Raw genomic sequence first — 54,360 nt, forward strand, 5'->3', positions numbered from 1 at the left:
TTCTGCCGCCGCACCGGCTGGAACGGGGGCGCCGCTGTTCACATCGACACCGGCATGAACCGGCTCGGGCTGACGCTGTCGGAAGCGCAGGCCATCATCCCCCGCATCAACGCCGGCGATCACGGCATCACGCTGGTGATGAGCCATCTGGTCTCGGCCGAGCAGCTCAACAGCCCGATCAATGCCAGACAGCTCGCGACCTTCCGCAGCATCGCCAGCGAGTTCACAGGCGTGCCGGCGGCACTCGCCAACTCCTCCGGCATCTTCCTCGGCGCGCCCTTCCAGTTCGACCTGGTGCGGCCGGGAGCTGCGCTCTACGGCGTCAACCCGACGCCGGAGGCCGACAATCCCATGCAGCAGGTGGTCGACCTCAAGGCGCGCATCGTGCAGATCCGCACCATCGATCGCGGCGAGACCGTCGGCTATGGCGGCACCTGGACCGCGCGGCGGCCGACGAAACTGGCGATCATCGCAGTCGGCTATGCCGACGGCTATTTCCGCGCCGCCAGCTCCAATGACGGCACCCGCGGCGCCGATGTCATCGTGGCCGGCAAGCGCTGCCCTGTCGCGGGCCGCATCTCCATGGACCTGATCGCGATCGACATCACCGATCTGCCGCCGAACGCGGTGCGGCGCGGCCACATGGTGACGCTGCTCGGCGAAGGCATCACCGTCGACGAGCTCGCGCACCATTTCGGCACGATCGGCTATGAGGTGCTGACCAGCCTCGGCCGCCGCTTTGCCCGCGTCTACAAGGGTGGCAATGTCGAGGAGCCGCTGACGAAGCCGGAGCCCGCCTCGAACGCCGGGCAGCCGCCTTCCCCACAGTCAATCGAACAGCCGTCGGCGTTGCCGCCGCTGCCGAGTTAAACCACCCGCACCTACTTCTTCTTCCGGCTGTCCAGCGCCGTCTTGCAGGTGGCGGTGAGCTGGTCGCGCTTGGCGTTGAGGCAGGCGACGATGCCGCCGCCCGGCGCGATGCCGGCGCAGAATTTGTCGTAGTCCGCCTTGCACGCGCCGCGCGTTTCGGCTGACTGTGCCGTGGCCCCGGAGAACGCGACGATGAAGGCGGTAGCGGCAAAGCTCAACTTGGACATTGTATCTCCGGGGACGAAAGGCAGAGCCGGTAGCTCTAGATGAAGATCGCGACATTCAACATCAACAACATCAACCGCCGCCTGCCCAATCTGTTGGCATGGCTGCGAATGGCGAGGCCCGATGTCGTCGCGCTCCAGGAGTTGAAGGCAAGTGATGGCGAATTTCCGGCAGCCGCCATCGAAAGGGCCGGCTATGGCGCGGTGTGGCGTGGACAAAAGACCTGGAACGGCGTCGCCATCCTCGCCCGCAATGCCGAGCCCGTGCTGACGCGCGACCGTTTGCCGGGAAAGCCTGCCGATCTCGAAGCGCGCTACATCGAGGCCGCGGTGCGTGGCGTCATCGTCACCAGCATTTATCTGCCCAACGGCAATCCGCAGCCGGGACCGAAATTCGACTACAAGCTCGACTGGTTCGCGCGGCTGCGGCGCCACGCCAACACCTTCATCAAGCAGGACCTGCCGGTGGTGCTCGCCGGCGACTACAATGTTGCGCCCACCGAGATCGACATCTATCCGACGCGCTCATGGGACAAGGATGCGCTGATCCAGCCGAAGAGCCGCGCAGCCTTTGCCGCGCTGGTCGAGCAAGGCTGGTGCGACGCGATCCGCGAGCTGCATCCGGACGAGCGCATCTACACGTTCTGGGACTACAAGCGGAACCGCTGGCCGCGCGATGCGGGCCTGCGGCTCGACCATCTCCTGCTCAGCCCTGCCCTCGCCCCGCGCCTCGCCAAAGCCGGCGTCGACAAGAAGATCCGCGGCGAGGACGGCGCCAGCGATCACGCGCCGGCGTGGGTGGTATTGCGGTGACCCAAACGCAGTCAGCAGCGGGCCGCCCGATAAAACCTGAAAACAACCCCATGCGCAGTAGCTGGCCCCAGTCCGCTCAATGACTTACGGGTAAACCGAAATCAAAGTTGATCCGTCGGGCAAAACACTGGCATGATGTCACCATCGAAGGCGTCCACGTGGCGCCGAGGGCTCTTCAGATCGCCCCTTCATCGGGAATGTTGAGGACGGTGCCGCAAGCCTTGCAATGCACCGCGTCGGCATCGTGCCTCTGGAGCCCGCACGTCGGGCATGGAAACCGCACCTTGTGGGGACTGAGGAGCGCGCGGGCGAGATTGAAGAACAGCGTCACGCCGAAAATCATGATCACGACGGTGATCAGACGACCGAACGTACCCGCCAGCGTGATGTCGCCGAAGCCGGTCGTCGTCAGCGCCGTGACGGTGAAGTACAGGGCATCGGCATAGTTCCGGATCTCGTCGTTGCGAAACTTCTGGGTCTCGTAAACGATCCCGGTCATGACGAAGATGAAAACGGCGAGGTTCGTGACGGCGAAGATGACCTCTTCGTTGCGACGAAAGAACGGGGAATCGATGCGCAGCCTCACAAGCATCTGGTAGTCGCGAAGCAGCCCCAGCGTTCGCAGGATCCGGAGAAAACCGCCCGCCTCGCCGGCAAGCGGCGCCAGGAAGGATACGATCGCAACCATGTCTGCCCACGTCGCGAGCTGGGTGAATTTTTGAAACGGATGCCGATCGACCAGGAGCCGGGCGGAGAAGTCGGCCAGCAGAATAACGCCGAACAGGACGTCGAGCGTCTCGACGATGTCACTGGGCGGCAGGAACGAGGTCGCAATAATGAACAGCACCGTCACGATATCGAAGATGAGCAGCGCATAACGGAAGCGCACGCCGTCCGGCGTTGCGCCCTCGTAAAGGAGTCGGACGTTGCTTTTGAGAGACGTGAGGGTCACTGCACCATGATCGCGGTTTGCACGGATGTTGGCAACTCGGAGCGTGTGCCGCAACCGACGACGTCTGTATACCTAGAGTGGGCCTCGCGATTAGGAACCCGGACCGCGACGCGGTGTTCAGCTCTCTTTGGGGGCTGAATGCTCAAACCCGACGATTGTCGCAAGCTTGCGGAGCAATATCGAGCGCGCGCGAATGATGCCACATCGGCGAAGCGCCTCGCCAATGTGCTTCTGAGCGTTTCCAACGCCTATCTCGCTCTGGCGAGCCAACTGGAGCTCCTTGCGTCCGTCGAACATCAGGAGCACGCGAGGAGAGCCGGTCGGAACGTTCAAGGCTGAGCCGTCAGACGAAAGATGCAAACCGAGCCGGCGGCGGCGCCATGAAGCCTCATCATTGCGGTGCCCCGCGATCGAGTTCGCCCCGCTGATCACTCGGAGGGAAGCCTCTTGACCTCCGCGGCCTGGTAAGCATACTGGTCTGACCACGATCAGACCAAGAGACGGGGATGGAGTTCAAGCGAGCCGCCGACGGCGAAAAGGGGTTCGAGAAGGTGTTTGCCTTCCTGCGCGAGCGCCTGCTTACCGGCTCGCTCAGGCCGGGCGACCGCCTGATTTCGGAGCGCGAGCTCGCCACCCTGCTCGGCGTCAGCCGGCCAATCGTCCGGGAGGCGCTGCGCGCCCTCACCGTCCTCGGGATCGTCGAGATCCGCGACCGCATCGGCACCGTCGTGACGCGGCCAGATGTCTCGGTGCTGAACGACTTCTTCACCTTCGCCCTCGCCCAGCAGGCCGACATGCTCGAGGACGTCATGCAGGCGCGTGTCGCGATCGAATGCCAGGCGATCCGGCTCGCCTGCGAGCGCGCCAACATCGCCGATTTCGAACGGCTGCAGCGCGCGCTGACGAAGATCGGCGAGACCATCGACGAAGCCGATGCCGGCGGCATGGCGGATTTCGACTTCCACCGCGCGATCGTCGTCGCCTCACATTCGGAGACGCTGAGCGTGCTGCACGCCTCCATGGCGGGCCTGTTGACACATTCGCATCGCAGCCGCCGCGAGCTGGTGCAGGCCTTCCCGTCGATGAAGACCTACCTTGTCGACGATCACCGCCGCATCTTCGAAGCCCTCATTGCGCGCGATCCCGAGCGCGCGGATGCGACGCTGCGCAAGCATTTCGCCATCGGCGACGAATACCGCAGACGCGCCGTCGTCGGCGACATCGACAAGACCAGTGCCTCGGGCTGATCGCGCACAGCCCTTCAATCAAGACGCCAATTAAACAAGAAACGGACTGACGACATGGGACGGAACGACAAGGGCAAGGTCGGCTTCATCGGCATCGGCACGATGGGGCGGGAGATGGTGCGCAACCTGCAGGCGGCGGGCCACGCGGTCCGCGTCTTCGATCTGAACGAAGCCGCGCTGGCCGACAGCGTCAAGGAAGGCGCGACGCGTGCCAAAAGCCCTGCCGATGCCGCGCAAGGCACCGATATCGTCATCACCATGCTGCCCGACACGCCGCACGTCGAGGCGACGATCTACGGCGAGCAGGGCCTGCTGAATTCCCCGCCGCCGGGCAAGCTGATCGTCGACATGAGCACGATCTCGCCGGTCGCCGTCCGCCGCATCCATTCGGACCTGCAGAAGACAGGCGTCGGCTTCATCGACGCGCCGGTCTCCGGCGGGCCGGTGGGCGCCAGGAACGCCGCGCTCTCGATCATGGCCGGCGGCGATGCGGACACGTTCGCCAAGGCCGAGCCGTTCTTCCGCGCGATGGGCACGACCATCACCCATGTCGGCGCATCCGGCGCCGGCCAGACCGTCAAGCTCTGCAATCAGCTGATCTGCGGCATCAACATCCAGGCGATCTGCGAGGCGCTCGCGCTCGGCCGCGCTTCGGGCCTCGATCTCAACCTGCTCCGCCGGGTGCTGCTCGGCGGCTCCGCCGCTTCCTGGATGCTGGACAAGCTCGGCCCCGCGATGATCGCCGGCGACGTTTCCGCGGGCTTCCGGATCGATCTGCAGCTCAAAGACCTTCGCCTGGTGCAGGAGCACGCACAGGCCCTGAACGTGCCCCTGCCTGGCACCGCGCTCGTCACCAGCCAATATGTCGACGCGCGCGCCCATGGCGAAGGCAGCAACGGCAACCAAGCGCTGTTCCGCGTCTATGACCGCATGACCAACCAGACCACCGGCTGACCCTGGAACGATGAGCCTCCAACTCGACTTTCCCGCAGTGCTGGAGCGTTGGCCGAGCTTTCTGGCCGGCGCCGTCCTCACGCTTGAGTTGGCATTCTTCGCGACCGTGCTAGGCGCTTTGCTCGGCACGCTCGCGGCGGTCGGACGCGGCACACACAATTCGCTGATTGCAGGTGCCTGCAAAGTCTATGTCGAGACCATCCGCAACACCCCGCTGCTGGTGCAGATCTTCCTGGTCTATTTCGGCCTCGCCAGCCTCGGCCTGAAATACTCCGCCTTCACGGTGGCGGTGGCGGCGCTGACCATCAATGTCGGCGCCTACACCGCTGAGATCATGCGGGCCGGCTTCGAGGCGATCCCGCGCGGGCAGATCGAGGCCGCCGAGGGGCTGGCGCTGTCGCGCTTCCAGATCTACTGGCACATCATCCTGCTGCCGGCGGTCGAGAAGGTCTATCCTGCGCTCACCAGCCAGTTCGTGCTCCTGATGCTGGCCTCCTCGGTCTGCTCGCAGATCTCGGCCGAGGAGCTCACCGCGGTCGCCAACTACATCCAGTCGGACACCTATCGCGCGTTCGAGACCTACATCATCGTCGCCGTGCTCTACGTCATCCTGTCGCTGGTGATGCGTGCCGGCTTCTGGGGCCTCGGCCTCCTCCTGTTTCCGCGCCGGCGCCGGCTCGGCACGCCGTTGTGAGATGACCATGGGCGGACATCTCAACATCAATCACCTGATGTTCCTCGGCCAGGGCGCGCTGTGGACCATCGGTCTGTCGCTGATCGCGCTGATCGGCGGCGGCATCGTCGGCTTCGTGATCGCACTGGCGCGCATCTCGCCGCTGAAATCGGTGCGGCTCGCCAGTGCGATCTATGTCCAGTTGATCCAGGGCACGCCGCTGCTCGTCATCCTGTTCCTCGGCTATTTCGGTCTTGCCGCGATCGGCCTGAAGGTCTCGCCGCTGGTCGCGGCCGGTGCCTCGCTGACGCTCTACGTCGCGGCCTATCTCGGCGAGATCTGGCGCGGCTGCATCCAGTCTGTGCCGAAGCCGCAATGGGAAGCCGCCGAAGGCCTGGCGCTGAGCCGCACCCAGCGCATGGTCAAGGTGATCCTGCCGCAGGCGATCCGCATCGCGACGCCGCCGACCGTCGGCTTCATGGTGCAGATCATCAAGAACACCTCGCTCGCGTCCGTGGTCGGCTTCGTCGAGCTGATGCGCTCGGGCCAGATCGTCAACAACTCGCTGTTCGAACCGTTCGCCATTTACGCCATCATCGCCGTCACCTACTTCGCCATGTGCTATCCCCTGTCGCTGTTCAGCCAGAGGCTGGAACGGCAGATGGGTCGTGGCAGGTCCAACCTCGCGCCAACCTGACATGCAGCAAAACGCCCCCTCCTCCGAACCGATCGTGTCGCTCCACAACGTGCAGAAGAGCTTTGGCGCGCTCCGCGTGCTCGACGGCGTCTCCTTTGCCGTTGCACGTGGCGAGGTGCTCGCCCTGATCGGCCGCTCCGGCTCCGGCAAGAGCACGGCGCTGCGCTGCATCGACCGCTTCGAGAAGGTCGACGGCGGCCAGATCGTGGTCTGCGGGCATCGCGTCGACCGTCCCGACGTGAACTTGCGTGCGCTACGCCAGGACGTCGGCATCGTGTTCCAGAGCTACAATCTGTTTCCGCACCTCACCATCGAGCAGAACATCACGCTCGCGCCCTGCGCGGTGAAGGGCATGGCGACGTCGCAGGCCAAGGATCTCGCACGAAAAGTTCTGGCGCAGGTCGGGCTGGATGAAAAGCTGCACGCCTATCCCGAGCAGCTCTCGGGCGGCCAGCAGCAGCGCGCCGCAATCGCCCGCTCGCTCGCCATGCAGCCGAAGGTGATGCTGTTCGACGAGGTCACCTCCGCGCTCGATCCCGAACTCACCGGCGAAGTGCTGAAGGTGATCGAACAGCTCGCGGCTGACGGCATGACCATGGTGATGGTTACCCACGAAATGGGCTTCGCCAAGGGCATCGCCGACCGGATCGTGTTCATGCATCGCGGCAAGGTCCACGAGACCGGACCTGCCTCGATCCTGACGTCGCCGACCACGCCCGAACTCACGCAATTCGTGGGGACGGGGAACCTAAAATCATAACAGGGAGAGGAGAACCAAGGGATGACCAACAGAATGGTGCTGGGGACTGCCGCCGCGTTGTGCGGCCTCATCATGATGGCGGCAACGCCCGCGTCGGCCGATCTGCTCGACGACATCATGAAGGCGAAGAAGATCCGCATATCGACCGACCTCGCCATCCCGCCCTCGGGCATGATGGATTCCACCATGAAGCCGACGGGCTCCGATGTCGAAGTGGCGCAGATGCTCGCCAAGGATTGGGGCCTCGAGCTGGAATTCATCCAGACCACCGGTGCGACCCGCATCCCGAACGTCCTGACCGGCAAGGCCGACATCATCATCTCGACCCTGTCGGTGACGGCCGAGCGTGCCAAGGTGATCGACTTCACCAAGCGCTATGCGACGCTGCAATCCGACGTCGGCTGCCTGAAATCGTCGACCGTGAAGGACTGGCCGGACCTGAAGGACAAGTCGATCGGCGTCTCGCGCGGCACCACGCAGGACACAACCTTGTCCAACATGAAGGACAAGGACCTCAAGATCGCGCGCTATGACGACGATGCCACCATGGTGACGGCGGCGGTGTCGGGCCAGGTCGACTGCGTCGGCTCGTCCGCGACAATCATCAACCAGATCGGCGTGAAGAATCCCTCGCGCGTGTTCGAGTCCCGGATTCCGCTGGCGACCTTCGACCTCGCGATCGGCCTGAAGAAGGGTGAGCAGCCGCTGATGGACAAGCTCAACGCCTGGATCACCGACAACGTCAAGAACGGCAAGCTCAACGCCATCTACAAGAAATTCCACGGCGTCGATCTGCCGGCGGACATGCGCAGCTGAACTACGGGGAAAGATATCGTGACAGCCGCGCGCGGCTGTCACGATCAATGCAAAGATCAAGAAGGACAAAGAATGCGTCTCGTCATCGGATCCGACCACGCCGGCTGGCCGCTCAAACAGACCGTCATCGACCACATCCGCAAGCTCGGCCACGAGGTCATCGACGTCGGCTCCTATGACGACAAGCCGGTGGATTTCCCCGACATCGCCCGCGCCGTGGCGGCGAAGGTGACGTCGGGCGAAGCCGCGCGCGGCATCATGGTGTGCGGCACCGGCGTTGGCGCCTCGATCGCCGCCAACAAGATGAAGGGCATCCGCGCCGCGGTCTGCCACGACGTCCACTCCGCGCATCAGAGCGTCGAGCATGACGACGTCAACGTCATGTGCATCGGCGCGCAGATCGTCGGCGCCTGGCTCGCTGTCGATCTCGTGTCGTCGTACCTGTCCGCCGAATTCTCCACCGACGAGGATTTCCGCCGCCGCGTCGAGAAGCTGCGCGTCATGGACGAGAAAGGCTGAGGGCTCTCCGCCATGATCCTGGTGTTCGGATCGCTCAACATCGATCTGGTCGCGCAGGTTCCGGTGATTCCAGGTCCCGGCCGAACGGTGCTGGCGCCGTCCTACCGGACGCATTTCGGCGGCAAGGGTGCCAATCAGGCCGTTGCCGCCGCGCGGATCGCCGGGCCTCGACGCGTGAGCATGGCTGGCCGCGTCGGCCGGGACGGATTTGGCGACAGCGCGATCGAGAACCTCAGAGCCAACGGCGTCGACGCCGATCACGTCATCAGAGCCGACGAGCCGACCGGCTGCGCTTTCATCACCGTCGATCAGGCCGGCGAGAACGCAATCACGGTGGCGAGCGGCGCCAACATGACGGCGCGTGCCGGCGATCTTGCGAGGGAGCTGTTCAATTTGGACACCGTGCTAGTGCTTCAGATGGAGGTGCCCTTTGCGCACGCGCTGGAAGCTGCCCGAAGAACCGCCGCGGCCTCCGGCACCGTCATCTGGAACCTTGCACCCGTTCCGGAGCAGATGACGCGTGAGATGGTCACGGAGCTTCTCGCCGTCACCGACTATCTCCTCGTCAACGAGCACGAGGCGCGCGACGCCGCCACCGCCATCGGTCTGGCGTCCGCCGACTACGAAGCCGCAAGCGCCGGACTCGCGAAGTCCGGCAACCTCACCTGCATTGTCACCGCCGGCGCACAAGGCGCGCTCGCCGTGACGGCGGAAGGCACCCGCCTGCGGGCGCCCGCCCAGCGCATCACGCCGGTGGACACGACCGGTGCCGGCGACACCTTCGTCGGCGCCTTTGCGGCGATGATCAGCGAAGGCGTGTCGCTGCAACGCGCGCTCGAAGTGAGTTGCGAAGCGGCGGCTTTGAAATGCCTCAAGGCCGGCGCCCAGACCGGCATGCCCATGCGCAGAGCGATGGGCTCCCTCGCGTAGGACCGATCGCCCGCATCGCTGCCCCGCGGCTAAACTCTCCCGATTCCTGGAGGCTGTTTTGGCCTTTCTCTTCGTCCTCAGCGTCGGCCTCGTCGCCGGCACCATCTCCGGCATCGTGGGCACCGGCTCGTCGATCATGCTGATGCCGGTGCTGGTCTATGCCTATGGGCCGAAGGAGGCCGTGCCGATCATGGCGGTGGCCTCCGTCATGGCGAATTTTTCGCGGATCCTGGCCTGGTGGCGCGAGGTCGATTGGCGGGCCTGCGCGGCCTATTCGGTCACGGGCATCCCGGCGGCGGCGCTCGGCGCGCGGACGCTGCTGGCACTGCCCTCGCATGCCGTCGATCTCACCATCGGCCTCTTCCTGATCGCGATGGTGCCGGTGCGGCACTTTCTGGCGCGGCACGAGCTCAAGGCCAATCTCTGGCATCTCGCCATCGGCGGCGCGCTGATCGGCTATTTCACTGGCATCGTGGTCTCGACCGGGCCGCTCAGCGTGCCGTTGTTCCTGTTCTATGGCCTGTCCAAGGGCGCGTTCCTCGCCACCGAAGCGGCCTCCTCGCTGGGGCTCTATTTCGCGAAGTCGGTGACTTTCGAGCGTTTCGGCGCCCTGACCGGGCAGGTCTTCATCAAGGGTCTGATCGCGGGCGCCTCACTGATGTCGGGCGCCTTCATCGCCAAACGCTTCGTGCTGCATCTGAGGCCGGAAACCTTCCGCCTGCTGATGGACGCGATCATGATCGCAGCGGGGCTCTCGATGCTCTGGACCGCAACGCAGCCGTGACCCAGCCGCAACTCAGACGGCGAATTCGGAGGTGATCGATGGGCTGTCAGAGACGACGCGGCTCGCCACGGCCGGCTGCCCGTCGAGCCATTGCAGCACGGCCTCGAGTGGCTGCGGCCGCTGATAGAGAAACCCCTGCCCGAGCCGCACGCCCATCTCGCGCATGGCCTCCGCCTGCTCGGCGCGCTCGATGCCTTCGGCGACCAATGTCAGTCCCAGCGTGGCGGCGAGCGAGGCGATGACGCCGACAATGGCCTTGTCCTCGGCGCTGTCGGGAATCTCGCTGATGAACGCCTTGTCGATCTTCACCTTGTCGAGCGGAAACCGGCGCAGATGGGCGAGCGAAGAGTAGCCCGTGCCGAAATCGTCGAGCGCGATCGTGGCTCCCAGGCGCCGCAGGCGATGCAGCGTTTCGGAGGCGCTGGCGATGTTGTTGATCAGCGACCCTTCCGTGATCTCGAGCTCGAGCATCGATGCCGCGACACCGAAGCGCGCACAGGTCGCGCGCAGCTCGGCGGCGAGCGAGTGGTCGGCAAGCTCGGACGGCGGCAGATTGATCGCGATCCGCAGCTGCGGCCTGCCCGCAGCGGCCAATTGCTGCAAGGCCCGGCAGGCATCGGTCAGCACGTAGCGGGTCAGCCGCGCATTGTTCCCGCTGCGCTCGATCAGCGGCAGGAATTCGCCGGGGCCGATCACGCCGTGCTCGGGATGGCGCCAGCGGATCAGCGCTTCCAGACCGACGACCTCATGGCTGTCGAGATCGACCTGGCTCTGGTACCAGACCTCGAACTGGCCCTCGGCGAAGCCGGTGGGAATTGCGAGCTCGAGATCCCTGCGGCGGCGATAGTCGCGCTGAAGCGCTTCGTCCAGCACGGCGACCGTGCCGGGCGCCTTGCTCTTGGCGTGATAGAGCGCGATGTCGGCGAGCGTCGGCAGATGCGACAGCTCCGGATCGTCGGCGTGGCGCACGGCAAGGCCGATGCTGGCGCGCGGCACCACCTGCTTGTCGTGGAGGCGGATCGGCTCGGAAATGGCATCGAGCACGCGTTGAGCGAATGCGTGCGCGGCCTGTTCGTCGCTCACCTCGGGGCGAATGACGACGAACTCGTCGCCGCCGAGCCGGGCGACCCAATCCTCGGCTTCGACCGCGCGACGAAGGCGCTGCGAAATCTGGACCAGGAACGCATCGCCGGCCTCGTGACCGAAGGTGTCGTTGATGCCCTTGAAGTCGTCGAGATCGATGAAGCAGAACGCGACCAGCGTATCCGGCGCGCCTCCATTCTGGCTCGTCACGGCGAGGCGCTCGGTCAGGGAGCGCCGGTTCGGCAGCCCGGTGAGCGGATCGTGCGTCGCCATGTGCCCGAGCCGGTCCAGCGCGCCCGACGTCGTGTGCTGCATGGCGTTGAAAGCGCGCGCGAGCTGCCCGAATTCGTTCGAGGACGTGACATCGGCCGGATAGGCCCGGCCGTCCTGCTTGCTGCGCTGGATCGCCGACATCATGGCCGCGAGCGGCCGGCCGATGAAGATGTTGGCGGAGATGCGCATGGCGATCAGGGTCGCGAACGTTGCCAGCAGCCCGACGACGAGCAGCAGCATCAGGCGGCTGCCCGCATCCGCGTACAGGGTCACACGCGAATAGGCGATGGCGATGCGGCCGGCCTGAACGGCCATGTTGCCGTTGCTGTAGTGGATCGGGTGCGAGACTTCGGCGACCGACTGGCCTTGGGGGCGTGCGACCACGCGGGCGATCGCAGCGCCGGTATCGTCATAGACGGCCGCCGCCGCAATGGTCTCGTCGTGCATGATCTCGTTGAGCACGCCCGTGACCTGGTCGTAGCGCATCTTCCAGAGCGGCTCGGCGATCAGCTCGGCCCGGCTCTCGGCGACGCGGGCCATGCGGGCGTCGAGTTGCCTGAGCTGCGACCAGAAGCTCGATGCCTCGACGCCGGCGGAGGCGAGCAATTGCACCAGCAGCAGAACGGGCACGGTGGCCCAGATCATCGCGTGGACGACCGAGCGCAAGCGCGGCGGCGCTGCCTGCTCGTTGCGATCCGGCTCGGTCATCGCCTCATCCTTGCGCATCAGTCGGCAACGCCTTCGGCGACCGGCAGCGACGAGATGAGCGCATCGAGGGAAAAGTCATATTGACCGCAGCGCCCGGCCTTCGCCCGGAACCGCGCGAAGTCGATCCGGTCGAACGCACGGGTCTTGATGAGGTCGCCGACCGAAGCGAGATTGTCGCGCGTGATCGCTGACGTCTTGACCTCGACGCGGGGCGAGACGGCTGCAAAATCGCAGCCATCGGCATAATCGCGCAGGAGAATGACGGACCAGCCGCCGAGCAGGAAATGCCCGCCATCGGTCAGGAGCATGCGGCCCGCCTTGATCTCGCGCAGCGCATCCTCCGACCAGTTGAGGCCGACCACCTGGATGTTCTCGCCGGGCACGAGGCCGGCGGCGATCGTCGCGCGCAGCGCGCCGAGCGCCATCGGATCGTTTCCGGCCCAGATCCCGGCGGGCCGGATCTGCTTGCGCGCGGCCCAGCTCAGGTAATTTGCCGTGACCCGCTCGGCCTCGGACTTCGTCCAGTTGGCGAACAGCATGCGGTCCACCACGACGTCGGACGCAGCATCCACCGCGAGCGTGAGGCCGGCGTTGCGGGCGATCGAGGCGGGCGTGGTCTCGTCGCCACCGATGCCGAGAATGTGGATCTTGCCGTCCGCGCTCTGCCATTTCTCGGCACGCGCCGCCGTGATCAGCGCATTGGCCATCCGCGCGCCCGCGGTCTGAAGATCGGTCGTGATGTCGCCGAGCCAGGTCTTGAGCTTTTGCCTGGGCGGTCCAAGGCGCACCGCGTCCTCGCCGATCAGCGTGTTCGAAAGCAGCAGCGTCTTGACGCCCGCGGCTTCGGCCGCCTCCAGGATGGGAACGGCGGCGGATTCCTCGTTCGACAGGATGAGGAAGTCGGGCTTGTCGGGACGGGCCACCACGCCGAAGCCGAGCTCCTGCATGGTGCGGTGGTTCCGCTCGCTGGTCAGCACCTCGACATGGGCATCGAGCTTGCGGCCGGCGGCCTGCATGGTCTGCGCGACCATGTCCCAATAGACCTCGCCGGACTTGCCGGGATTGACGAAGACGATGTTGAGGGGCTTGGCGATGCTACCGCCAACGGACCCGAAGACGCCGCAGGCCATGCCCGCCGCGAGCAATATTCGCAGGAATCTCGTCAATTTCGCCGCCCCCATTGGTTCCGAGATTGGACCCACGTCCGCTAAGAATTGGCAAAATCGCACCGGGCACAGCGGCGCAGGGCTAACGAAAGGTATATCTCCCGTGCCGAATTGAGATATTCGAAGCGCCGGCGATCGGCCTGCCAATCCGTGCTATCAGCACATCTGAAACCCGCGACTCGCGCTCCCCATGGCCAAATCCACACTGTCCTTCGTCTGCCAGAACTGCGGCGCGGCCTATAACCGCTGGCAGGGCAAGTGCGAGTCCTGCGGCGAGTGGAATACGCTGGCGGAAGAAGACACCAGCGGCAGCGTGCCGGTGTCGATCCGCTCCAAGCGCAAGGGAAGAACCTTCGCGCTGGAGAGTCTCGCCGGAAAGAGCCCGGATGCGCCGCGCCTGTCCTCGGGGATGACCGAGCTCGACCGCGTCACCGGCGGCGGCTTCGTGCGCGGCTCGGTGCTGCTGGTCGGCGGCGATCCCGGAATCGGCAAGTCGACGCTGCTGACGCAAGCGACCAGCCTGCTCGCGCGCGCTGGCCACCGCGTCGTCTACATCTCCGGCGAAGAGGCGGTCGCCCAGGTGCGCCTGCGCGCCGAGCGGCTCGGGCTGTCGGACGCGCCGGTGCAGCTCGCGGCCGAGACCTCGGTCGAGGACATCGTCTCGACGCTGTCGGAGGGCGCGGTGCCCCGGCTGATCGTGATCGACTCGATCCAGACCATGTGGACCGACACGGTGGAATCGGCGCCTGGCACGGTGACGCAGGTGCGCGCCTCGGCGCAGGCGCTGATCCGCTTCGCCAAAAAGACCGGGGCCGCCATCATCCTGGTCGGCCACGTCACCAAGGACGGCCAGATCGCCGGCCCCCGCGTGGTCGAGCATATGGTCGATGCGGTGATGTCGTTCGAGGGCGAAGGCTCACAGCAATTCCGCATCCTGCGCGCGGTGAAGAACCGCTTCGGACCGACCGACGAGATCGGCGTGTTCGAGATGACGGGCCTCGGCCTGCGCGAGGTCACCAACCCCTCCGAGCTGTTCCTGTCCGAGCGCGACCTCGGCACGCCCGGCACCGCGGTCTTTGCCGGCATCGAGGGCACGAGGCCCGTGCTGGTCGAATTGCAGGCACTGGTGGCCCCGACCTCGCTCGGCACCCCGCGCCGGGCCGTGGTCGGCTGGGATCCGAGCCGGCTCTCAATGGTGCTGGCGGTGCTGGAGGCCCATTGCGGGGTCAAGCTGTCCGGCCACGACGTCTATCTGAACGTTGCCGGCGGCCTTCGCATCCACGAGCCCGCGGCCGACCTCGCCGCCGCCGCGGCCCTGGTGTCGTCGCTGGTTAATGCGCAGTTACCCACCGATGCCGTCTATTTCGGCGAAATCTCGCTGTCGGGCGTGGTGCGCCCGGTGGCGCAGACCCCGGCCCGGCTCAAGGAAGCGGCAAAGCTCGGCTTCCAGCGCGCCGTGCTGCCCGAATCGGCACGGGGCGATGCGGGCGGCGATGCCGGACTGTCCCTGAATGCGGTGAACAGCCTGACGACATTGGTGGCCGAGATCGCAGCGCGGGGCTCCCGCCGGGGCGAATCCGGTGCACAGCCAGAGAAAAATGCCACACCGGCCAGATTCCGCCGCGGAGAGGGTTAGGTGGAGGTGACGCCGGAGGCCTCCGCCGCTATACAGCCGTCACAAAAGCAGCATGGGATTGCGTGGTTGCGGCCTTGCCGGGAACGCCGTCTGCCCTTCTTTTAGGGCAGCGGCCAAGCACCGATTCGCTAGAGCACCTTTGAAGTACGAGCGGACCAGACCAGCCGATGCCAGTAACCATCCTCGACCTGATCCTGCTCGGTGTGATGCTGATCTCGGGCCTGCTCGCGATGGTTCGCGGCTTCATGCGCGAAATCCTGTCGATCGCGGCCTGGGGTGCCGCGGCGATCGTGACGCTGTATTCGTTCTCGAAGCTGCTGCCGACCGCCAAGACCTATTTCAACAACGACACGGTCGCGAGCGTCGTCGTGGTGGCCGGCGTGTTCATCGGCACCCTGGTCGTGGTCTCCGTCATCACGGTCCGGATCTCCGACATGATCCTGGATTCGCGGATCGGCGCGCTGGATCGGACCCTCGGCTTCCTGTTTGGGCTGGCTCGCGGGCTTTTGATCGTCGTGGTCGCGTTCCTGTTCTTCACCTGGCTGGTGCCGGACAAGCAGCGCCCCGACTGGGTCAGCGGGGCCAAGTCCCGCGTCGTGCTGCAGGGAACCGGCGATTGGCTGATGGCCCTCTTGCCTGACGACCCCGAGAACACCATCTTGAAGAGATTCAAGAAAAACAAACCAGATGATGATCAAGCTGAATCCGAGCAGCAGCCTTCGGGCAGTGGCGACGGGTACAGTAAGTCGGCTCGTGACGGCATGAAAAAGCTGATCGAGAAACCTGCGGCGCGTTGATAGGGCCCCAAAAGAGAGGCGAGAACGAGATGCGACACCCTGACCAGGACGCCCTGCTTGATCTCGATCCAAACGCCGGTCCAGGCCCGGCGGCGCTTGAGCTTCAGGACGATCTGGAAGGCGATACGCTGCGCGAGGAATGCGGCGTCTTCGGCATCTACGGCCACCCTGATGCGGCCGCCATCACCGCGCTCGGCCTTCACGCGCTCCAGCACCGCGGCCAGGAGGCCGCCGGCATCGTCTCCTACGACGGCAGCCGCTTCCACTCCGAACGCCGCCTCGGCCTCGTCGGCGACACCTTCTCCCGCCGCGAGGTGATCGACCGCCTGCCCGGCAATGTCGCGGTCGGCCATGTCCGCTACGCCACGACCGGCGCGACCATCCTGCGCAACGTGCAGCCGCTGTTCGCCGAGCTCAATGCCGGCGGTCTCGCGGTCGCTCACAACGGCAACCTCTCCAACGGCCTGACGTTGCGCCGCGAGCTCGTCAAGAACGGCGCGATGATGCAATCGACCTCCGACACCGAGGTGATCCTGCACCTGGTGGCGCGCTCCAAGCGCGTCCGCTTCATCGAGCGCTACATCGACGCGCTGCGCGAGATCGAGGGCGCCTATGCGCTGGTCTCGCTGACCAACAAGAAGCTGGTCGGCGCCCGCGATCCGCGCGGCATCCGCCCGCTGGTGCTCGGCGAGCTCGACGGCTGCCCGATCCTGACTTCCGAGACCTGTGCGCTCGACATCATCGGCGCGCGCTTCGTGCGCGACATCGAGCCCGGCGAAGTCATCGTGTTCGACGAGAACGGCCAGGACATCCACAAGCCGTTCCCGCCGATGGCGCCGCGCCCCTGCATCTTCGAATACATCTACTTCTCGCGGCCGGATTCCATCGTGCACGGCCGCTCGGTCTACGAGGTGCGCAAGAATTTCGGCGCGCAGCTCGCGCGCGAGAGCCACGTTCCGGTCGACGTCGTGGTGCCGGTGCCGGATTCCGGCGTGCCGGCCGCGGTCGGCTACAGCCAGTATTCCGGCGTGCCGTTCGAGCTCGGCATCATCCGTAACCATTATGTCGGCCGCACCTTCATTCAGCCGACGCAGGCGATCCGCGAATCCGGCGTGCGCATGAAGCACTCGGCCAACCGCGCCGCGATCGAAGGCAAGCGCATCATCCTGATCGACGACTCGCTGGTGCGCGGCACCACCTCCAAAAAGATCGTGCGCATGATGCGCGATGCCGGTGCCAAGGAAGTGCACTTCCGCCTCGCTTCGCCCCCCATCCTCTATCCCGATTATTACGGCATCGACCTGCCCGACCGCGGCGGCCTCCTGGCGGCGACGCATACGCTGGAGGAGATGCGCGAGCTCATCGGCGCCGACTCGCTCGCTTTCCTGTCGATCGACGGCATGTACCGCGCCATGGGCGAGCCGGGCCGCGACCCCGCCAATCCGAAGTTTGCGGATCACTGCTTCACCGGCGTCTATCCGACCCACCTCACCGACCAGACCCAGACCGAGCCGCAGCCGCGGCAATTGTCGCTGCTGGCGGAGGCGAGCTGACGCGAGGCCGCGACGATGCAGCTGACCATCGCCATTCTCTGCGGAGTAGTGTTGGTCGGCTTTGTTGTGTTCGCCTTCAGACAAGGCATGAAGGTCACCCCCGACGGCTCGGGAAACGGAACCAACAGCGACAATATTCAATCGGGCGGCGGTAGCTAAAGCTTGAGGGCCAAATTCCGTCGTGGCTGGGCTTGTCCCGGCCGTCCACGGCTGTAAAACCCCGCCATGACAAAGCCCCTCGCTGACCGTATCGCTCTCGTCACCGGCGCCTCGCGCGGCATCGGTTTCGCCACGGCAATCGCACTGGCGAAAGCCGGCGCGCATATTGTGGCCACCGCACGCACGCAAGGAGGGCTGGAAGAGCTCGACGACGAGATCCGCAAAGACGGCGGCAGCGCCACCCTGGTGCCGCTCAACCTCACCGATTCCGACGGCATCGCGCGTCTCGGCGCCGGCCTGCACGAGCGCTACGGCAAGCTCGACATCCTCGTCGGCAATGCCGGCGTGCTCGGCCCCTCCTCGCCGATCGGCCATATCGAGCTGAAGACCTTCAACGACGTGATGGCGGTGAACGTCTCCGCGAACTTCCAGCTGATCCGCTGCATGGAACCGCTGCTCAGGCAATCCGATGCCGGCCGCGCCGTCTTCATCACCTCGGGTGCCGCCAACAAGGCCACCGCTTATGTCAGCCCCTACGCGGCCTCCAAGGCCGCACTGGAGACGCTGGCGCGTGCCTGGGCGCAGGAAACCGCAAACACCAAGCTGCGCATCAATCTGTTCAATCCGGGCCCGGTGCGCACCCGCATGCGCGCCACCCTGATGCCCGGCGAGGATCCGGCGACGCTCGACACGCCCGAGCAGGTCGCAGAATACATCGTGCCGCTGTGCGCGCCCGACTGGACCGAGACCGGCAAATTCTACGATTACAAGACCCGCACCCTGATGAGCTTCCGCGCGCCGGCCTAATTGCCCTCCGACGCCTTGGACGTCATGCCGGCGGTAATGTCCGTACCGCCGAGTTCGATACCGGAAAGCGCATTTAGAAATTCAAGCCGACATCGAACGCGCTGAAATAGCGTCTCAACGCATTTTGCCCAAAAGTTAACCGATGGATGACGCTACGACGCAGCGTCATCCGGCTTTAGGTGCATTGCCGTCGGCCATGGGACACGGTAGAGCGTCAATTGGAACAAGGCTCCCGAAGAGAGCCGTCCGCATATTTGACAATGGAGGAAGCCTTTATGACGATGCCCGCACGCCGCGCCGCGGCTCTTCTGGCCTGTGCCGCTTTCGGCTTTGCCACATCCGCCTTCGCGCAAGACAAGACCATCAAGATCGGCGTGCTCAACGACATGTCGAGCCTCTATGCCGACATCGGCGGCCCGAACTCGGTGGCGGCAGTGAAGATGGCGGTCGAGGATTCCGGCCTGAAGGCCAAGGGCTGGACCATCGAGGTGCTCTCCGGCGATCACCAGAACAAGCCCGACATCGGCGTCAACATCGCCCGGCAATGGATCGACGCCGACAAGGTCGACGCCATCGCCGACACGCCGAGCTCCGGCGTCGCGCTCGCGGTGAGCAACCTCGTCAAGGAAAAGAATGCGGTGCTGCTCAATTCGGGTGCGGCCACCGCCGACCTCACCGGCAAGGCCTGCACGCCCAACACCGTGTCCTTCACCTACGACACCTACATGCTCGCCAACGGCACCGGCAAGGCGCTGACCAAGGCGGGCGGCGACAGCTGGTTCTTCCTCACCGCGGATTATGCCTTCGGCCATGCGCTGGAGCGTGATACCGGCGCGGTCGTCACGGCGACCGGCGGCAAGGTGCTCGGCGGCGTCAAGCATCCGCTGAACACGGCCGACTTCTCCTCCTTCCTGCTGCAAGCGCAGTCCTCCAAGGCCAAGATCATCGGCCTTGCCAATGCGGGCGGCGACACCACCAACGCGATCAAGCAGGCCGCCGAGTTCGGCATCGTCCAGGGCGGCCAGAAGCTCGCCGCGCTGCTGCTGTTCATCAACGACGTGCACTCGCTCGGCCTGAAGACCGCGCAGGGCCTGACCTTCACCGAGTCGTTCTACTGGGACCTCAACGACCAGACCCGCGAATGGTCGAAGCGTTTCCAGAAGGTCTCGCCCAAGGGCTCGATGCCCTCGATGACGGTTGCGGGCCTCTACGCCGAGATCCTGCATTACCTGAAGGCGATGGAAGCGCTCGGCAGCAATCCGCGTGACGGCGCCAAGGTCGTCGCCAAGATGAAGGAGCTGCCGACCGACGATCCGCTGTTCGGCAAGGGCCCGCTGCGCCAGGACGGACGCCGCCTTATCCCCGCCTATCTGTTCGAGGTGAAGAAGCCCGAGGAGTCGAAGGGGCCGTGGGACTATTACAAGCTGGTCGCCACCATCGCGCCGGAAGATGCGGCCAAGCCGCTCAAGGACAGCGACTGCCCGCTGGTGAAGAAGTAGGATCGTAGGGTGGGTTAGCATGCGGCTGCGCAAAGCGCAGTCCGCTGGCGTAACCCACCTCTTCCGCCTCCGCGGAAATGAAAGAGGTGGGTTACGCCTCGCGGTTTGCGCTTCGCGCGAACCGCGAGGCTAACCCACCCTACGAGACTGTCCTGGTCGCACCCAGCGACCGCACCGCGATCGCAACGCACACCACCATCAGCACCGCGGCGAGCAGGAACGGGGCGCCGGGCAGATGCAGCGGCGCGCTGGCGCCGATGAAATAGGAAAATGTCAGCGTGAACAGGAACGGGCCGACGAGCTGCGACACGCTCTGCACGCTCGCGGTTGCGCCCTGCAGCTGGCCCTGCTGATCCGGCGCGACGAGCCGCGTCATCAGCGCTTGCGAGGCGGCACCGGAGATGCCCCACAGCGCCAGAATGGGAATCCCGAGCCACGATAGCGGTCCGGTCGGCGCAGCGCCGAGGACCACGAATCCGACCGCGCCGCAGCAGAGGCCGAGCAGGAGCGCGTTGCGCTCGCCGAGCGCATGCACGATGGGGCCGATCGCAAAGCCCTGCACCACCATGGCGCAGATGCCGACCATGGCGAGCGTCAAGCCCACCGTCTTGGCATCCCAGCCGTAGCGATAGGTCGCGTAGAGCACGAAGGTCGAGGGCAGCACGACGTGGGCGACCTGCGCGATGAAGTTGACGATCGACAACGCGGCAAGCAGCGCGTCGGACCGCAGCAGATGCAGCGCTCCGAGCGGACTGGCGCTGCGCCAGCGCAGCGGCGCGCGCTTGTCGGGCGCAAGCGACTCCGGCAGCACGAACAGGCCATAGAGCGCGTTGGCGAAGCTCAGGGCCGCCGCGGCCCAGAACGGCAGGCGCGGATCGATATCGCCGAGCAGGCCGCCGAGCGCTGGCCCCAAGATGAAGCCGGCGCCGAAGGCCGCGCCGATCCGGCCGAAGACCGCCGCACGCCGTTCCGACGGCGTGATGTCGGCGATATAGGCGAAGGCGGTCGAGATGCTCGCCGAGGTGATGCCGGAGATCACGCGGCCGATGAACAGCCACACAAGCGACGGCGCCAGCGCCATCAAGACGTAATCGGCTGCGAGCCCGAAATTCGACAGCAGCACCACCGGCCGGCGTCCGAAACGATCGGACAGCGCACCAAGCACCGGCGAGAACACGAACTGCATCAAGGCCCAGGCGGTGCCGAACAGGCCGAAGATGCGCGCGGCATGTGCGGTGTCGTTGTCGACGAAGCTTTCGATCAGCTTCGGCAGGACCGGCATGATCACGCCGAGCGCGACCATGTCGAGCAGGATGGTGACGAAGATGAAGGCGACCGCGCCGCGGCGGGCCGGCGCTGCGTCCTGCACCACCGCCTCGCCGGCACCGTCGCTCACGATGGCCGCTTGCGCTTGTGCGCGAAGGGATTGGCCTTCTCGCGCAGCGTGATGCGCACCGGCGTGCCCGGCAGCTCGAAGGTCTCGCGCATGGAATTGGTGAGATAGCGCAAGTAGGATTGCGGCACGGCGTCCGCGCGCGAGCAGAACAGCACGAAGCTCGGCGGCCGGGCCTTGGTCTGCGTGATGTAGTTCAGCTTCAGCCTGCGGCCGGAGACCGCCGGCGGCGGGTTGGCCTGGATCGCCTGCTCGAACCAGCGATTGAGCGCCGAGGTCGGCACGCGCCTGTTCCAGATCGCATAGGCGTCCTGGATCGCCTGCATCAGGCGATCGATGCCCTCGCCCATCAAGCCCGAGACGGCGACGATGGGCACACCCTTGAGCTGCGGCAGCCAATGATCGGCATCGCGGCGCAGGCCGGAGATCGCGCCGCCGCCCTTGGTCTCCATCAGATCCCATTTGTTGACGGCGAGCACGACCGCACGTCCCTCGCGCTCGATCAGGTCGGCGATGCGCAGGTCCTGCTCCTCGAAGCGGATCTGCGAATCCATCATCAGCACGACGACCTCGGCAAAGCGCACCGCGCGCAGTGCATCCGCAACCGACAGCTTTTCCAGCTTCTCCTCGATGCGCGAGCGCCGGCGCAGGCCCGCGGTGTCGAAGACGCGGAAATCGCGGCCCTTCCAGTTGATCTCGACCGCGATGGAATCGCGCGTGGTGCCGGCCTCGGGGCTCGTCAGCAGGCGCTCCTCGCCGAGCAGATGGTTGATCAGCGTCGACTTGCCGGCATTCGGCCGGCCGACGATCGCGACCCGGATCGGGCGCGTCGCGGCCTCTTCCTCCGAGATCGGCGCGTCGTCCTCATCGTCGTCTTCCTCGACGGGTTCGGGCATTAGCCTCGCGAGCGCGTCGTAAAGCTCGCCCATGCCCTCGCCGTGCTCGGCCGAGATCTGGATGGGATCGCCGAGGCCGAGCGCGAACGCTTCCATCGCGCCGGCATCGCCGTGCTTGCCCTCGCTCTTGTTGGCGATGAGCAGCACCGGCTTGTCGGCCTTGCGGGCGAAATCGGCGAAGGCGCGATCGGTCGGCGTCAGGCCGATGCGGGCATCGATCACGAAGAACAGCGCGTCGGCCTGCGCGATCGCGGTCTCGGTCTGCTCCTGCATACGCGCGGTCAGCGAGCCCTTGGCGCCCTCGTCGAGGCCGGCGGTATCGATGATGGTGAAGCGGAGATCACCGAGCCTGGCCTCGCCTTCGCGGCGGTCGCGGGTGACGCCCGGCAGGTCATCGACCAGCGCGAGCTTCTGCCCAACCAGGCGGTTGAACAGCGTCGACTTGCCGACATTGGGCCGGCCGATGATGGCGATCGTGAAGGACATCGGTCATTCGTGCGCTGCCGGGGCTGCGCCTGTCAATGCAATGGGAAATATCAGCGCGAGAAGCTGCCGCTCGGCAGCGGTGCCGGGAAGGCGCTCTGCGATTGCTGCTGCGGGGGCTTGGTCGGCTGCGCCTGCTGGGCCGGCTGATCTGGCGGCGGCGCGGTGGTGCGCCTGCGGACGATCTTGTGCTTGGGCGGCGGAGCGGACGTCGCCGGCGCTGCCTCCGGCTGCGCCTCGCCGTCGACCTCGCCGACGGGTGCTTCGGCCGGCGCGGCGGACTGCTTGGTATTCTTTGCCTTGGCCCCCTTTGCCGGCTTGGCCGGCTCCGGCTCCGCAGGCAGGGCCGCGACGGCAGGTGCGTTCGGGTCGGGCTGCTGCTGCTGTGCGCCTTTGTAGAGATCCCTCGGCACGCCCTGCTCGAGCCCCGGCACACCCTCGGGGAAGACCGGCTTGCGGTCGCCCGGCAGCTTCTTCTTGGTGTCGAGGAAGTCGAGCAGATCGCTCGGATCGAAGCTGGAGCAGCCGCCCAGGACGCCGGTGAAGGCGATCAGGACGGCGGCTGCGATCAAGCGTGGCGTGCGGCGCATCTTGGTGTCTCGTTACGTCAGAGAACCGTCGTCAGCTTTTGGCGACGGGCGGCAACAAAGCCTGGAGCGCCTCGGCGCGAGAGCGCAGGCCGGGCGGCGTTTCGCCGTCTCCGTCAATCGCCTCGAGCCATTTGCGGGCTGCAGTCATGTCGTTGTTACGCCAGGCCGACAGCGCCAGCATCTCGCGGGCGGTGTGGCGGAAGGTCGATTTCGGCGCGGCGGAAGCTTCCAGCCGCTGCTGGATGTCGGCATAACCTGCGCTGTCGAGCAGGAGCCCCGCGGCGCGGATCTTGGCCAGATCCTGCCACTCGCCGCCAATGCTGCGGTCGGCGGCGATGTCGTCATACATCTTCGCGGCCGCCTTGGGATCGCGGCTCGCGGCCTCGGCCGCAGCACGCAGCCGCGCCAGGGTGCGATAGCCGGACGGCGCCTTGGCGGCGAGCTCGGTGAAGGCTTTCTCGGCGTCCTCGTGCTTGCCCTGCTCGGACAGCTCGGCGGCCTTCTCGAAAGCGGCGCCGGCCGCGGCGGCCTTCTGGGCCTCCAGGTACCTATAACCCTGCCAGCCACCGGCGCCGGCGACGATCAGCACCATCAGCGCGATGAAGTAGATCGAATACTTGTCCCACAGCTTCTTGAACTGTTCGCGACGTACTTCCTCGTTGACTTCGTCAAATAATTCAGACACTTATGCCAATCCCATGCCCGTCCGGGTGCGCGCGCCAAAGCGTTCGCGGCAGGAATCCCGTCCCCGTGTGGCGGCGAGGTAGCCTAACGATATGGCGGTGGCAAGGCAAAGCGAGCCCGATCAAGGCGTTAACCACCCGGGACATCCCGGATGCCCCTGCCGGGCTCAAGCTCCCAGCAGCTCCCGCAGCTGGCGCTTCAGCACCTTGCCGTTGGCGTTGCGTGGCAGCGGGTCTGCCGTGATCGCCATGGTTTCGGGAACCTTGTAGTCGGACAGGCGCTCGGCGCACCAGGCGCGCAGGTCCGTATCGGTCACCGGCTGTCGCGTCACCACCACGGCATGGACGCGCTCGCCCAGCACCGGGCAAGGCCTGGCAATGATCGCGCTCTCGACCACGGCGGGATGGCCGGCCAGCACGGATTCGACCTCGGCCGAATAGATCTTCAGGCCGCCGCGATTGATCATGTCCTTCTGCCGGTCGAACACGCGAACGAAGCCTTCCGCATCGACCGAGCCGAGATCGCCGGAATGCCAGAATCCGCCCGTGAAGCTTTCGGCGGTGGCCTTCGGGTTATTCCAGTAGCCCTTGATCACGGAGGCGCTCTGGATCCAGAGCTCGCCGATCTCGCCGGGAGGCAGCTCGCGCCCGTCCGGGCCCATCACAGCGATGCGCGCGCCGGGACACGGCAGACCGACGCTGTCGATATGGCGCTCGGTCAGCTCGCCCGGCATGATGGTCGAGGGCGAGGTCGTCTCGGTCGCGCCGTAGCAGTTCATCAGCTTCAGGCCAGGAATCTTCGCCTTGAGCTTCTCGATGGTGGCGACCGGCATCGGCGCGCCGCCGAAACCGCCGATGCGCCAGCTCGAGAGATCATAGCCGTCGAAATCGGGCTGGAGCAGGCAGAGATTGTACATCGCCGGCACCATCACCGTGTAGGTGACGCGCTCGCGCGAGGCGAGCTTGAGGTAATCGGCGGCCTTGAACTCGGGCATGATGATCAGCGTCCCGCCGCAGCGGATCATGGTCGTAATGTTGGCGACGACGCCGGTGACATGGCCGAGCGGCACCGCTGCGATCGAGCGATCGGCTTCCGTCAATTGCAGGCAGGATACGAACACCATCGAGGAATGGACGATGTTGCAATGGGCCAGCATCGCGCCCTTCGGCTTGCCCGTGGTGCCGGAGGTGTAAAGGATCATCGCGGTGTCCTCTTCGCTCACCTCGATCGGTGCCGATGCCGGAGCGTTTTCGGCGAGCGAAGAGAAGCTCGACCGCGCGGCATCGTCATCGATGGCAATGCGATGGATCACACCGGGCACGTCCTTTGCGTCGGGCAGTCGCTCGCCGAGCGAGGCCTCGTGGATCAGGATCTTCGCGCCGCAATCGGCGAGCACATAGGCGATCTCCGGCTTCTGCTGGCGCGTGCTGAGCAGCACGGTCGCCAGCCCCTCATGTGCCGCGGCAAACAGCAGCAGCGGAAACTCTATGCGGTTGCCGAGCAGGATGGCGAGGCGATCGCCGCGCTGCAATCCGAGCTTACGCAATCCCGCAGCGATCCGCGCCGCCTGCTCCGCTGCCTGCCGCCAGCTCAGCCGGACATTGCCGCAGATCAAGGCTTCGCCATCGGCATTGCGGCCGCGCGCCTCCGCGATCATCGCCCAGAGGCTCGATGGCCGATCGCAAAATGCCGGCACCACCCGCTCGCCAAAACGCGACTCGAGCCGCATCGGCGGGATCTGAGATTGCGACCAGTCCATGGGATGCCCTCGGCTTGTTGCTCTCGTTATCTTCCCCGCACGGTCAGGCGAGCCCCGTCTTGCGCCGATCGGCTAGACCCCGATCACGGGCACACCGATCACCACCGGATGGAAGGCGAAGGCCAGGGCCAGATAGGCGACCACGCCTACCGCGACCGCGATCAGATCGTTGGTGGGGCCGCCGACCGGAATCGGCGGGGCACCGGCGTCGGTGCGAGCTTTCAGCGAGATGCGGTCATAGACCGCCCAGGCGAGGAACGAGCCGAACAGGATTATGGAGCCGAGATCGCCATTGGCGAGCAGATGCGCCGCGGCCCACAGCTTGATGCCAGCCAGCATCGGATGCTTCAACGTCGCATAGATGCGGCCACGCATGTAGGACGCTACCACGAGGATGACTGCAGGCAGCATCAAGGCCAACGCGATGTGCTTCATCGCCTTCGGCGGATACCAGACGTCGATCCAGCCGGAGCTGCGGTAGTGGGCATAGCCCCAGATGATCAACGCCAGCCCCGCCAGTGAGACCGCCGAATAGAGGAGCTTGTAGGTCCCCTCGCCCAGCCTCGCGATCGCCTGCGCGCGCGCCTTCCGTCTGGTTGTGAAAATATGGGATGCAAAAAACAGCACAAGCCCCAGGATCATGACCAGCAGACCCACGACATCCTCCCCGCAAAGCAGCCCCCGCCACTGAGGTATCATCGATCGGCCGATGCTCGCAACTCGCGCGCTATTTGCCGAGCTCCCGATTGTCGACATAACGGATCGCGATGGGCCGCCCGGCCAACGCCCCGCCGAGCCCGCTGGTCAATTTCAGCGGCAGACAGGCCTTCAGCGATGCATTGATGGCATTCAGATAGGTCGTCCGGGTGTCCGCCGGCACGCCCGCAGTCGCGTATGTGAGGCGCGGCGGGCCGATCAGGCCGCCGGTCTTGTTGAAGCTGAAGCGCACCGACATCTGCATGCCTGCGCGCGCATGGTCCGATGGCGGCGACCAGCAGCTGCGCAGCGCGGCGAAGAGGTCGCCGATCGTGTCGAGATCGTGATCGGGCTTCCGGTATTTGGCGCGGTCGGCCTCGGCAGGCACGCTCTCGATCGTGAGCTGGAGGTTCTGGCCGTAAGGGTAGTCGATCTCGGGAATACAGGGGCCGGGCTCGAGCGGGCTGCAATAGGATGGCGTACAGGGCTCGCCGTCGAGCACGCTGCAAGGCTCGTGCGCGAACGGAATCGGATTGATCTGGCGTCGCTGCGCGTCGGCGGCGATCGAGGTCATTGCCAGCAAGGCAAGAACAAGAATGCAGCGCCACATGTACCGGGACCGCAATGGCATTTGCAACAGGTGGCGACGGCTATGAAAGGTTCAAGGCTGGCCGCGATGGTTCGCTTCACTCGACAATCTGATCCGCTTGCGCCACCAGCGTGAGCGGTAAATTCAGCCCCAACGCATTGGCTGTCTTGAGATTGAGCAGGAACTGGAATTCATTCGGTTGTTGGACTGGCAAGTCTGCGGGACGGGTTCCTCTCAAGACGCGGTCGACATAATCCGCCGAGCGACCGACGAGCTGCGTAATTGAGACTCCGTAAGACATCAGCCCGCCGTCCGTGACGAAGGACGGGAACGGATACAACGCCGGCAGACGATGCGCGGCCGCCAAGTTCAGAATCAATTGCCGATGAACGAGTGGAAATGCGTCGGGAAAGATCAGCAGCCCGCCGTCTGGCTGCTCTGCAAAGCGGGAGATCGCCTGTTCGAGCTCGGCGGCGTTGTGCGCCGGCGCCGGAACGAGCTGGAGCTGGACTGCCGGAATGGCCGCCTGCACGGACGGCATCAAGATCATGGGCGCCGTTCGCGGATTGAAGATTGCGGCAACCCTCCGTATCGCGGGTGCCGCCTGCTTGAGCAGTTGCAGCCACTTGCCGGCCATTTCAGGCTCGAAAGTCGTGAAGCCCGTGATATTTCCGCCCGGCTTGCCCAGACTTTGGACGAAACCGGCACCCACGGGATCGGCAACGACCGTGAAGATGATCGGCAAGGTCGGCGCGCGTCGCCTCAGGGCTTCCACAGAGGGAGTGCCGATTGCCAGAAGCACATCCGGCCCCCACTTCACGAGCTCAGCCGCTTGAGCATCGGCGACATTCGGATCGCCGGCCCACCAGCGATACTCGATATGGATGTTGCGCCCCTGTTCCCAACCGAGTTCACCCAGACGCTGTCTCAGTTTCTGGTAGCCGGCCTGGCTCTCCGGATCGCTCGCCCTACCTCCCGCCAACACACCGATCCGCCGCACATTCCCCTGCGCGGATGTGCTCAGCGGATAGGCCGCCGCGCCTGCAGCGAGCATGATGAATTCGCGCCGCCTCATGACCGTCGACCTCGCTATGCGTTGCCGTCCTGCATCACGGAGAACGTCTGGGAAACATTACCCCTTTTTCTTGACGTCCTTGACGTTGCTAAACTCGATACCCTCGGCACGCTCCTTGGTGTAGCCGAGGTAGAACTCGTTCCGGGCGAGATAGACGGGATCGCCGTCGACGTCGTCGGCAATGCTCGAATTATTGGCGGCGATGAAGCTGTCGAGCTTCTTGCGGTCCTCCGAGGAGACCCAGCGCGCCAGCTGGAACTCGCTGACCTCGAACTCGACCGGTAGCGAATATTCCGCCTCGAGCCGGGCCTTGAGCACATCGAGCTGCAGCGCGCCGACCACGCCGACCAGCGCCGGGGCGCCGTCGCGAGGGCGGAATACCTGCACCACGCCCTCTTCCGACATCTGCTGCAGCGCTTCCTTCAGCTTCTTCGCCTTCATCGCGTCGGTGAGACGGACACGGCGGACGATTTCCGGCGCGAAGCTCGGCACGCCGACGAAGTTGAAATCCTCGCCCTCGGTCAGCGTATCGCCGATGCGCAGCGTGCCGTGGTTGGGAATGCCGACGACGTCGCCGGCGAAGGCTTCGTCCGCGACCGAGCGGTCCTGCGCGAAGAAGAATTGCGGGCTCGACAGCGGCATGCTCTTGCCGGTGCGCACGAGCTTGGCCTTCATGCCGCGGCTGAGCTTGCCCGAGCACAGGCGCGCAAACGCGATGCGGTCGCGGTGGTTGGGGTCCATGTTGGCTTGGATCTTGAACACGAAGGCGCTCATCCTGGGATCGGTGGCCTCGACCTTGCGCTGGTCGCTGTCCTGCGCGCGCGGCTCGGGCGCGAACTTGCCGAGGCCCTCCAGGAGGTCGCCGACGCCGAAATTGCGCAGCGCGCTGCCGAAATAGACCGGCGTCAGATGTCCCTCGCGGAACGCGTCCAGCTCGAACGGCTTCGACGCCTCGGTGACGAGCTCGAGCTCGTCCTTCACGGCGGAGACGTCGAGATTGGCGTTGAGCTTGGCGAGCTCTTCGATCTCGATCTCGAGCGCCGCGCCGGTCTTGGCGCCGCCGCCTTCGAGCAGGCGCACGCCGCCATTGACGACGTCATAGGTGCCGAGGAAGTCGCGGCCGCGGCCGACCGGCCAGGTCATCGGCGTGGTGTCGAGCGCCAGCGTCTTCTCGATCTCGTCGAGCAGCTCGAACACGTCGCGGCTCTCGCGGTCCATCTTGTTGATGAAGGTGATGATCGGGATGTCGCGCAGACGGCACACCTCGAACAGCTTTCGGGTGCGCGCCTCGATACCCTTGGCCGCGTCGATCACCATCACGGCGGAATCGACCGCCGTCAGCGTGCGATAGGTATCTTCCGAAAAGTCCTCGTGGCCCGGCGTGTCCAGCAGGTTGAAGACGAGGCCTTCGAACTCGAAGGTCATCACCGAGGTCACCACCGAGATGCCGCGTTCGCGCTCGATCTTCATCCAGTCGGATCGCGTGTTTCGCCGCTCGCCCTTGGCCTTGACCTGGCCGGCGAGGTTGATGGCGCCGCCGAACAGCAGCAGCTTTTCGGTCAGCGTGGTCTTGCCGGCGTCGGGGTGGGAGATGATCGCAAAGGTCCGCCGCCTCGCCACCTCGGCGGCAAGCGGGGAACGGGCCGGCGATTCGGCTGTGGTGGCGGCGATGTCGGACATGGCGGGAGCGTGTGGCAGGGAAAACGGGCCTGATCAAGCCTCATTTGGTGATTGCGAAGGTTTCCGGCCAGCCCCATATCCCCCTTTTGGGAGGACGACCTCCCTGCCCATCAGCACACCAGCCGCGGGGACGACCCTGCCTTGAATGGAGGGTCGTCATGGCCTGGAGCATCCTGTTCGTCGCCGGTCTCCTCGAGATCACCTGGGCCATCGGCCTGAAATACACCGAGGGCTTTAGCAAGCTTGTCCCGTCCGCGGTCACGCTCGCGGCCATGGCCGGCAGCGTCATCCTGCTCGGATTTGCGCTCAAATCCCTGCCCGTCGGAACCGCCTATGCGGTCTGGACCGGCATCGGCGCGGTCGGCACCGCGACGCTCGGCATGGTTCTGTTCGGCGAGCCGGCGACGGCCTTCCGCCTCGCCAGCATCGGCCTGATCGTCGCCGGCATCATCGGACTGAAGCTCGTCACTTGACGAGCTGGACCACCCACCAGGTCAGCGCGGCCACGATGCCTGAGGCCGGGATCGTGATCACCCAGGCATAGACGATGGAGCTTGCGACGTTCCAACGCACGGCCGAGACGCGGCGGGCGGCGCCGACGCCGACGATGGCGCCGGTGATGGTGTGGGTGGTCGAGACAGGAACCCCGAGGTAGGTCGCCATGAACAGAGTCACCGCGCCCCCGGTCTCGGCGCAAAAGCCCTGCATCGGGGTCAATTTCGTGATGCGCAGGCCCATGGTGCGGACGATGCGCCAGCCGCCCATCAGCGTGCCCAGCGCCATCGCCGCCTGGCACGACAGCACCACCCAGAACGGCACCGAGAACTCGCTGCCGAGATGGCCCTGCGAATAGAGCAACACCGCGATGATGCCCATGGTCTTCTGCGCGTCGTTGCCGCCATGGCCGAGCGAATAGAGCGAAGCGGAGACGAATTGCAGGATGCGGAAGGCGCGGTCGACCGCGAACGGCGTCGAGCGCACCGAGGCCCAGGACACGATCGCAACCAGCGCCATTGCGAGCAGGAAGCCAACCAGCGGCGACAGCACGATCGCCAGCACGGTCTTGGACAGGCCGCTCCACACCGCGGCCGAAATACCGGCCTTGGCCAAGCCGCCGCCGACGAGCCCGCCGATCAGCGCGTGCGACGACGACGATGGAATGCCGAGCGCCCAGGTCACGAGGTTCCAGACGATGGCGCCGACGAGGGCTGCGAAGATCACCTCGGCGTCGACGACCGCGGGATCGATGATGCCGGTGCCGATGGTCTGGGCGACGTGCAGCCCGAACACCAGGAACGCGATGAAATTGAAGAACGCGGCCCAAAACACCGCGAATTGCGGCCGCAGCACTCGGGTCGAGACGATGGTCGCGATCGAATTGGCGGCGTCGTGCAGGCCGTTCAGGAAGTCGAACAGCAGAGCGACGGCGATCAAGCCGACCAGGACGGGAAAAGCCAACGCAGCATCCACGGCGGCCCTGCCCTACACTTGCTCGATGACGATGCTGTTGATCTCGTTGGCGACGTCATCGAAACGGTCGGCCACCTTCTCGAGATGGTCGTAGATCTCGACCCCGACGATGAAATCCATCGCATTGCCGTCGCGATGCTTGAGGAACAGCTCCTTCAGGCCGATGTCGTGGAGATCGTCGACACGGCCCTCGAGCTTGCCGAGCTCCTCGGTGATCGCGGTCAGCATGGCGACGTTCTTGCCGATCTCCTGCATCAGCGGCAGCGCACGGCCGACCAGATTGGCGCATTCGATCAAGAGTCCGCCGATCTCGCGCATCGGCGGCTCGAAACTGCGCACCTCGAACAGCATCACGGCCTTGGCCGTCTGCTGCATCTGGTCGATGGCATCATCCAGCGACGTGATCAGGTTCTTGATGTCGCCGCGGTCGAACGGGGTGATGAAGGTGCGGCGCACCGCCGTCAGCACCTCGCGGGTGATATTGTCGGCGTCGTTCTCGAACTGGTTGACGCGCTGGCAATAGACCGGCGTCTCCTCGCCCCCGTTAAGCATGCCCTGGAGCGCGACCGCGCCCTGGATCACGGTCTGGGCATGGCGGTCGAACAGGTCGAAGAACCGCTCTTCCCTGGGCAGGAACGCACGAAACCATCGCATCATGGGGACAAACTACCGGTTGGAAAATGGTCAGGCCCGCAAGGGCTGTCACAAAACTGTCATAGACCATTTTCGATCCGCGCGCGTGTCGCCTCACGCCCGCGGAGCCGGATCATCCACCGCTTTCATGCATCAATGAAACTGATGCAATACCAGTTACTTAGAGCGATCGCCGGAAGTAATGCGCGATTTCGCCGACGACGCCGCGGCGGAAGGTGAGCACGCAGACCACGAAGATCGCGCCCTGGATCACCGTCACCCACTGGCCGAAGCCGGCCAGATATTGCTGCATGGCGATGATCACGAAGGCGCCGACCACGGGTCCGAAAACGGTGCCGAGCCCGCCGACCAGCGTCATCAGCACGACCTCGCCCGACATCGTCCAGTGCACGTCGGTGAGCGAAGCGTTCTGCGCCACGAACACCTTCAGCGCACCGGCAAGGCCGGCGAGCGTCCCCGACAGCACGAAGGCCAGGAACTTGTATTGGTCGGTGCGGTAGCCGAGCGAGATCGCGCGCTGCTCGTTCTCGCGGATCGACTTCAGCACCTCGCCGAACGGCGAGTTGATGATGCGGAAGATCAGGAGGAAGCCGGCGAGGAAGCCGACCAGCACGACATAGTACAGCACCGTCGGCTTGGACAGATCGAGCACGCCGAACATGCGTCCCTGCGGGATGCCCTGGATGCCGTCCTCACCATGGGTGAACGGGGCCTGGAGATAGATGAAGTACAGGAGCTGCGACAGCGCCAGCGTGATCATCGAGAAATAGATGCCCTGGCGTCGGATCGAGATGTAGCCGGTGACGATCGAGAGCACGAACGCCGCGGCGACGCCGACGAGAATGCCGAGCTCGGGCGGCAGCGCCCAGACCTTCAGCGCATGCGCGCTGCAATAGCCGGCCGTGCCCAGAAACATCGCGTGGCCGAACGACAGCAAGCCGCCATAGCCGACCAGCAGATTGAAGGCGCAGGCGAGCAGCGCAAAGCACAGCGCCTGCATCACGAAGAACGGATAGACGCCCGTGAACGGCACCGCTGCGAGCAGCAGCGCCATCACTGCGAATACAATCATCTCGTCGCGCATTGCGCGCGGGGTCACAGGAAGCGTGTCGTCCGTCAGGGTTGTCATCTCAGGCCGCCCTTCCCGTCAATCCCGTCGGCTTCACCAGCAGCACCAGCACCATCAGCACGAACACGACGGTGTTGGAGGCCTCGGGGTAGAAATACTTGGTCAGGCCCTCGATCACGCCGAGCGCAAAGCCGGTGATGATGGAGCCCATGATCGAGCCCATGCCGCCGATCACCACCACCGCGAACACGACGATGATGAGGTCGGCACCCATCAGCGGCCGCACCTGGTTGATCGGCGCCGAGAGCACGCCGGCAAGCGCGGCAAGGCCGACGCCGAGACCGTAAGTGAGCGTGATCATGCGCGGCACGTTGATGCCGAAGGCACGCACCAGCGTCGGATTTTCAGTGGCGGCGCGCAGGTAGGCGCCGAGCTGCGTCTTCTCGATGAGAAACCAGGTCGCAAGGCACACCGCCAGCGAGAACACGACGACCCAGCCGCGGTAGATCGGCAGGAACATGAAGCCGAGATTCATGCCGCCCCTGAGCTGCTCGGGAATGGCGTAAGGCAGGCCCGAGGAGCCGAAATAGTTCTGGAACACGCCCTGCACGATCAGCGCGATGCCGAAGGTCAGGAGCAGGCCGTAGAGATGATCGAGCCCGGTCAGCCATTGCAGCATGGTCCGTTCCAGGATCATGCCGAAGATGCCGACGATGATCGGCGCCAGCAGCAGCGCCCACCAATAATTGATGCCACCAAGGTTCAACAGGAAATAGGCGACGAAGGCGCCCATCATGTAGAGCGCGCCATGGGCGAAATTGATGATGTTGAGCATGCCGAAGATGACGGCAAGCCCGAGACTGAGCAGCGCGTAGAACGAGCCGTTGATCAGTCCCACCAGTAGCTGAGCGTAGAGAGCCTGCATCGATCCCGCACCCGGTCCCTTCTATTCCTCAACAACAGGCCGGCACCGCTGCGGCGCCGGCCCGCATCGTTCACCGTTACTTCTTCACCAGCGGACAGGCGCTTTCCGACAGCGGCCGGAAGGCCAGGTCGCCGGGGGTCGTGCCGATCAGCTTGTAATAATCCCAGGGCGCCTTGGATTCCTCGGGCTTCTTGACCTCGAACAGATAAGCCGGATGCAGCTTGCGACCGTCCGCACGGATCGTTCCCTTGCCGAACAACGCATCGTCGGTCGGCATCTCCTTCATCTTGGCGACCACCTTGGCCCCATCATGCGGATTGCCGCCCATCGCCTCCAGCGCCTTGAAGTAGTGCAGCAGGCCCGAATAGACGCCGGCCTGCACCATCGAGGGCATCGCCTTGTTCTTCATCCGCTCGGAGAAGCGTTTGGAGAAGGCGCGCGTGCCGTCGTTCATGTCCCAATAGAAGGTCTCGGTGAAGTTCAAGCCCTGCGCCACCTTCAGACCGAGCGAGTGCACGTCGGTGATGAAGAGCAGCAGACCCGCAAGCTTCTGGCCGCCCGAGACGATGCCGAACTCGGACGCCTGCTTGATGGTGTTGGTGGTGTCGCCGCCGGCATTCGCCATGCCGATGATCTTGGCTTTGGAGGCCTGCGCCTGAAGCAGGAAGGACGAGAAGTCAGCGGTATTCAGGGGATGCTTGACGTTGCCGATCACCTTGCCGCCCGACTTCACCACCACCGCGGCGGTGTCGCGCTCGAGGGCATGGCCAAAGGCGTAGTCCGCGGTGAGAAAATACCAGGTGTCGCCGCCCGCCTTCACCAGCGCCTGCCCGGTACTGTTGGCCAGCATATAGGTATCATAGACCCAGTGGACCGTATTCGGCGAGCATTGCGCGTTGGTGAGATCCGACGTCGCCGCACCTGTGTTGATCAGGATGGAATTCTTCTCTTTGACGATATTGTTCACCGCCAGCGCAACGCCGGAGTTCAGGACATCCATGAAGATGTCGACCTTCTCGACGTCGATCCATTGCCGAGCAATCGTGGAGCCGATGTCAGGCTTGTTCTGATGGTCGGCGGAGATCAGGTCGAGCTTCCAGCCCTTGGCAGCGAGCCCGGAATCCTCGATCGCCATCTGTGCGGCGACGGTCGAGCCGGCGCCACCGAGATCAGCATAAAGTCCTGAATTGTCGGTCAGCACGCCGATCTTGATGTTCTTGTCCTGCGCGACCGCGCCGCCTGCCGCGCCGAGCGCCAGGGCCGTCCCGAGCAACATTGCCGAAATGCTGTGCTTCATAATCCGACCTCCCAATATTCCTTTGATAGTTACTCTCGATCGTCCGGCCTGCTCGGCTACACACCGAGATAGGTGTGGAGCTTGTCCATGTTGGCGGCAAGCTCCGAATTGGAAAACCCGTCAATGATCTTGCCGTGCTCGACTACGTAATAGCGGTCGGCGACGGTGGAAGCGAAGCGGAAGTTCTGCTCGACCAGGAGGATCGTGAAGCCCTCCTTCTTGAGCCGCGCAATGGTATGGCCGATCTGCTGGATGATGACGGGTGCAAGACCCTCGGTCGGCTCGTCCAGCATCAGAAAGCTCGCGCCGGTGCGTAGGATGCGCGCGATCGCCAGCATCTGCTGCTCGCCGCCCGACAGCTTGGTGCCCTGGCTGTTCAGCCGCTCCTTCAGGTTCGGGAATAGCTCGAAGATCTGGTCGAGCGGCAAACCGCCTTCGCGGACAACCGGCGGCAGCATCAAATTCTCGCGGACGTCGAGGCTGGAGAATATGCCCCGCTCTTCCGGACAGAAGGCGACGCCCATGCGCGCGATCTTGTCGGAGGTCGCGCGGATGATCTCCTGGTTGTTGAACTTCACCGAGCCGGTGCGCTTGCCGATGATGCCCATGATCGACTTCAGCGTCGTCGTCTTGCCGGCGCCGTTGCGCCCGAGCAGGGTGACGACCTCGCCCGCGTTCACGTCGAAGTTGATCCCGTGCAGGATGTGAGACTCGCCGTACCAGGCTTCCAAGTTGCGGACTTGCAGGATGTTCCCGCCAGTCGCAGCCCTGGCCGGAGCCTCGGCGATCGCTGTATCAGGCATGACCGGCTCCCAGGTAAGCTTCCTTGACGCGCTCGTCCTTGGTGAGCTCGGAGTAGTGGCCTTGCGCGAGCACCTGCCCGCGCGTCAGCACGGTGATGATATCGGAGAGGTTGGCCACGACGCTTAAGTTATGCTCGACCATCAGGATGGTGTATTTCGCGGAGATGCGCTTGATCAGCGCCGCGATCTTGTCGATGTCCTCGTGGCCCATGCCGGCCATCGGCTCGTCGAGCAGCATCATCTCCGGGTCGAGCGCCAGCGTGGTCGCAATCTCAAGTGCACGCTTGCGCCCATAGGGCATCTCGACCGCCGGCGTGTTGGCAAACTCGTTGAGGCCGACATCGTTCAACAGCTCGCGCGCGCGGTCGTTGAAGCGGTTGAGCACCGACTTGGAGCGCCAGAAATCGAACGAAGAGCCATGCTGGCGCTGCAGCGCGACACGGACGTTCTCGAGCGCGGTGAGATGGGGAAACACCGCCGAAATCTGGAACGAACGGACCAGCCCCATGCGGGCCACATCCGCCGGCGCCATCGCGGTGATGTCCTGCCCTTTGTACAGGATTTTCCCGGCCGACGGCTTGAGGAACTTGGTCAGAAGATTGAAGCAGGTCGTCTTGCCGGCCCCGTTCGGGCCGATCAACGCATGAATGCTCCCACGGCGAACCTTGAGCGCAACGTCGCGGACGGCGAAGAAGCCCGCGAACTCCTTGGTCAAGCCTTCCGTTTCGAGAATGAACTCATCGGCCAAACAGTTTTCCCCCTGCCCGCGCGCGGCGCGTGGCTGTCCTTGTTGCTTCGGCTGTCCGGAGGACTTGCAGCCCACCGGGGCGCCGCCTCCGGGCGCGGAATATGCCGGAGGTGACGGGGGTTAGGCAAGGCGGAAAGCTGAGCAGGTCAGGCCTCCGGCCGGGGTACAAATGCTCCCTTAGTCGCAGAGGTCGATGTCGTGCCTGCCCGGCCTTTCCGGTTCGCAAGGCACCGGCCATCAAGCCGTCGTTAACGGTCTTTCGTCTCCCGCGCCAGCCTTCATCGAAAATTTTCCCGCAAGCCCGATCATCCCAGGGTTTTCACGCGCGGAGAATATTGTCTTGGATTTTGCAAGCGCCGCTCCCTCCGTCGTCAAGTCGATCCGCCAGCGTGATCTCCTCAACACGTGGCTGCGACTTTATGCGCGCCAGCAGATCGCTCCCGCGATCTGGGAGTATCAGCCCGCGCGGCTCGAGGAGGAGCTGTCGGATCTCATCTATTATACGGTGGAGCTTTCGACGCCGACGCCGCGTCTGGTCATCCAGAGCGAAGGCACGCGCATCTCGCGCGCCTATGGGCATACCGGCAAGGGCGTTTCGCTCGATGATTACGTCGGGCCGCGGCTCGCACCATACGTGATGCCGATCTATCATGAATGCGTCGCGCGCGGCCTTCCGATCTACAGCGTTGCCGACGTCGACGACGCCTATGGCCGAATCGTCGCGTATGAGCGGCTGCTGCTGCCGTTCCTGACCGACGGCAGGGTCAGCCACGTCATCGCGTCAGTAAAGACCTTCTGCGAGGACGGCGGCTTCGAGATCAAGAATCTGATGCGCGGAAATGACGCGCTGCCGCGCCCGAAGCTGCGGGCCGTGATCGATCGCGAGCTGTTTCATCGCGCCCCCGGCCGCATCGCACCCGCCGATCCGGTCGAGTTCTCGGACCAGCCGGGCCGCGCCATCTCCAACGAGATCATTGAGCTGAACTAGCCGTCAGCGCGCCTTGCCGCCGACCTCCTTGGCATAGATATCCGGCTTGAAGCCGACCAACAGCTTGCCGCCGATTTCGAGCACCGGCCGCTTGATCATCGATGGTTGCGCTAGCATCAAGGCCAGCGCCTTCTTCTCGGTGAGGCCTTCCTTGTCGGAGTCGGGCAGCTTCTTGAAGGTCGTCCCGGCGCGATTGAGCAGGGTCTCCCAACCGACCTTGTCGCTCCACTGCTTCAGCCTGTCCTTCTCGACACCCGCCGCCTTGTAGTCGTGAAACGCGTAAGCCACGCCATGGCCATCGAGCCAGGCGCGGGCCTTCTTCATGGTGTCGCAGTTCTTGATGCCGTAGATGATGGTGGGCAAGACGGTCCTCGCGCATGGCGTAGCAATGATGTGCGTGGCGTTGTACGAAACTCCGCGTCGCGCGACAATGTCGCGAGACGCGTCACCCCACCGAACGGACATCCCATGCACGTCACCCACGATCCCGCAGCGGCGGCCGCACCGACCATCGACTTCGACACATTCCTCGCGGTCGACGTCCGTGTCGGCACCATCGTCGACGCCAAACCGTTTCCGGAAGCGCGCAAGCCGGCCTGGCGGCTGTGGATCGATTTCGGCCCCGCCATCGGCGTGCGCAAGAGCTCGGCCCAGATCACCGAAAACCACCCGCTCGAAAGTCTCGTGGGCCAACAGGTCGCGGCCGTCGTCAATTTCCCGCCGCGCCAGATCGGCCCGGTCGTCTCCGAGGTGCTGACGCTCGGCTTCCCCGATGCCGACGGCAAGGTGGTGCTGGTGCAGCCGAGCAAGCCAGTGCCGAACGGCGGACGGCTGTTCTAGCCTCAGGGCCTTGTCAGGGCCTTGCCGGAATGTTCAATCCGCGCTGCACCGCGGGACGCGCGAGGCCGCGTCCGAGCCAGGCGCCGACCGCCTTGAACTGGGCGAATTCGACGAGATCGCCGGCGCCATAAAAGCCGATGAGATTGCGCACCCAGCCGAGCATGGAGATGTCGGCAATGGTGTAGTCGTCATCCATGAACCATTGCCGGCCGGCCAGATGCGTATCCATCACGCCGAGCAGGCGCTTGGCTTCGGCGACGTAGCGGTCACGAGGCCGCTTGTCCTCGTAATCCTTGCCGGCGAATTTGTGGAAGAAGCCGACCTGACCGAACATCGGCCCGACGCTGCCCATCTGGAAGTGCAGCCACTGCAGCGTCTGATAACGCCGCGCGGCATCCTGCGGCAGCAGCTTGCCGGTCTTCTCCGCGAGATATTGCAGGATCGCCCCGGACTCGAACAGCGCCAATGGTTTCCTGTCGCGGGGACCGTTGGGATCGAGGATCGCCGGAATCTTACCGTTGGGATTGAGCGAGAGGAATTCGGGCGTCTTCTGGTCGTCCTTGCCGAAGTCGACCAGATGCGCTTCGTAAGGAAGCTCGATCTCCTCCAGCATGATCGAAACCTTGACGCCGTTCGGCGTCGGCAGCGAATAGAGCTGAAGTAATTCCGGATGCTTGGGTGGCCAGCGCCTGGTGATCGGAAAGACTGACAGACGGTCCCAGTTGGGGACAGGAATGGAGGACATATCGGACATCGGGACTCTGGGTGCATGGACTGAGGCGTGCTCAATCTAGGCAAGGTACCGCACCGCGCAAGTCACTTCCGGCTGTGCTAGGGCGGCAGTGTCGCCATCGCCACGAACGGGGGCATTGCTTCATACTGCAGCCGAGACTCGATGAACCGTTGACCCGTGATCAGCAGCAGGGCCGTAAAGGCAACCGCGAGCATCGCGGTCGCCAATTGGCACACGTCGTACATTGTATTGTATATCCCTCGACAGCCTCTGGCGTAGAACGTCGGCTCAGGCGCCACGTTCCAGGCGACGACAAAATATTGCTATTTTTTCCCGATCTCGCTGCGACGGCATCGCTCTGTTCCGGCGGCTCTCAAAGGGACCAATGGCCCCCTCGCGCGTTGTCGCTTAATGAACATCGAGAAACGCGCCCTGCTCGACCACGCCGAACGCTGTCGCCGCGTCGCGAACGATCTCACGCACAGCAAAGCGGCGCAGCGGTTGCGGGCGATGGCCGAGGAGTACGAAGCGAGAGCAACAAGACTGGACGACGAAGACGTCCGCTCGACTCCAAGCCGCAATAGTCGCTGCCGGCTGGAAGGTAAAGGCGAGCGGCGGGGCTGATCGCCTTCAGAAGTTGATCTCCATCCGTAGTCCGCGCGGATCGATCCTGCCGTCACCAACGGATTGCGTGCTGTCGCGCGCTGCGACAGCGCAGGCACAGGCGTCGATGAGATCGTCGCGACCGATCCCGGTGCCGTGGCGAAGCGTGAGCCATCTCTTGACCTCAGTGAAGCCGCGGCCTCTCAAAAGCGCGATACGCTGCTCGCGGCCCCGCGGCGAGGACTTCGGTTCGAGCCGCACGCGTCCTGCCAGATTCCAGAAGATCAATTCCGGATGCGCTTCGCCGATCGTCGCCTGCCGCGCCGGCGTCATGGCCTCGTCGACCTCCCTCATCTTGTCCCTGATATTCCAGAGCTGCGCCGACACGCCCCTGCCCTCGCCTTCGTGCTTCCAGTAATGGCGATTGGCCGCCGCCATGTCGTGGAACGCCCAGAGGTCGCGGCGCGCGCCGAGAAACACGGCTGGGCCGATCAGTTCGCGTGCGCGCAAATCGCAGGCGCGGTAGCCGCTCGCGTTCAGTCCGATCGGCATGTCGATCATCGCGCGGGCGTGCGGGATTGCGAGCAGACGCATCAGGCTTGGCGAATAATCGAAGCCTTGATCGCCGCGCTCGTCGATCCACGCTGCGACCCAGCCGAAGCGAAATCCGTCGAGCCCCAGATAGTTTTTGCAAGTCATGCGTCCGTCAATTTCAGTTTCCTCGCGCGTCTCGCTTGACATCCGCAAGTTGCGGGCGTATGTCCCGCGCCCTCGCAAGCACTTCCGTTTGCGACAGACACCATGAACCGAGCGATGTCGTACCGCTACGAAAGAACTGTCCGCATACCGAATAGCCCAAAGCTGTTCGATTGCGCATGCCCGGCTCATGGGAGCGATCTTGCCTGACCGCGAGATCGACAGTCCGCTTCTCACGGACCCTCCTGAGCCTGCCGCTCCGGAGGGTTTTTTGTTGCCCGCCGCGCGGCCCCACCGAACATCCCGGCAATGGCCGGAACGAGAGACCCGGATCTCGGGGCTCGCGCTGGAGAGGCGCGTGCCCAAGTGCGCGGGGCCTGCCGGAGGGAACGAGGCGATGAGCCGGACACCGATGGCAGAGCGAACCCAGTGGGTTCGCAATGTGCGGCGCGTCGACAGCGCCGCGATCGAATTTTTCTAACTCGGTTTGCCGTGAGGGATCGCGGCTCAACCGACGCTGGTGGTGAAGATGTCGGATACTTCTCCACACGGCACAGCGGGTATGCCTCCCGCCTTTGACACACGCACCGGGATGCGGCCTCGGAAAAGGCTTGCACGCGGCCCGGCGCAGGATCTATCCGTTGGGGACAGAGACTGTGTTGTTGTCACTGAAAGCCGATATCGCCCGTTCCCCAGCGTACCCATCAATGGCCGATGCGAAAGCACTGGCCTGGCGGTGGTGAAGATGTCTGTTACTTCGTGGTAAAGGCGGGAAAGCGCCGAGCAGGTTCGAACCCTGCGCGCCGAAAGGCGGATCGCCCGCAAGGGCAGCAACAGCATCGATCGTTCCCCGCCAACCCCATCACGATCCGTGGTGAAGATTTCTGTTACTTCGCCTGCAACGCGAGAGGTCGCGGGTTCGAATCCCGCCCGGTGTCCCATGCACCGGTAGCTCAGAGGATAGAGCGCTTTCCGGCGAGCTTCGGCTCGTCGGGTACAGCAATCGCCCGTTCCCGGATCGTGTCCCCTAGCCACCGCCGGTGGTGAGGAGCGCTGTTACTTCGGATCGCAATGTCGAAGGTTCGACTCCTTCCGGACGAAAGTCCGTAGCTCAGCGGTTGAGCATGTGACTTGCCCGCAAGGGCAGTACAGCCTCGCCTGTTCCCCGGCACCGTTTCCATCGCCCATCAACCCAAGAGGAGGCCATCATGGTCAGGCTCAACAAGATCGTTCGCGCCTTCACGCGGGAGGGCGCACGCGCAATTCGCTTCACGCCCGAGATGGAGCTGAAGCGCGCGCTGATGAACTGCCTCCTGTGGGAGGACCAGTTCTACGAGGATGGCGTCGCCATCGCCGACCGCATCAAGGCCCTCGTGCCCAAGGTCGCGCCCGCGCGCGTCGCGCAGCTTGCGATCGAGGCGCGCGAAGTGATGAAGCTGCGGCACGCACAGCTCCTCGTCATCCGCGAGATGGCGCGGAACGAGAAGCACCGCACCCTCGTTGCCGACACGCTCGCCCAGGTGATCCAGCGTCCCGACGAGATGACGGAGCTGCTCGCGATCTACTGGGCGGATGCGCTGGGGCCGATGCAGCAGCGCAAGCGCCAGCCGGTCTCGGCACAGGTGAAGAAGGGTCTTGCCCGCGCGCTGACCAAGTTCGACGCCTATCAGCTCGCCAAGTGGGACCGCGACGGCGCGGTGCGGATCAGGGACGTTCTGTTCCTGGTGCACGCCAAGCCGAAAGACGCCGATCAGGCGAAGGTGTGGAAGCAGCTCGTCGATGGCGAGCTCGCCTCCCCCGACACCTGGGAGGTTTCGCTCTCGGCCGGCAAGAACAAGCGCGAGACCTTCGAGCGGCTGATCGCCGAGCGAAAGCTCGGCGGCCTGGCGCTACTGCGCAATCTGCGCCTGATGCAGAACGCGCAGGTCCTGCGCGAGACCATCGCAGGCGCGATCGAGGCGATGCGGACGGATCGTATCCTGCCCTATCGCTTCATCACGGCGGCGCGCTATGCGCCGGACTTCGAGCCCGAGCTCGAGGCTGCGATGCTCAAGTCGATCAAGGACCATGTGCGGCTTCCGGGCCGCACCCGGCTCCTGATCGACGTGTCCGGCTCGATGTTCGCAACGCTCTCCGCGCAGTCGGAAATGACGCGCGCGGAGGCGGCGTGTGGCCTTGCCATTCTCGCCCGCGAGATCTGCGACGAGGTCGAGATCTTCACCTTCTCCAACGAGGTCGTGAAGGTCCCTCCCCGCCGCGGTTTCGCGCTGCGGGATGCGATCATCAACTCGCAGCCGCATGGCGGAACCTATCTCGGCAAGGCGGTGACGGAGATCGACTGCAAGGGCGATCGCCTCATCGTCTTCACCGACGAGCAGAGCCACGACCAGGTGCCCGAGCCGAGGGCGCGCGGCACCATGGTCAACGTGGCCTCGTATCAGCACGGCGTCGGTCACGGCGCCTGGACCCGCGTCAACGGCTTCTCCGAGGCCGTGGTCGCGTGGATCGCGGCGTCCGAGACGGCGTTGACCTGATGCGCAACAACAATGGCCCCGGACGCGAGATGCGCCCGGGGCCAACGAAATCTCTGAAATGATCCGCCCGCCCCCGTTATGGTGCGCGCGGAATGACAAGGATCTACGACCATGCGACGACCCGATCCCTACATGGAACGCGCCCGCGAGCTCTGCCTCGCCGCCGGTGTCGATCCCGACTCGCGCGTCGGCGAAGGCCGCGGCCAGCCGGCCTGGTGCCTGTACAAGGACGCAGCGCGCAAGGAGCATCTTGCCCGCGAGGCCAATGCGACCGCGAGCTCGATTGCCGCGTTCCGGACGCAGGACGCCCGCTTCCAGAATGCGCCGCTGAAGGTGTTCGGCCCGCATGAGGAGGCGACGATCGCGCAGATGCGCAATTGCATGGCCATCGGCAATGTCGTCTCCGGCGTGATCTGCGCCGACGGCCATCTCGGCTATGCGCAGCCGGTCGGCGGGGTGATCGCCTATGAGAAGCAGATCAGCATCTCCGGCGTCGGCTTCGACATTGGCTGCGGCAACATGGCGGCTCGGCTCGACACGCGCTTCGACGACATCGCGGGGATCGCTCCCACGATCATCCGCGACGTCGCCAAGGTGATCTCGTTCGGCGTCGGACGTGCCAACGCGGAACGGGCCGAGCACGACCTGTTCGACGACGGCGAGGCCTGGCGCGAAAGCGACATGGAGGACTACCGTCAGAAGGCGGTGAAGCAGCTCGGCACGGTCGGATCGGGCAACCACTATGTCGACCTCATGCGCGACGAGGAAGGCTTCGTCTGGATCGGCGTCCACTTCGGCAGCCGCGGTCTCGGGCACACCTCCGCGACGCGCTACCTCAAGGCCGCCGGCGGCAAGGACGGCATGAACGTCCCGCCCGCCGTCGTCGACGAGGACAGCGAGCTCGGCCGCCGCTACATCGCGGCGATGCAGCTCGCCGGGCGCTATGCCTATGCGGGCCGCGAATGGGTCGTCGAGCGCGTCCGCCAGATCATCGGCGGCAGCGTGACCGAGAGCGTGCACAACCACCACAATTATGCCTGGCGTGAGACCCACGACGGCAAGGATCTGTGGGTGGTGCGCAAGGGCGCGACGCCGGCGTTTCCCGGCCAGAAGGGGTTCGTCGGCGGCTCGATGGGCGACGACGCCGTCATCCTCGAAGGCGTCGACAGCCCGGAAGCCAAGGCCTCGCTCTACTCGACCGTGCACGGCGCCGGCCGCCTGTTCGGACGACGTGAGGCGAAGCGGCGCTTCTCGCGCGAGGAGATGGACCGTTGGCTGAACGAGCGCGGCGTCACCTTGATCGGTGCCGACCTCGACGAGAGCCCGATGGCCTATCGCCGCCTGCCGGACGTGCTGGCCCAGCACGCCGGCACCGTGCGCGTGCTGCACACGCTGCGGCCGTTCGCCGTCGCCATGGCCGGCGAAGGCGAGTTCGATCCGTGGAAGGACTAAAGCGAACCGCGGGCGGGAGGCGACGTCTCCCGCCCACGTCACTCCATTCTTTTCCTTAATCCGGTCGTCTCTCATCTCGTCAGATATTCGCGCATCAACGCGCGGGCGCGACGCAGCCGCGCCTTCACGGTCTGCCTGCTCGCGCCGAGCGCGGCGGCAATCTCTTCGATCGTCATCTCCTTGACGTCGCGCATCAGCGCGACATCGCGATAGTGCGGCGGCAGCGCCTCGAACGCCGCGGCGACGTCGAGCCGCAGATCGGCCTCAGGGCGCAACAGCAGTGCGGCCTCCGCCTCGGCGCCATCGACCGCCGGCACAAGGCCGGCCCGGCGCGCGAGCCGCAGGCATTCGCGCCGGACCACGCTGAACAGCCAGGCCGACAATGCCAGCAGCGAACGGATCGTGCCGACGTGACGGAACAGGATCCAGAGCGCCTCCTGCGTCGCATCCTCCGCGTCCGCCGAGCTGCGGCAGGTCGCGCGCGCATAGCGACGAATATCCGGCTGCGTCGTCTCGAGCAGACGCGCAATCGCCTCGGCATCGCCGAGCCGCGCGGCCTCGAACAGATTTGGCGAGATCGCCGCCGCGCTCACGACATCCCTCCCTTGCCGATGCCTGCCATCGCGCACATCGGACAATAACCGACGAGACCGGTCAGTGCGAAACCGGCGCCACCGAGCGCGACCAGCCATGCCGTCGCGCCGGCAAGATAAACGAACGCCGCAGCCGCCACCGCAATCCCCAGGACGACCCGCACCACCTGATGCAGTCCGCCGATGTTCTTTCGATAGAATCCCATCACATCCTCCGATATGGGCCGAGACCGATTGCCTCGACCAACAAGAGGACGCGACGGCCAAAAAGGATTCGCGCTGACGGAAGATTTTTTGCGATCAGGCTCCGACCGCCTGATAGGCCAGGCGCTTGAACTCGAAGAAGAACGGATTCCAGAAGCCCATATAGCGCTGGGCCATCAGCACGCCCGCCGTATTGGCTTCCGGACAGATCCACCAATGGGTCCCGGCCAGGCCGCCCCATTGGAATTCACCGGTCGAGTTCGGCGGATCGAACGGTGTCGGCGCGAAGGTGACGGCGCCGCCGAGGCCAAAGCCCTTGCCGGGAATCGGGCCGAGATTGGCAAAGCGGATGGTCTGGCCTGCGGGCAGCTGGTTCGTCATCATCTGCCGCAGCGTTTCCGGCTTCAGCAACGCATCGGACCCGGGCAGCAGCGCACACACCAGCGCGAGCATGTCTGGCAAGGTCGAGACCAGACCGCCGCCGCCCGAGAGCCGCGGCAGCGGCCGCCGATAGGCTTGCGGGTAAGGCAAATGGTCGGCCCGCGTGAGGCCGGGCTTCATGGGGTCGAGCACGTCGGCGCCGTTGTAGAGCGCGACCAGCCTGCCCTGCTGTGTCTCGGGGACATAAAAGCCGGTGTCGGTCATGCCGAGGGAATCGAAGATGCGCGCCTTCAGGAAGGCGTCGAGCGGCTGGCCCGAGACGACCTCGACCACACGGCCGAGCACGTCGGTCGCCACGGAATATTCCCAGGCCGTGCCAGGGTGATAGGACAGCGGCAGGTCGGCGAGCCTGTCGATCATGTCGCTGAGCGGCGTTAGCGGATTGAGCACGCGCGCCTCGTTGTAACCCTTGAACAGCACCGTGCCGGGATCGAAGATGCCGTAGCTGAGGCCGGAGGTGTGGGTCAGGAGCTGGCGGATCGTGATCGGGCTCTTCGCCGGCTCGACATCGGCAAGGCTCGAAGCGTTCTGCTTCAGCACCTTGCGATTGCCGAGCTGCGGCAGGAATTTTTCGACTGCGTCATCGAGGCCGATGCGGCCTTGCTCGACCAGCAGCATGATCGCGCAGGTGACGAAGATCTTGGTGTTGGAGAACGCCCGGAAGATATGATCGGGCCGCAGCGCAGTGTTGGCCTCTCGGTCGGCAAAGCCCACGCATTGCTGATCGACCACCTCGCGGCCGCGCAGCACGGCCCAGGATACGCCGGGAATGATCTCCTGATCGACGTAGCGCTGCATCGCCGTCCGTACGGCGGAAAAATCAGTCGTTCTGGCGTCCATGTGCTCCCCCCCCCCCGATTTGTGGTTGGAATCGATATAGCGCGATTTCTCAGGATATGAAGCCCACGGTGCAGCTCATCCCTGCTTCATCAGCACGGTGACCTGCAGCCGCCGCCGAATCCGCATGCCCTGCCGCTGGTACAGCGCGATGGCAGACGTATTGCTCGCGAACACGTGCAGGAACGGAATTTCGCCGCGCGCCTCGATCTGGCGCGCGATGGCGGCGAGCAACGCCTGTGCGTAACCGCGACCGCGATGATCGGGATGCACGCAGACCGCCGTCATCTCGGTGAAATTGCCCGGCTTCATCCGCTCGCCGGCCATGGCGACCAGCTCGCCGCGTGCACGGATGCCGAGGAATGTGCCGAGCTCGTGCGTCCGCGCCGCAAACGGCCCGGGCTTGGTCAGCTCGGTCAGCGCCATCATGGCGGGAACGTCAGTCGCGCCGAGGCGGACGATCTCGGCATCGCGCAGCGAAGTGTCGGCGGGCGAGCCGATCAACTGCTCGCCGGGCTCCGCGAGCAGCACCTTGAAGCCGGCGCAAATTTCGACGGGCTCGGGCGTGAACAGCACCGCGACTTGCGAGCCCGACATGAGATCGCCGAGCGCCGCAAAACTTGCCGCGGACATGTCCGCCATATCGGCAAACGGCGTCATGTCCACGGGATAGCGCAGAGCCCGCGGGCCGCCCTCGGCCAGATGCTTCTGGCTCGTCGTCAACGCGCTCCAGATCGGGCGATCCAGCAGCGCCTCATCGCTCGCGGACATCGGCCTAATCCTTGTCGAAGCTGACGATGACGGCGGCATTGGCGATCAGGATGGGATCGTTGGCCACTTCCGTGGCCGAGGGGATCTCCAGCCCGCCCTTGACCGCGGTGACGGTCACGGTGCCGTAAGGCAGCTCCTTGGCGACGGCTTCCTTGTCGACGGTTTCTGGATTCGGCACGCCGATCGTGACGTCCACGAACATGTCGTTCGCGGTCTTGCCGATCATCCGGAAGAAGCCGAGGCTGGAATGCCTGATGGCATCGGAGACCGCTCGCTTGGCCGCCTTGGTGGCGTCCCTGCCGTGGACGTCGACGCCCATGCCCATCTCGGTGACACAACGAACGCGAGGCATGCTTTATTCCTGTGGCTGGTTGGGTAGTGGAGAGTTTCGACGATCGGCACGCCCAACACAAGTGTGGTTGTCATGTTGAACCGAGACGTGCGCCACAGGCTCCGTCATTGCGAGCGCAGCGAAGCAATCCAGAATCTTTCGGCGGCGACAGTCTGGATTGCTTCGTCGCAAGGGCTCCTCGCAATGACGAACGGTGAGAGCGTTGCACAAAATTCACGCCTTCGCCTTCTCGTGCGCCCGCAGTTCGTCCACCAGCACCCGCACGTTCTCCGAATAATCGATCGGGACCACGACCAGATGCACGCCGCCTTCCCTGAAGGCGGCATCGAGCGTCGTGCCGAAGCTGTCGATGCTTTCGATGCGATGACCCTTGGCGCCATAAGCCTTGGCGTATAGTGCAAAATCCGGATTGCCAAACGTCATGCCGTAATCGGCAAAGCGGTCGACGGCCTGCTTCCAGCGGATCATGCCGTAGGCCTTGTCCTCCAGCACCAGCACGACCAGGTTGAGCTTGAGGCGGACCGCCGTCTCCATCTCCTGGCTGTTCATCATGAAGCCGCCGTCGCCGGCAACCGCAAGCACGCGGCGGCCGGGATAGAGCATCGCGGCCATCATCGCCGACGGCAGGCCGGCGCCCATGGTCGCCAGCGCATTGTCGAGCAGCAGCGTGTTGGCGACGCGGGTGCGGTAGTTGCGCGCAAACCAGATCTTGTACATGCCGTTGTCGAGGGCGACGATGCCGTTCTCCGGAATCACCTGGCGGATGTCGTGCACGATGCGCTGCGGCGTCGGCGGCCAGCGCGCTTCGGTGGCGCGGTCGGCGATGTGCTTCAGTATCTCTTCGCGCAGCGGCAGCAGCGCCGCGGCCTGCGGCAGCTTGCCTTCGAGGCGATCCGCCAGCAGCTCCAGGCTCGGGCCAACATCCCCGACGACCTCGGCATCCGGGAAATAGACCTGCTCGACGCTTGCCGGCGTGTAGCTGACGTGAATGACCTTTGGCCCTGACGGCCCCATGATGAATGGCGGTTTCTCGATCGGGTCGTGACCGATCGCAACGATCAGGTCGGCAGCGTCAATGGCATCATGCACATAGTCGCGCTCGGACAAGGCGGCAGTGCCCATGTAGAGATTGGTGCCGCCGGGCACGGTCCCCTTGCCCATCTGCGTCGTGAAGAACGGCATGCCTGTCCGCCGCACGAAGCTTGCGATGCCGTGTGTCGACCGCGGCCGGCTGGTCGCCGCGCCCATCATCACCAGCGGGCGCTTGGCGGCCATGATCATCTCGGCGGCGCGGTCGAGCGCGGCGCGATGGGCGACCGGGATTTCGATCGGATGGACCGGGATCACGGGGACCGCAGGCACCTCGTCCCCGGCAACGTCCTCGGGCAGTTCGAGATGCACCGGCCCGGGCCGCTCCTCCATCGCGACGCGAAAGGCGTCGCGCACCACGGTCGGGATACTGGAGGCGCTGACGATCTGCCGCGACAGTTTCGTGAGCGGCTTCATGGTCGCCACCACGTCCACGATCTGAAAGCGGGCCTGCCGGCTGCTCATGATCGGCTTCTGGCCGGTGATCAGGATCATCGGCATGGCACCGAGATGCGCATAGGCGGCGCCCGTCGACAGATTGAGAGCACCCGGGCCGAGCGTCGACAGACAAACGCCGGGCTTGCCGGTCAGCCGCCCGTGCGTTGCGGCCATGAAGGCCGCGGCCTGCTCGTGGCGGGTCAGGATCAGCTCGATCCTCGAAGCACGCAGCGATTCGACCAGATCGAGATTCTCTTCGCCGGGGATGCCGAAGATGCGGTCAACACCCTCATTCTCCAACGCCGCGACAAACAGGTCCGATCCCTTCGCTTTGCGTTCCATCCCGCCCAATGCCGCCTCCGCTCGTTGTGAATTCAGACTCCCCGAGCGGCCGCATGGTAACGGCTCGCGACACGGGAACAACTCACAAAGAGGCGCGCAACTGCAACTCGATCAGCTCTCGCTCGATTGACAAGCCGCGATATCTGACTAAAGTCAGATATCATGCTCGATCCCGTCTTCCGCGTTCGCCGCTTCAACCGCGCCGTCACCTCTGCCGTCGGAGCGCTCGATACGTCGTTTCTCGGGCGCGGCCGGCCGCTGGGTGCCGCGCGCGTGCTCAATGCGATCGGGCACGGGCGATCGGACGTGGCGGAGATCCGCGACTATCTCGGTCTCGATTCCGGGCTGATGAGCCGGCTGCTCCGCAGCCTCGAGGACGAAGGGCTGATCGAGACCGCCGCACGCGAGGACGATGCGCGGCGGCGCATGGCAACGCTCACACGGTCGGGCCGGCGCGAGTTCGCAGCCTACGAGGCGCTGTCCAAGGCGCAGGCCGAAGGCCTCCTCGCGCAACATTCGCAACGCGAGGCGTTGCTGGCGGCGATGGACCTGATCGCCTCCGCGCTGACGCGCGAGCGCGTCGCGCTGGAGGAGACGGATCCGCGCTGCGAGCAAGCGCGCTACTGCCTCGGCGAGTACTATGCCGAGCTCGGCCGCCGCTTCAGCCAGGGCTTTGACGTCTCGCTGTCACGCGACCCCGACGCCAAGGACATGCGCCGGCCGCGCGGCACATTCCTCGTTGCGATGTCGGACACGCTGCCGATCGGCTGCGTCGGCTTGAAGGGCACCGATCACGGCTACGCCGAGATCAAGCGGCTGTGGGTCGCGCCCGCCGCGCGCGGGCTGCGGCTCGGCCGCCGCCTGATGGATGCGGCCGAGAGCGCCGCGCGCGAGCTCGGCATCGCGCTGCTGCGGCTCGACACCAACAGCGCACTGCCCGAAGCCGGTCAGCTCTATCGCAGCACGGGCTGGCGCGAGATCCCGCGGTTCAACGACGATCCCTATCCGGACCTCTTCTTCGAAAAGCGCCTCTGACGCTGGACCGGTTCGCGGTCCTCGCGCGTTGGTCGAGGCCGTGGGAGCTTCGATAATGATGAGAGACGACCTCGCCGACATCTACCGCGCCTACATCGCTTGCCTGAATCGGCGGGATTGGCCGGCACTCGGACAATTCGTGCATGAGGAGGCCACCCACAACGCGCGGCCCCTTGGGCTTGCGGGCTATCGCGCGATGCTGGAACGGGATGTTCGGGAGATCCCCGATCTGCAGTTCCATATCGAGATGCTGATCTCCGATCCTCCCCGCATCGCCGCCCGATTGAAGTTTGACTGCACACCGGTCGGGACATTCGTTGGTCTTGCCGTCAACGGGCGGCGCGTGTCCTTCTGCGAAAACGTCTTCTACGAATTTCTCGACGGCAAGATCCGGCAGGTCTGGTCGGTGATCGACAAGGCCGCGATCGAGGCGCAGCTCTGACGCCACGCCTCGATCTCGAATTCACGCCGCAGCCGGCGCCACCTCGCCTTGCGGCTTTGCGAAGGGGCGGAACGTCATGGCCATCAGGAAGGCCCCTAAGCCCATGGCCCAGGAGGCGATGTAGAGCCAGGCATAGCTGGAGAAGGCATCGTAGATCAGGCCGCCGGCGAGCGGGCCGGTCGCCATGCCGAGGCTGCCGGCCATCGCCGTGCCGCCGATCACCGTGCCCATCATCTTGAGCGGGAAGTTCTCGCGGATCAAAACGGCATAGAGCGGCATGGTGCCGGCATAGATGAAGCCGAAGATCGCGCCGACCGCATAGAACGTCGTGAGCTGTTGCGCGAAGACATAGGCGAGCGCGCCGAAGGCCTGCAGCAGCAGGCCCGAGACCAGCACGCGCTTGGCGCCGAAGCGGTCGCCCATCAGCCCGAAGGCGATGCGCCCGCCGAGGCCGGCAAATCCCTCGATGCTGTAGATCGTCACCGCTGCGACCAGCGGGATGCCGCAGCTCACGGCATAGCTGACGGTGTGGATGATCGGGCCGGAATGCGTCGCGCAGCAGAAGAAGTTGGTGGCGAGGAGGATCAGGAATTGCGGCGAGCGCAACGCCTCGCCCATCGACATCTCGTTTTGTCCGGCGGTTTCGCCGGCGGGCGCGGCCGGACCTTGCGCGAGCGCCGGCGGACGGCGCACCAGGAACGAGACCGGGATCATGATGGCGCCGACCACGAGCGCGATGATCTGCATCGAGGTGCGCCAGTCGTGGCCGGAGACGAGCCAGGCCGCCAGCGGCGACATCGTCATCGGCGCCATGCCCATGCCGGCGGAGACCAGCGACACGGCGAGGCCGCGATTGGTGTCGAACCAGCCCGTGACGGTCGCCATCATCGGCGCGAAGATCGCAGCGCAAGCGGCGCCGACCAACAGGCCGAACACGATCTGGAACACGAGAAGCGAGGTGGCGTGGCTCGCCGCGAACAGGCTGAGCGCCAGCACGACCGATCCCGTCAGCACCACCGGCAGCGGCCCGAACCGGTCGGACAGCGTGCCCCAAGCCATGCTGGTGAAGGCCATGGCCAGAAAGCCGATCGTCATCGCGCTGGAGATGCCGGTCACCGACCAGCCGGTGTCCTTGGTGATCGGCTGCAGGAACACCGGCAGCGAAAACATGCCGCCGATCGCGACGCAGCCAAGCACGCCGCCGGCGGCGACGATCACCCAGCGATAGTTGGAAGAAATCATTTCAGTCTCCCGTCAGGTCTGTCTCGCGTGAAAGACGAACGGGAACTGCGCCCGCCGACAGGCCGACGTCATTTTTGCCGCACGCTTTCGTGAGCGGCCAGCAAAACTCGAAAAACAACCCCATGCACAGTAGCCGGCGCTAGCGGGATCAATGACTTACCTACCAGGAACGACAGCTCAGCGGCTCCCTGTCCTCGCGCGACATCATCACCGATCGGTTTGACACGTCGGGCAAAACAGCCGCAGAATGACAGCATCCCACACATATTGATCTGGTCCGCGATGTTCATCGTGATGATGCTTCGCGCCGCCGGTCTGTTGGTGGATTGCAGGGAGTCCCACATGCCAAAGATCGACGTCGCCACCGTGCCGGCTCGCAAGGGCTCCGGCTATCCGGCGCCTTTCAATGCGCCTTGCGCCGAGCGCATTCGCAAGCGGCTCGGCGATGCCGGAGGCTTGTCGGATTTCGGCGTCAACCTGATGCGCCTGCCGCCGGGCACCTGGTCGAGCCAGCGGCACTGGCATTCGCACGAGGACGAGTTCGTCTACATTCTCGAAGGCGAAGTGACGCTGATCGAGGATGGCGGCGAAACCGTGCTGCACGCCGGCGATTGCGCCGCCTTTCCCAAGGCCAGCGGCAACGGCCATCACATGATCAACAGGTCGAGCGTGACGGCGGTCTATCTCGAGATCGGCTCACGCTCGCCAGCCGACCTCATCACCTGCTCCGACATCGACATGATGAGCCCGGCATCGGACGGCCGCTTCCTGCACAAGGACGGCACGCCCTATCTGTAAGTGACATTGCGGCTCACAGGGCCGCACTACGGCGCCAGTCGCCGACCGTGAGCCAGACGGCCGAGACCAGGAAGTAGATCGCGCCGACGGCGGCATAGCCCGCGACATTCGCAATCGACGGCACCGCAGGCGTCGCGGCCTGGAAGATGAAGAAGCCGCCCGCCAGGGCCGACTGGCCACCGCTGAGCACCATGGCCCATTGCGCGCCGAGACGCTTCCAGCGCCGCACGGCCGTGCCGAGCTGGAGCAGTCCGGACAGGATCGCCCAGGCTCCGAAGATTCCGAGCACCCAGTTCATGCTGACCTGCAAGGCCAGGATGACCGCAATGGTGGTGGCGAGGCTGACCAGCACGTTCAGGCCCTGCGTGCGGTTCTGGTTCAAGCCACCGCTCCAGAGCGCGTCGAGATAATTGGCGGCAGCGTCCCAGGCCGGATAGGCAACGAGCAACGTCGCTGCGATCACTGCCGATGACGGCGCGATCGCGAGGGCCGCAATGACCCAAGCGACGGAAAACGCGGCACGCATGAAATAGTACTGCTTCAGCCATTGCGCCTGGTCGGCGCCCAAAGCCATCTCGCTGGTTCTCATTTTCTGCTCCTTACCTACCAGTTGGTAGTTTACGTACGACGCCGAAGCACCGCCCTGCCCGGCCTGTGCCGATCTCGTCAGTGCCTGATGGAAAGCCGCTCCAGCAGCGGCCGGGTGATTGTCCCGAAGATTTTTGGATCGCCATAGGCCCGCGCCGACAGCATCGCGCCGTGAACGGTTGCCATGAATCCCTCCGCCTCGGCCCGCGCGGTGCCGGAGAGATGGAGCCGGCCTTGCCGCTTGCCGCGCTCCATCACCGAAGCCAGCCACGACGACACGGAGCGGAAATGCGCGCGGACTTCGAGCGCCACTTCCTCGGGCAGAATCGGAAGCTCACTGGCAAGGAGCGCGCAGACGCAGAAGGGAGCCGTCGCATCCTTGATGCACGCCTCCCAATAGGCGATGTAGCTTTTGAGCTGCTCGGCGGGGTCGGCGACATTGCGCTCGAGCGCCGACAGCCCTGCCTGGGCCTCCTCGCGATAGCGCGACACCAGGGTGCGGACCAGATCGACCTTGCTGGCAAAGTGGTGGTGGATGCTCGGCTTGCGGATGCCGACGACATCGGCGATGTCGGCGTAACTGAAGCCGTTGTAGCCGCCCGCGATGATCA

60 protein-coding genes, 1 tRNA gene and 1 pseudogene (2 of these 62 only partly in view) are annotated in these 54,360 nt (G+C 65.0%); 28 read left to right on the forward strand and 34 right to left on the reverse strand.

The features are described 5' to 3' along the window. Positions 1-870, forward strand: partial view of an alanine racemase gene (gene alr, locus I6F37_RS08825; RefSeq protein WP_036000748.1) — the 3' portion only. 408 nt of this gene lie to the left of the window's left edge; 870 of the gene's 1,278 nt are visible here — the last part of the coding sequence; the start codon falls outside the window, past its left edge; its stop codon occupies positions 868-870. 11 nt (positions 871-881) lie between these two features. On the opposite strand, the gene I6F37_RS08830 is transcribed toward alr, so the two are convergent. Then, positions 882-1,097 carry a cysteine rich repeat-containing protein gene (locus I6F37_RS08830; protein WP_036000751.1) on the reverse strand — a complete coding sequence of 72 codons (216 nt, stop codon included), beginning with the start codon at positions 1,095-1,097 and terminating at the stop codon, positions 882-884. A gap of 39 nt (positions 1,098-1,136) precedes the next feature. Between I6F37_RS08830 and I6F37_RS08835 the strand changes: the two genes are divergently transcribed. Next, positions 1,137-1,907, forward strand: a complete 771-nt coding sequence (locus I6F37_RS08835; protein ID WP_036000754.1) for an exodeoxyribonuclease III — start codon at positions 1,137-1,139, stop codon at positions 1,905-1,907. 175 nt (positions 1,908-2,082) lie between these two features. On the opposite strand, the gene I6F37_RS08840 is transcribed toward I6F37_RS08835, so the two are convergent. After that, on the reverse strand, positions 2,083-2,859 hold the full coding sequence (locus tag I6F37_RS08840; protein WP_036000861.1) for a potassium channel family protein: 777 nt from the start codon (positions 2,857-2,859) through the stop codon (positions 2,083-2,085). 138 nt (positions 2,860-2,997) lie between these two features. Here I6F37_RS08840 and I6F37_RS08845 point away from each other — a divergent pair, with 138 nt between their 5' ends. The 10 genes and pseudogenes from I6F37_RS08845 (at position 2,998) to I6F37_RS08890 (ending at position 10,239) form a co-directional block, all read left to right on the forward strand. Then, positions 2,998-3,198, forward strand: coding sequence for a hypothetical protein (locus I6F37_RS08845; RefSeq protein ID WP_141697612.1), 201 nt, complete (start codon positions 2,998-3,000; stop codon positions 3,196-3,198). Positions 3,199-3,365: 167 nt separating this feature from the next. After that, positions 3,366-4,106 carry a FadR/GntR family transcriptional regulator gene (locus I6F37_RS08850; protein ID WP_036000760.1) on the forward strand — a complete coding sequence of 247 codons (741 nt, stop codon included), beginning with the start codon at positions 3,366-3,368 and terminating at the stop codon, positions 4,104-4,106. 51 nt (positions 4,107-4,157) lie between these two features. Beyond that, positions 4,158-5,060: pseudogene (locus I6F37_RS08855) on the forward strand (NAD(P)-dependent oxidoreductase); the annotation flags it as partial. 10 nt (positions 5,061-5,070) lie between these two features. Further along, entirely contained in the window at positions 5,071-5,754 is a 684-nt protein-coding gene (locus I6F37_RS08860; protein ID WP_036000766.1) for an amino acid ABC transporter permease, read from the forward strand. 7 nt (positions 5,755-5,761) lie between these two features. Then, a complete protein-coding gene (locus tag I6F37_RS08865) occupies positions 5,762-6,430 on the forward strand; it encodes an amino acid ABC transporter permease (RefSeq protein ID WP_036000865.1) in 669 nt (222 codons plus the stop codon). A 1-nt stretch (position 6,431) separates the two neighbouring features. After that, a complete protein-coding gene (locus I6F37_RS08870; RefSeq protein ID WP_036000768.1) occupies positions 6,432-7,190 on the forward strand; it encodes an amino acid ABC transporter ATP-binding protein in 759 nt (252 codons plus the stop codon). 21 nt (positions 7,191-7,211) lie between these two features. Continuing rightward, on the forward strand, positions 7,212-8,006 hold the full coding sequence (locus I6F37_RS08875; RefSeq protein WP_036000770.1) for a transporter substrate-binding domain-containing protein: 795 nt from the start codon (positions 7,212-7,214) through the stop codon (positions 8,004-8,006). A gap of 72 nt (positions 8,007-8,078) precedes the next feature. After that, complete coding sequence (rpiB, locus tag I6F37_RS08880; protein ID WP_036000775.1) at positions 8,079-8,525, forward strand: ribose 5-phosphate isomerase B; 447 nt, start codon at positions 8,079-8,081, stop codon at positions 8,523-8,525. 12 nt (positions 8,526-8,537) lie between these two features. After that, entirely contained in the window at positions 8,538-9,455 is a 918-nt protein-coding gene (locus I6F37_RS08885; protein WP_036000778.1) for a ribokinase, read from the forward strand. Between the two features lie 58 nt (positions 9,456-9,513). Continuing rightward, the gene (locus I6F37_RS08890) at positions 9,514-10,239 is read left to right on the forward strand and encodes a sulfite exporter TauE/SafE family protein (protein WP_036000781.1); all 726 of its coding nucleotides are present in this window, start codon (positions 9,514-9,516) and stop codon (positions 10,237-10,239) included. A gap of 12 nt (positions 10,240-10,251) precedes the next feature. Here the strand turns inward: I6F37_RS08890 and I6F37_RS08895 are convergent, their stop codons facing one another. Together I6F37_RS08895 and I6F37_RS08900 are read right to left on the reverse strand one after the other, a co-directional pair. Continuing rightward, positions 10,252-12,321: a bifunctional diguanylate cyclase/phosphodiesterase gene (locus I6F37_RS08895; protein WP_036000786.1), complete on the reverse strand. Its 2,070-nt coding sequence runs from the start codon at positions 12,319-12,321 to the stop codon at positions 10,252-10,254. Beyond that, positions 12,321-13,433, reverse strand: a complete 1,113-nt coding sequence (locus I6F37_RS08900) for an ABC transporter substrate-binding protein (protein ID WP_036000788.1) — start codon at positions 13,431-13,433, stop codon at positions 12,321-12,323. Before I6F37_RS08900 ends, I6F37_RS08895 begins: the two co-directional genes overlap by 1 nt. 226 nt (positions 13,434-13,659) lie before the next feature. Between I6F37_RS08900 and radA the strand changes: the two genes are divergently transcribed. The 6 genes from radA to I6F37_RS08930 all read left to right on the forward strand — a co-directional run bounded on the left by radA (position 13,660) and on the right by I6F37_RS08930 (position 19,920). Then, complete coding sequence (gene radA / locus I6F37_RS08905) at positions 13,660-15,105, forward strand: DNA repair protein RadA (protein ID WP_036022683.1); 1,446 nt, start codon at positions 13,660-13,662, stop codon at positions 15,103-15,105. A 167-nt stretch (positions 15,106-15,272) separates the two neighbouring features. Further along, the gene (locus I6F37_RS08910; protein ID WP_036000794.1) at positions 15,273-15,902 is read left to right on the forward strand and encodes a CvpA family protein; all 630 of its coding nucleotides are present in this window, start codon (positions 15,273-15,275) and stop codon (positions 15,900-15,902) included. Between the two features lie 29 nt (positions 15,903-15,931). Further along, on the forward strand, positions 15,932-17,455 hold the full coding sequence (gene purF / locus I6F37_RS08915) for an amidophosphoribosyltransferase (protein ID WP_036000798.1): 1,524 nt from the start codon (positions 15,932-15,934) through the stop codon (positions 17,453-17,455). Between the two features lie 15 nt (positions 17,456-17,470). Continuing rightward, the gene (locus I6F37_RS08920; protein ID WP_225124189.1) at positions 17,471-17,614 is read left to right on the forward strand and encodes a hypothetical protein; all 144 of its coding nucleotides are present in this window, start codon (positions 17,471-17,473) and stop codon (positions 17,612-17,614) included. 66 nt (positions 17,615-17,680) lie between these two features. After that, complete coding sequence (locus tag I6F37_RS08925; protein ID WP_225150969.1) at positions 17,681-18,421, forward strand: SDR family NAD(P)-dependent oxidoreductase; 741 nt, start codon at positions 17,681-17,683, stop codon at positions 18,419-18,421. Between the two features lie 281 nt (positions 18,422-18,702). Beyond that, the gene (locus I6F37_RS08930; RefSeq protein WP_050991666.1) at positions 18,703-19,920 is read left to right on the forward strand and encodes an ABC transporter substrate-binding protein; all 1,218 of its coding nucleotides are present in this window, start codon (positions 18,703-18,705) and stop codon (positions 19,918-19,920) included. 139 nt (positions 19,921-20,059) lie between these two features. Here I6F37_RS08930 and I6F37_RS08935 read toward each other — a convergent pair whose 3' ends face one another. From I6F37_RS08935 to I6F37_RS08975, 9 genes are all read right to left on the reverse strand, one after another. Then, positions 20,060-21,316, reverse strand: coding sequence for a TCR/Tet family MFS transporter (locus I6F37_RS08935; protein ID WP_225150971.1), 1,257 nt, complete (start codon positions 21,314-21,316; stop codon positions 20,060-20,062). Continuing rightward, entirely contained in the window at positions 21,313-22,695 is a 1,383-nt protein-coding gene (gene der, locus I6F37_RS08940; protein ID WP_225150973.1) for a ribosome biogenesis GTPase Der, read from the reverse strand. The genes I6F37_RS08935 and der overlap by 4 nt, the downstream gene beginning before the upstream one ends. A gap of 50 nt (positions 22,696-22,745) precedes the next feature. Next, positions 22,746-23,282, reverse strand: coding sequence for a hypothetical protein (locus tag I6F37_RS08945; RefSeq protein WP_036022676.1), 537 nt, complete (start codon positions 23,280-23,282; stop codon positions 22,746-22,748). 31 nt (positions 23,283-23,313) lie between these two features. Next, entirely contained in the window at positions 23,314-23,967 is a 654-nt protein-coding gene (locus tag I6F37_RS08950) for a tetratricopeptide repeat protein (RefSeq protein WP_036022675.1), read from the reverse strand. Between the two features lie 165 nt (positions 23,968-24,132). Then, positions 24,133-25,725, reverse strand: a complete 1,593-nt coding sequence (locus I6F37_RS08955; RefSeq protein ID WP_225150975.1) for a class I adenylate-forming enzyme family protein — start codon at positions 25,723-25,725, stop codon at positions 24,133-24,135. A gap of 72 nt (positions 25,726-25,797) precedes the next feature. After that, positions 25,798-26,382: an NnrU family protein gene (locus I6F37_RS08960; protein ID WP_057028945.1), complete on the reverse strand. Its 585-nt coding sequence runs from the start codon at positions 26,380-26,382 to the stop codon at positions 25,798-25,800. Positions 26,383-26,452: 70 nt separating this feature from the next. Beyond that, positions 26,453-27,031 carry a hypothetical protein gene (locus tag I6F37_RS08965; RefSeq protein WP_036022667.1) on the reverse strand — a complete coding sequence of 193 codons (579 nt, stop codon included), beginning with the start codon at positions 27,029-27,031 and terminating at the stop codon, positions 26,453-26,455. A 76-nt stretch (positions 27,032-27,107) separates the two neighbouring features. Beyond that, entirely contained in the window at positions 27,108-28,085 is a 978-nt protein-coding gene (locus I6F37_RS08970) for an ABC transporter substrate-binding protein (RefSeq protein WP_225150977.1), read from the reverse strand. 57 nt (positions 28,086-28,142) lie between these two features. Further along, positions 28,143-29,765, reverse strand: coding sequence for a peptide chain release factor 3 (locus I6F37_RS08975; protein ID WP_036034125.1), 1,623 nt, complete (start codon positions 29,763-29,765; stop codon positions 28,143-28,145). 158 nt (positions 29,766-29,923) lie between these two features. Between I6F37_RS08975 and sugE the strand changes: the two genes are divergently transcribed. Further along, positions 29,924-30,238: a quaternary ammonium compound efflux SMR transporter SugE gene (sugE, locus tag I6F37_RS08980; protein ID WP_036022660.1), complete on the forward strand. Its 315-nt coding sequence runs from the start codon at positions 29,924-29,926 to the stop codon at positions 30,236-30,238. Here the strand turns inward: sugE and I6F37_RS08985 are convergent. From I6F37_RS08985 to I6F37_RS09015, 7 genes are all read right to left on the reverse strand, one after another. After that, the gene (locus I6F37_RS08985) at positions 30,231-31,235 is read right to left on the reverse strand and encodes an inorganic phosphate transporter (protein ID WP_225150979.1); all 1,005 of its coding nucleotides are present in this window, start codon (positions 31,233-31,235) and stop codon (positions 30,231-30,233) included. The two genes, sugE and I6F37_RS08985, sit on opposite strands and share 8 nt — an antisense overlap. A 12-nt stretch (positions 31,236-31,247) precedes the next feature. Further along, positions 31,248-31,892, reverse strand: a complete 645-nt coding sequence (locus tag I6F37_RS08990; RefSeq protein ID WP_036000836.1) for a DUF47 domain-containing protein — start codon at positions 31,890-31,892, stop codon at positions 31,248-31,250. A 157-nt stretch (positions 31,893-32,049) separates the two neighbouring features. After that, entirely contained in the window at positions 32,050-33,018 is a 969-nt protein-coding gene (locus I6F37_RS08995) for a branched-chain amino acid ABC transporter permease (RefSeq protein ID WP_036022655.1), read from the reverse strand. Between the two features lies 1 nt (position 33,019). Beyond that, the gene (locus I6F37_RS09000; RefSeq protein WP_036022653.1) at positions 33,020-33,883 is read right to left on the reverse strand and encodes a branched-chain amino acid ABC transporter permease; all 864 of its coding nucleotides are present in this window, start codon (positions 33,881-33,883) and stop codon (positions 33,020-33,022) included. A 76-nt stretch (positions 33,884-33,959) separates the two neighbouring features. Beyond that, positions 33,960-35,180, reverse strand: a complete 1,221-nt coding sequence (locus I6F37_RS09005) for an ABC transporter substrate-binding protein (protein WP_225125722.1) — start codon at positions 35,178-35,180, stop codon at positions 33,960-33,962. Positions 35,181-35,236: 56 nt separating this feature from the next. Then, positions 35,237-35,983, reverse strand: coding sequence for an ABC transporter ATP-binding protein (locus I6F37_RS09010; RefSeq protein ID WP_036022650.1), 747 nt, complete (start codon positions 35,981-35,983; stop codon positions 35,237-35,239). Beyond that, entirely contained in the window at positions 35,976-36,731 is a 756-nt protein-coding gene (locus tag I6F37_RS09015) for an ABC transporter ATP-binding protein (RefSeq protein ID WP_018317619.1), read from the reverse strand. Before I6F37_RS09015 ends, I6F37_RS09010 begins: the two co-directional genes overlap by 8 nt. A gap of 340 nt (positions 36,732-37,071) precedes the next feature. On the opposite strand from I6F37_RS09015, the gene I6F37_RS09020 reads away from it, so the two are divergent. After that, positions 37,072-37,719: a hypothetical protein gene (locus tag I6F37_RS09020; RefSeq protein ID WP_167361655.1), complete on the forward strand. Its 648-nt coding sequence runs from the start codon at positions 37,072-37,074 to the stop codon at positions 37,717-37,719. Between the two features lie 3 nt (positions 37,720-37,722). Here I6F37_RS09020 and I6F37_RS09025 read toward each other — a convergent pair whose 3' ends face one another. After that, positions 37,723-38,082: an ArsC family reductase gene (locus tag I6F37_RS09025; RefSeq protein ID WP_036000881.1), complete on the reverse strand. Its 360-nt coding sequence runs from the start codon at positions 38,080-38,082 to the stop codon at positions 37,723-37,725. A gap of 105 nt (positions 38,083-38,187) precedes the next feature. On the opposite strand from I6F37_RS09025, the gene I6F37_RS09030 reads away from it, so the two are divergent. Next, on the forward strand, positions 38,188-38,559 hold the full coding sequence (locus tag I6F37_RS09030) for a tRNA-binding protein (RefSeq protein ID WP_057028941.1): 372 nt from the start codon (positions 38,188-38,190) through the stop codon (positions 38,557-38,559). Between the two features lie 13 nt (positions 38,560-38,572). On the opposite strand, the gene I6F37_RS09035 is transcribed toward I6F37_RS09030, so the two are convergent. After that, entirely contained in the window at positions 38,573-39,304 is a 732-nt protein-coding gene (locus tag I6F37_RS09035) for a glutathione S-transferase N-terminal domain-containing protein (protein WP_036000906.1), read from the reverse strand. 86 nt (positions 39,305-39,390) lie between these two features. Further along, complete coding sequence (locus I6F37_RS09040; protein WP_192893234.1) at positions 39,391-39,537, reverse strand: hypothetical protein; 147 nt, start codon at positions 39,535-39,537, stop codon at positions 39,391-39,393. Positions 39,538-39,703: 166 nt separating this feature from the next. On the opposite strand from I6F37_RS09040, the gene I6F37_RS09045 reads away from it, so the two are divergent. Beyond that, entirely contained in the window at positions 39,704-39,916 is a 213-nt protein-coding gene (locus I6F37_RS09045) for a hypothetical protein (protein ID WP_157783966.1), read from the forward strand. Between the two features lie 6 nt (positions 39,917-39,922). Here I6F37_RS09045 and I6F37_RS09050 read toward each other — a convergent pair whose 3' ends face one another. After that, a complete protein-coding gene (locus I6F37_RS09050) occupies positions 39,923-40,594 on the reverse strand; it encodes a DUF429 domain-containing protein (RefSeq protein ID WP_036000909.1) in 672 nt (223 codons plus the stop codon). Positions 40,595-41,536: 942 nt separating this feature from the next. Here I6F37_RS09050 and I6F37_RS09055 point away from each other — a divergent pair. The 3 genes from I6F37_RS09055 (at position 41,537) to I6F37_RS09065 (ending at position 44,577) form a co-directional block, all read left to right on the forward strand. Next, a tRNA-Arg gene (locus I6F37_RS09055) sits at positions 41,537-41,692 on the forward strand. Positions 41,693-41,799: 107 nt separating this feature from the next. Continuing rightward, positions 41,800-43,125, forward strand: a complete 1,326-nt coding sequence (locus I6F37_RS09060) for a TROVE domain-containing protein (protein ID WP_225150981.1) — start codon at positions 41,800-41,802, stop codon at positions 43,123-43,125. Between the two features lie 111 nt (positions 43,126-43,236). Continuing rightward, positions 43,237-44,577, forward strand: coding sequence for an RtcB family protein (locus I6F37_RS09065; protein ID WP_036022627.1), 1,341 nt, complete (start codon positions 43,237-43,239; stop codon positions 44,575-44,577). A gap of 71 nt (positions 44,578-44,648) precedes the next feature. On the opposite strand, the gene I6F37_RS09070 is transcribed toward I6F37_RS09065, so the two are convergent. The 6 genes from I6F37_RS09070 to I6F37_RS09095 all read right to left on the reverse strand — a co-directional run bounded on the left by I6F37_RS09070 (position 44,649) and on the right by I6F37_RS09095 (position 49,644). Continuing rightward, positions 44,649-45,170: an RNA polymerase sigma factor gene (locus I6F37_RS09070; RefSeq protein WP_225150983.1), complete on the reverse strand. Its 522-nt coding sequence runs from the start codon at positions 45,168-45,170 to the stop codon at positions 44,649-44,651. Then, positions 45,167-45,376, reverse strand: a complete 210-nt coding sequence (locus I6F37_RS09075) for a DUF2892 domain-containing protein (RefSeq protein ID WP_225150985.1) — start codon at positions 45,374-45,376, stop codon at positions 45,167-45,169. Before I6F37_RS09075 ends, I6F37_RS09070 begins: the two co-directional genes overlap by 4 nt. 94 nt (positions 45,377-45,470) lie before the next feature. Then, positions 45,471-46,655 carry a serine hydrolase gene (locus I6F37_RS09080; RefSeq protein WP_225150987.1) on the reverse strand — a complete coding sequence of 395 codons (1,185 nt, stop codon included), beginning with the start codon at positions 46,653-46,655 and terminating at the stop codon, positions 45,471-45,473. Between the two features lie 75 nt (positions 46,656-46,730). Continuing rightward, a complete protein-coding gene (locus I6F37_RS09085; RefSeq protein ID WP_225150989.1) occupies positions 46,731-47,423 on the reverse strand; it encodes a GNAT family N-acetyltransferase in 693 nt (230 codons plus the stop codon). A 4-nt stretch (positions 47,424-47,427) separates the two neighbouring features. Continuing rightward, entirely contained in the window at positions 47,428-47,775 is a 348-nt protein-coding gene (locus I6F37_RS09090; protein ID WP_225140228.1) for a Lin0512 family protein, read from the reverse strand. 213 nt (positions 47,776-47,988) lie between these two features. Continuing rightward, complete coding sequence (locus tag I6F37_RS09095) at positions 47,989-49,644, reverse strand: acetolactate synthase large subunit (protein WP_225150991.1); 1,656 nt, start codon at positions 49,642-49,644, stop codon at positions 47,989-47,991. A gap of 162 nt (positions 49,645-49,806) precedes the next feature. On the opposite strand from I6F37_RS09095, the gene I6F37_RS09100 reads away from it, so the two are divergent. Both I6F37_RS09100 and I6F37_RS09105 read left to right on the forward strand, forming a co-directional pair. Next, positions 49,807-50,679: a bifunctional helix-turn-helix transcriptional regulator/GNAT family N-acetyltransferase gene (locus I6F37_RS09100; protein ID WP_225150993.1), complete on the forward strand. Its 873-nt coding sequence runs from the start codon at positions 49,807-49,809 to the stop codon at positions 50,677-50,679. A 55-nt stretch (positions 50,680-50,734) separates the two neighbouring features. Further along, on the forward strand, positions 50,735-51,121 hold the full coding sequence (locus tag I6F37_RS09105) for an ester cyclase (protein ID WP_109144036.1): 387 nt from the start codon (positions 50,735-50,737) through the stop codon (positions 51,119-51,121). A gap of 21 nt (positions 51,122-51,142) precedes the next feature. On the opposite strand, the gene I6F37_RS09110 is transcribed toward I6F37_RS09105, so the two are convergent. Both I6F37_RS09110 and I6F37_RS09115 read right to left on the reverse strand, forming a co-directional pair. Next, a complete protein-coding gene (locus I6F37_RS09110; protein ID WP_109144037.1) occupies positions 51,143-52,363 on the reverse strand; it encodes an MFS transporter in 1,221 nt (406 codons plus the stop codon). A 68-nt stretch (positions 52,364-52,431) separates the two neighbouring features. Further along, positions 52,432-52,707, reverse strand: a complete 276-nt coding sequence (locus tag I6F37_RS09115; protein WP_156447105.1) for a hypothetical protein — start codon at positions 52,705-52,707, stop codon at positions 52,432-52,434. On the opposite strand from I6F37_RS09115, the gene I6F37_RS09120 reads away from it, so the two are divergent. After that, positions 52,706-53,161: a cupin domain-containing protein gene (locus I6F37_RS09120; RefSeq protein WP_036000949.1), complete on the forward strand. Its 456-nt coding sequence runs from the start codon at positions 52,706-52,708 to the stop codon at positions 53,159-53,161. The two genes, I6F37_RS09115 and I6F37_RS09120, sit on opposite strands and share 2 nt — an antisense overlap. A gap of 13 nt (positions 53,162-53,174) precedes the next feature. Here the strand turns inward: I6F37_RS09120 and I6F37_RS09125 are convergent, their stop codons facing one another. Then, complete coding sequence (locus I6F37_RS09125; protein WP_074447870.1) at positions 53,175-53,750, reverse strand: DUF308 domain-containing protein; 576 nt, start codon at positions 53,748-53,750, stop codon at positions 53,175-53,177. Positions 53,751-53,827: 77 nt separating this feature from the next. Beyond that, positions 53,828-54,360 carry the 3' portion of a TetR/AcrR family transcriptional regulator gene (locus tag I6F37_RS09130; protein WP_225150994.1) on the reverse strand. It continues 52 nt past the right edge of the window, so only the last 533 of its 585 coding nucleotides appear in the window; its start codon lies beyond the right edge, outside the window; the stop codon is at positions 53,828-53,830.

Source organism: Bradyrhizobium sp. NBAIM08, from assembly GCF_020193935.1.
GTDB classification, from domain to species: Bacteria; Pseudomonadota; Alphaproteobacteria; order Rhizobiales; family Xanthobacteraceae; genus Bradyrhizobium; species Bradyrhizobium yuanmingense.

What these genes read in the sequence shown, in the direction of transcription:
- I6F37_RS08830 (WP_036000751.1), bottom strand. Translation starts at nt 1,097, where the DNA reads ATGTCCAAGTTGAGCTTTGCCGCTACCGCCTTCATCGTCGCGTTCTCC.
- sugE (WP_036022660.1), top strand. Translation starts at nt 29,924, where the DNA reads ATGGCCTGGAGCATCCTGTTCGTCGCCGGTCTCCTCGAGATCACCTGG.
- rpiB (WP_036000775.1), top strand. Translation starts at nt 8,079, where the DNA reads ATGCGTCTCGTCATCGGATCCGACCACGCCGGCTGGCCGCTCAAACAG.
- I6F37_RS08990 (WP_036000836.1), bottom strand. Translation starts at nt 31,892, where the DNA reads ATGATGCGATGGTTTCGTGCGTTCCTGCCCAGGGAAGAGCGGTTCTTC.
- I6F37_RS09110 (WP_109144037.1), bottom strand. Translation starts at nt 52,363, where the DNA reads ATGATTTCTTCCAACTATCGCTGGGTGATCGTCGCCGCCGGCGGCGTG.
- I6F37_RS08870 (WP_036000768.1), top strand. Translation starts at nt 6,432, where the DNA reads ATGCAGCAAAACGCCCCCTCCTCCGAACCGATCGTGTCGCTCCACAAC.
- I6F37_RS09045 (WP_157783966.1), top strand. Translation starts at nt 39,704, where the DNA reads ATGAACATCGAGAAACGCGCCCTGCTCGACCACGCCGAACGCTGTCGC.
- I6F37_RS08930 (WP_050991666.1), top strand. Translation starts at nt 18,703, where the DNA reads ATGCCCGCACGCCGCGCCGCGGCTCTTCTGGCCTGTGCCGCTTTCGGC.
- I6F37_RS09115 (WP_156447105.1), bottom strand. Translation starts at nt 52,707, where the DNA reads ATGTGGGACTCCCTGCAATCCACCAACAGACCGGCGGCGCGAAGCATC.
- I6F37_RS08925 (WP_225150969.1), top strand. Translation starts at nt 17,681, where the DNA reads ATGACAAAGCCCCTCGCTGACCGTATCGCTCTCGTCACCGGCGCCTCG.
- I6F37_RS08900 (WP_036000788.1), bottom strand. Translation starts at nt 13,433, where the DNA reads ATGGCCTGCGGCGTCTTCGGGTCCGTTGGCGGTAGCATCGCCAAGCCC.
- I6F37_RS09090 (WP_225140228.1), bottom strand. Translation starts at nt 47,775, where the DNA reads ATGCCTCGCGTTCGTTGTGTCACCGAGATGGGCATGGGCGTCGACGTC.
- I6F37_RS09080 (WP_225150987.1), bottom strand. Translation starts at nt 46,655, where the DNA reads ATGGACGCCAGAACGACTGATTTTTCCGCCGTACGGACGGCGATGCAG.
- I6F37_RS09005 (WP_225125722.1), bottom strand. Translation starts at nt 35,180, where the DNA reads ATGAAGCACAGCATTTCGGCAATGTTGCTCGGGACGGCCCTGGCGCTC.
- I6F37_RS09035 (WP_036000906.1), bottom strand. Translation starts at nt 39,304, where the DNA reads ATGTCCTCCATTCCTGTCCCCAACTGGGACCGTCTGTCAGTCTTTCCG.
- I6F37_RS08920 (WP_225124189.1), top strand. Translation starts at nt 17,471, where the DNA reads ATGCAGCTGACCATCGCCATTCTCTGCGGAGTAGTGTTGGTCGGCTTT.
- I6F37_RS09125 (WP_074447870.1), bottom strand. Translation starts at nt 53,750, where the DNA reads ATGAGAACCAGCGAGATGGCTTTGGGCGCCGACCAGGCGCAATGGCTG.
- purF (WP_036000798.1), top strand. Translation starts at nt 15,932, where the DNA reads ATGCGACACCCTGACCAGGACGCCCTGCTTGATCTCGATCCAAACGCC.
- I6F37_RS09030 (WP_057028941.1), top strand. Translation starts at nt 38,188, where the DNA reads ATGCACGTCACCCACGATCCCGCAGCGGCGGCCGCACCGACCATCGAC.
- I6F37_RS09095 (WP_225150991.1), bottom strand. Translation starts at nt 49,644, where the DNA reads ATGGAACGCAAAGCGAAGGGATCGGACCTGTTTGTCGCGGCGTTGGAG.
- I6F37_RS08970 (WP_225150977.1), bottom strand. Translation starts at nt 28,085, where the DNA reads ATGAGGCGGCGCGAATTCATCATGCTCGCTGCAGGCGCGGCGGCCTAT.
- I6F37_RS09085 (WP_225150989.1), bottom strand. Translation starts at nt 47,423, where the DNA reads ATGTCCGCGAGCGATGAGGCGCTGCTGGATCGCCCGATCTGGAGCGCG.
- I6F37_RS09010 (WP_036022650.1), bottom strand. Translation starts at nt 35,983, where the DNA reads ATGCCTGATACAGCGATCGCCGAGGCTCCGGCCAGGGCTGCGACTGGC.
- I6F37_RS08875 (WP_036000770.1), top strand. Translation starts at nt 7,212, where the DNA reads ATGACCAACAGAATGGTGCTGGGGACTGCCGCCGCGTTGTGCGGCCTC.
- I6F37_RS08965 (WP_036022667.1), bottom strand. Translation starts at nt 27,031, where the DNA reads ATGTGGCGCTGCATTCTTGTTCTTGCCTTGCTGGCAATGACCTCGATC.
- I6F37_RS08975 (WP_036034125.1), bottom strand. Translation starts at nt 29,765, where the DNA reads ATGTCCGACATCGCCGCCACCACAGCCGAATCGCCGGCCCGTTCCCCG.
- I6F37_RS08885 (WP_036000778.1), top strand. Translation starts at nt 8,538, where the DNA reads ATGATCCTGGTGTTCGGATCGCTCAACATCGATCTGGTCGCGCAGGTT.
- I6F37_RS08910 (WP_036000794.1), top strand. Translation starts at nt 15,273, where the DNA reads ATGCCAGTAACCATCCTCGACCTGATCCTGCTCGGTGTGATGCTGATC.
- I6F37_RS08865 (WP_036000865.1), top strand. Translation starts at nt 5,762, where the DNA reads ATGGGCGGACATCTCAACATCAATCACCTGATGTTCCTCGGCCAGGGC.
- I6F37_RS09000 (WP_036022653.1), bottom strand. Translation starts at nt 33,883, where the DNA reads ATGCAGGCTCTCTACGCTCAGCTACTGGTGGGACTGATCAACGGCTCG.
- radA (WP_036022683.1), top strand. Translation starts at nt 13,660, where the DNA reads ATGGCCAAATCCACACTGTCCTTCGTCTGCCAGAACTGCGGCGCGGCC.
- I6F37_RS09065 (WP_036022627.1), top strand. Translation starts at nt 43,237, where the DNA reads ATGCGACGACCCGATCCCTACATGGAACGCGCCCGCGAGCTCTGCCTC.
- I6F37_RS08945 (WP_036022676.1), bottom strand. Translation starts at nt 23,282, where the DNA reads ATGCGCCGCACGCCACGCTTGATCGCAGCCGCCGTCCTGATCGCCTTC.
- I6F37_RS09105 (WP_109144036.1), top strand. Translation starts at nt 50,735, where the DNA reads ATGATGAGAGACGACCTCGCCGACATCTACCGCGCCTACATCGCTTGC.
- I6F37_RS09050 (WP_036000909.1), bottom strand. Translation starts at nt 40,594, where the DNA reads ATGACTTGCAAAAACTATCTGGGGCTCGACGGATTTCGCTTCGGCTGG.
- I6F37_RS08895 (WP_036000786.1), bottom strand. Translation starts at nt 12,321, where the DNA reads ATGCGCAAGGATGAGGCGATGACCGAGCCGGATCGCAACGAGCAGGCA.
- I6F37_RS09120 (WP_036000949.1), top strand. Translation starts at nt 52,706, where the DNA reads ATGCCAAAGATCGACGTCGCCACCGTGCCGGCTCGCAAGGGCTCCGGC.
- I6F37_RS08955 (WP_225150975.1), bottom strand. Translation starts at nt 25,725, where the DNA reads ATGGACTGGTCGCAATCTCAGATCCCGCCGATGCGGCTCGAGTCGCGT.
- der (WP_225150973.1), bottom strand. Translation starts at nt 22,695, where the DNA reads ATGTCCTTCACGATCGCCATCATCGGCCGGCCCAATGTCGGCAAGTCG.
- I6F37_RS09040 (WP_192893234.1), bottom strand. Translation starts at nt 39,537, where the DNA reads ATGTACGACGTGTGCCAATTGGCGACCGCGATGCTCGCGGTTGCCTTT.
- I6F37_RS08995 (WP_036022655.1), bottom strand. Translation starts at nt 33,018, where the DNA reads ATGACAACCCTGACGGACGACACGCTTCCTGTGACCCCGCGCGCAATG.
- I6F37_RS08850 (WP_036000760.1), top strand. Translation starts at nt 3,366, where the DNA reads ATGGAGTTCAAGCGAGCCGCCGACGGCGAAAAGGGGTTCGAGAAGGTG.
- I6F37_RS09075 (WP_225150985.1), bottom strand. Translation starts at nt 45,376, where the DNA reads ATGGGATTCTATCGAAAGAACATCGGCGGACTGCATCAGGTGGTGCGG.
- I6F37_RS09060 (WP_225150981.1), top strand. Translation starts at nt 41,800, where the DNA reads ATGGTCAGGCTCAACAAGATCGTTCGCGCCTTCACGCGGGAGGGCGCA.
- I6F37_RS08860 (WP_036000766.1), top strand. Translation starts at nt 5,071, where the DNA reads ATGAGCCTCCAACTCGACTTTCCCGCAGTGCTGGAGCGTTGGCCGAGC.
- I6F37_RS08835 (WP_036000754.1), top strand. Translation starts at nt 1,137, where the DNA reads ATGAAGATCGCGACATTCAACATCAACAACATCAACCGCCGCCTGCCC.
- I6F37_RS08845 (WP_141697612.1), top strand. Translation starts at nt 2,998, where the DNA reads ATGCTCAAACCCGACGATTGTCGCAAGCTTGCGGAGCAATATCGAGCG.
- I6F37_RS09100 (WP_225150993.1), top strand. Translation starts at nt 49,807, where the DNA reads ATGCTCGATCCCGTCTTCCGCGTTCGCCGCTTCAACCGCGCCGTCACC.